The following is a 57671-nucleotide window of genomic DNA, read 5'->3' as shown; positions in this document are numbered from 1 at the left end:
AAAACTTGGGCATAAAGTTTTCTTAGTCATTGAGAAAATGTCTGAGATTAAAATGGTTCTTGAAGAAGCTGAACGTTTAGAAGTTATTCCACGCTTAGGCGTTCGCGCTCGTCTTGCTTCTCAGGGATCAGGCAAATGGCAGGCAAGTGGTGGTGAAAAATCAAAATTTGGTTTAGCCGCGACACAAGTTCTGCAATTAATTGATATGTTACGCCAAGCTGACCGCTTAGATAGCCTGCAATTACTGCATTTCCATTTGGGATCACAAATGGCGAATATCCGTGATATCGCAACTGGTGTTCGTGAATCTGCACGCTTCTATGTTGAACTGCATAAACTGGGCGTGAATATTCAGTATTTCGATGTGGGTGGTGGTTTAGGTGTGGACTATGAAGGTACACGCTCACAATCTGATTGCTCTGTTAACTATGGCCTTAATGAATATGCGAATAACGTTATTTGGGCGATAGGTGACGCGTGTGATGAAAATGATTTACCACATCCAACCGTTATTACTGAATCAGGTCGTGCATTAACCGCACACCATACTGTATTAATTTCTAATGTGATTGGTGTTGAACGTAATGAATTTACGGCAATTACACCACCTGAAGATGATGCTGCAAGACCGATTGCAAGTCTTTGGGAAACATGGGAAGAGATGCAAACAAAGGGGCATAGCCGTTCATTACGTGAATGGTTACACGATAGCCAATTAGACTTACATGATGTGCATACTCAATATGTTCACGGTATGTTAAGCCTGACAGAGCGTGCATGGGCAGAAGAGCTGTATTTGAATATCTGTCGTCGTATTCAGTACGATTTAGATCCAAGCAATCGTGCCCATCGTCCTATTATTGATGAGTTACAAGAACGTATGTCAGATAAGTTCTATGTTAACTTCTCATTGTTCCAATCTTTACCTGATGCATGGGGTATTGACCAGTTATTCCCAGTATTACCGATTGAAGGGTTAGATAAACCACTCGATCGTCGCGCTGTGTTACTCGATATCACTTGTGACTCAGATGGTATTATTGACCATTATGTTGATGGTGATGGTGTTGAAACAACAATGCCAATGCCAGCTTATGATCCTGAATATCCACCAATGATCGGCTTCTTTATGGTAGGGGCTTATCAGGAAATTTTAGGCAATATGCATAACTTATTTGGTGATACGGCAGCTGTTGACGTTTACCTTGATGAGAAAGGCAATTTAACTTACGTGCAAAGTGAAGAGGGCGACACAGTTGCTGATATGCTTCAGTACGTTAAGTTAAATCCTACCGTGCTGTTAGATCGTTTCCGCACCCAAGTAAAAAATGCACAGTTAGATGAAGCGTTACAAGAGCAATTCCTGACTGAATTTGAAAGTGGTTTATACGGTTATACGTATCTGGAAGAAGAAGAGTAATTCTTCACTTTCCAATGCAGGAGTGATGTTATTAAACATCACTCTTTATCTATCATATTGATTTGTATGTTGCTTATTTTAAATAAGTAACAGAGGTAATAGCATGAAAAATAGTACGTTAGGTAATGAGACTGATAATTCATTGATCTCTAATGCATTTGGTTTTTTACGTTTTCCACTGAATTTTCAGCCTTATAGCAGTGATGCAGATTGGGTTATTACGGGTGTGCCTTTTGATATGGCAACATCGGGTCGTGCAGGAACTCGTCATGGACCAGGTGCTATTCGTCAAATTTCAACGAATTTAGCGTGGGAAGGTAATCGCTGGCCGTGGGATTTTGATATGCGTGAACGTTTAAGCGTTGTCGATTGTGGTGACTTAGTGTTTAACTTCGGTGATGCACAAGATATGAGCGATAAATTACAAGCTCATACAGAGAAGTTATTAGCCGCAGGTAAAAAGTGCTTAACGTTTGGTGGTGACCATTTTGTCACATTACCTTTATTACGTGCCCATGCAAAACACTTCGGTAAGATGGCATTAGTTCATTTTGATGCGCATACTGATACTTATGGTAATGGCAGTAAATTTGACCACGGTACAATGTTCTTTCATGCACCAAATGAAGGATTAATCGATCCTAACCACTCTGTTCAAATAGGTATTCGTACTGATCATGACAGTGATAATGGTTTCACTGTATTGGATGCCGCACAAGTTAACGATCGTGGTGTAACTGATCTTGTTGATCAGATCAAAGGTATTGTTGGTGATCTGCCTGTTTATCTGACTTTTGATATCGACTGTCTTGATCCTGCGTTTGCACCAGGAACAGGAACACCTGTTGTAGGCGGTTTAACAACAGATAAAGCACTGAAGATCTTACGTGCATTACAACCGTTAAATATTGTCGGCATGGATTTAGTTGAAGTTTCTCCAGCTTATGATCAATCGGATATTACAGCACTTGCAGGAGCAACTATTGCTCTTGATATGTTATATCTGCAAGCAGCAAAAAAATAATTTCTGTTAACCCCAGATAATAAAGATAAAGCGATATCTATTAGGTATCGCTTTTTTTACATCTTATCTATGTGCAAATTAAGTATTTTTGAGAGCTAAGAATTAAAGCTGAAAATAACGAGCAAGCAGAGGAGCGGTAAAATTCTTTTTTAAATAGAAGCCTCTGGGTAAGGTCATAATACGTTGTCCATCTTCACCAATAGCTTCTGTTAATGCTTTACTGTTTGCGGCTTTGGGACGGATTTGTAAGACTTGTCCGTGACGTGCGGTAATGCTTTCTACTTTACCTAACACAATCATATCCATTAGCTCCTCCCAATCATGACGTAATAGTTCTTCTTCAGTACTATTTGGGCTCCAAAGTAACGGAGAGGCGACGCGACGTTGTGCTAATGGTATTTCCCTTTCTCCTTCAACAGGTACCCATAACACTTTTGAGAGCTTACGTTTTACATGGCTATTTTCCCATGTAATACCACTGTTTCCGGTCAACGCTGCGACACAGACAAAAGTGGTTTCTAAAGGCATACCCAATCTATCAATTGGAATTGTTTTTAGCTCAATGCCCAATTCACTGAAATCTTGTTCAGGTTTGCTGCCTGCACTTGCGCCTAAATAATATTCCAACAACATACCTACCCAACCTTTATCTCTTTTAAGATCGTTTGGGATAGGGAGTTGTGCAAAAGTGGCAAGTTCACCAAAAGTATAACCCGCAAGCGCTTTTGCTCGTTCGAATAAAACCTGCTCATTTTCGGGGGCGACTGGTGGTGTAAACATAGTTATTATCTTCTTGTATAAATAATAGACAGAAAAAACGGATTATTGATAACGTATTTAGCTTTATTTTATTTAAATCATAATAGCATGATATATCATCATTTTTTTGAGTTAATTCGCTAATTGAAATTTATAATTCCAAGTTGTGCACGGTTATCCTGAAATCATAAACAGGCTTTTACACTAGGTTATCCACAGCTTTATGGGATAACTCACAGAAAGTGAGATCACTGTTCTGATTTACAGCCTTGACTTTTACAGATATTTGCCAAAATTATCCTATTTTGTCTAACTAATCGGCATAACCTGTGGATAAAACACCCTACGATTATTTTTTGTACGATTTAAGCGAGGGGGGCTTTTAATTGTTTTATCCAATCGCTGAAATAGGCATTAAAATTTGGCTACTAATTTGAATTATAAGTGATATTTTAAAAATTGTATCAACAGCCTTCCTAACAATACAAAAACTATACCCTGATTATCTCACTCTTTTTCACATAGATATCCACAGAAAAAGTGAATAAATCCCCTAAGTGTTTATGTGGGTGTTTATAACTTTCAAGATTTCTGTGAATTAACACAAATAATGGTTAATTTGAACACTGAAAAGAGATGATAACCTATTTTAGTGTATCGATATCAGGCGTAAACCATGCTGATTTAAAATCAAACCAGCCAAAGGTATTCATTTTGACACCTCGTATGGTTCTCTGCCCTTGTAGCTCTAGTAAATGGTGAAATAGAGGATAAAGCCAAATATCTTGTGTTAATTGGCGACACCACTCTTCCAGTGGCAAGGATTTTTGGTGCCATAGTGTGAGCTCTTGTGAAAACGATGCTCCCAGACATTGGTGAAAGAGGGGTAATTCATAAAGTGCGGCAAAAATTGAGAACTCTAAAGGCTTATAAAAATTCACTGTCGCTAACCAAATATCACTGTCAGCTTCACCGTAATACCATTGCTCATAATCAAGCACTTGAATGGTAAGTTCGATATCATACTGAGATAAAATACTTTTTATTAAATCTGCAATAGTGCTGTATTCATGATGCTCTTTATAAAGAGTGACGGTCAGTTTTGTTAATGAAGCCGGTTTAGGATGTTGGCGGATTAATTTACTGTGATGCCAATGAAGTAATAATCCATAAGCAGGAGACCAATGGCGTTGATAGAAAGGATCACAATGTGTCAGCATATTAACAGGGGTTAATACACTGCTTAACCATTCCCTTATTTCAGTCTGTTGACACTGCTTTGAGCGACTATCATAGAGAAGGAAATAACATCCTTCCTCTTTACGGCTTTCTAGCGAATCTTTATTGGTATCATCATCTGTTAAATGAATAGTTGAACAGACCATTTTGTTATTCAGTTCTGGAACTACCCAAATATCAATTTCATCTAATAATGCCCGTAAGCCAAAATAGCGATTAAAGGCTTTGATTTGCAGCTTATGTTTATCATTAGCGATAACTTGATAGGCACCTGTACCAACAGGACGTTGTGCAAAAGAAGGGAGTGATGCCCATTCTTGCGGTAAAATAACGGCTTGTGGACTCCCTAATAACGTTGCAAATTGCTTATCAGCTTCGCTTAAGAAAATATCTAGCACATAAGGTTGAGGCGAGGAAATTTGTTCTATATGCGCATAAAGAGGATTGCAGTGTTTCATTCTCATTAAAGAAGCACTGATATCTTCAAGGGTGAGCTCACGACCATGATGGAAATAGATAGAAGGACGTAAATAAAATCGCCAATGTTGCTCTGTGATCATTTGCCAATGATGAGCTAACTCGGCTTCGACTTCCCCATTTTCCTCTTTTAGATGCACTAATGAATTAAATATCTGACTCATTAAATGCAATTCAGAACGTCTTAATGGTGTTCCCGGTAATAAATTCCTAAAAGGACGATAGTAAATAATGCGCAGTAATTGTTGACCAGGATGAAAGCTTTTTTCAATCTGTGAAAGCACCATTTGGCGCACTGAATCTTTATCACCCATTAATGCGACAAGCTTTTCAATATCATTCTCTGCTATCAGTCTTTCAGCGCGATTTTGTTGGATCTCAAGTGCATTAGAATGAAAAATAAGTGTGGATTTTTTACCTCGACCGACTTCTGCTTGCCAATTTATCCAACCTATTTCTTGCATCTTATTTAATAAAGAGCGGACATGACGACGCGTGCAATGCAGAGTTTGTGCTAATTCTTGTAACGTTGTTTCGGTTGCTTTCCCCTGAAAGGCTTGCCATAAGCGAATAAATTGTAACTCTAAGCGGGGTGATGTCATAAAAGAGGAAATCCCTTGATAAAGTGATCAATTTTAATTTCCTTATATTAGACCGATAATGATTGTGTTTAAAGTTAGCTCTCATGTTAGTTATCACAAATTACGAATACTGACAGACTCCCCCATTTGAGCATTCGGTGATTACCGGCCAGTGATAATTTATCACTGGCTTTTTTATTGGCTATTTATAGGAAGGGGTTTTGGGGCAAAAAAAAGCCGTAAACGAATTTACGGCAAGAATGACAAAGTAAACATCACAGAAAGTAGAAGAAGGTGAAAATTGCTCTAATTAGCGCATAAAGGCAGGTTGTTTTGCCTCGTAAGCACTAATATCATCTTGGTGTTGCAGTGTTAATCCAATGCTGTCTAACCCTTCAATCATGCAGTGGCGGCGAAATGAATCGATTTCAAAAGAGAAATGTAATTCACCCGCTCTGACCTCTTGTGCCACTAAATCTACGGTAATGGGTGTGCCTGCATGTTCTTTTACCCAATCAAATAATTGTGAGACTTCATCATCACTTAATTTGATTGGTAATAATTGATTGTTAAATGAATTCCCGTAAAAAATATCAGCAAAACTAGGGGCGATAACAGCGTGAAAACCATAATCAGTTAATGCCCAAGGCGCGTGTTCACGAGATGATCCACAACCAAAGTTTTCTCGTGCCAATAAAATAGAAGCACCTTGGTAAATTGGCTGATTCAAAATAAACGCAGGATTAGGCTTAGTGCCTTCATCATCCAAAAAACGCCAATCATGAAATAGGTGCTTACCAAAGCCAGTACGTGTTACTTTCTGCAAAAATTGCTTAGGAATAATGGCGTCGGTATCTACATTTGCTGCATCTAAAGGAACCGCAATACCCGTGTGTTGAGTAAATTTATTCATTATGTTCTCCCTTAAGATGCCACAGAAAATGTACGAATATCTGCAAAATGACCATTAATCGCTGCCGCTGCCGCCATTGCAGGACTGACTAAGTGTGTTCGGCCTCCACGACCTTGGCGACCTTCAAAATTACGATTGCTGGTGGATGCGCAACGTTCGCCCGGATTTAATCGGTCGTTATTCATCGCTAAACACATTGAACAGCCCGGTAAACGCCATTCAAAACCTGCTTCAATAAAGATTTTATCTAAGCCTTCTGCTTCAGCTTGCGCTTTAACAGGGCCTGAACCCGGAACTACAATCGCCTGAACATGAGGCGCAACTTTATGGCCTTTTGCGATTTCAGCAGCTGCTCGTAAATCTTCAATACGTGAGTTTGTACAAGAGCCAATAAAGACTTTATCGATAGTGACATCTGTTAAGTTGACGCCTTCATTTAATCCCATATAGGCCAAGGCTTTTTCAGCAGAAGCGCGTTCAACGGGATCATTAAAGCTATTTAATAACGGGACTATTTGGTCAATAGCAATAACTTGCCCTGGATTGGTACCCCATGTGACTTGTGGCGCAATATCAGCCGCATTAATAGTGACTGTGGCATCGAAAGTTGCATCATTGTCAGACTTTAAGGTTCTCCAATAAGCGACGGCTTCATCCCAAGATTGATCTTTAGGTGCAAATTGACGCCCTTTTAAGTAGTCAAAAGTGGTGTCATCTGGCGCTACTAAGCCTGCTTTAGCCCCCATTTCAATCGCCATATTGCATAAAGTCATTCGACCTTCCATGCTTAATGCTTCAATTGCTTCACCTGCAAACTCAACGATATAGCCCGTACCACCGGCACTACCTAATTTGCCGATAATGGCTAATACGATATCCTTCGCCGTGATCCCAATAGCGGTTTTACCCTGAACTTCAATTTTTAATGTTTTAGCGCGAGACTGTTTTAAAGTTTGAGTTGCTAAAACGTGTTCAACTTCTGAAGTTCCAATACCAAAAGCTAATGAACCAAAGGCACCATGAGTTGCAGTATGTGAGTCACCACAAACAATGGTCATTCCCGGTAAGGTTAAGCCTTGCTCTGGCCCCATTACGTGAACAATCCCTTGATAAGGATGGTTTAAGTCATACAGCGTAACGCCAAATTCTTGGCAGTTTTTCATCAACTCTTGCATTTGAATTCTCGCCATATCACCACAAGCATTAATATCTTTAGTTTGAGTTGATACGTTGTGATCCATTGTTGCAAAGGTTTTATTCGGTTGACGGACAGGGCGACCTTTTGTTCTTAACCCATCAAAGGCTTGAGGTGATGTCACTTCATGCACTAAATGTCTATCGATATACAAAATGGGTGTTTCATCACTCACTTCTCTGACAACATGTGCATCATAAATTTTTTGATATAATGTTTTACCCATGTTATGCCCCTTCACGAATATACTGAGCGATACGATCACCCATTTCGGCGGTTGTGATTGCGCTGCCATTGCCGGCTAAATCTGCGGTGCGATAGCCTTCTGCTAATACTTGAGTGATAGCATCTTCAATGGCTTGAGCTGCATTATCTTCATTAAAGCTATAGCGTAATAACAGTGCGGCAGACAGAATTTGTGCAATTGGGTTTGCAATGTTTTTACCTGCTATATCAGGCGCAGAGCCTCCTGCGGGTTCATATAAACCAAAGCGCTCTTCGTTAACACTGGCAGATGGTAACATCCCCATAGAGCCTGTGATCATTGCGCATTCATCCGATAAAATATCGCCAAAAATATTGGAGCACAGCAACACATCGAATTGAGAAGGATCTTTAATTAACTGCATTGTTGCGTTATCAATATACATATGCTGAATTTCAACATCTGGATATTCTTTTGCGATCCCAGTGACAACTTCACGCCATAAAATAGAGCTTTGTAATACGTTAGCTTTATCAATAGAGGTTACTTTATGACGGCGTTTACGTGCCGATTCAAATGCAAAGCGTGCAATACGTTCAATCTCATAACGATGATAAACTTCAGTATCAAAAGCACGCTCTTGTGCTCCTTCACCTTCACGACCTTTAGGCTGACCGAAGTAGATACCGCCTGTTAATTCACGTACACATAAAATATCAAAACCACGTTGGGCGATATCAGAACGTAATGGGCAGTAGGCTTCTAAGCCTTCATATAAGCGTGCTGGGCGTAAATTGCAGAACAATTTAAAATGCTTGCGTAATGGCAATAAAGCCCCACGTTCTGGCTGTTCATTTGCAGGTAAATGTTCCCATTTAGGGCCACCTACTGAACCAAATAAAATTGCATCAGCTTGTTCACAACCAGCTAAGGTATCTGCTGGCAACGGAGTGCCATGATTATCAATGGCAATGCCACCGATATCGTATTCTTTTGTTGTGATATTAAGTGAGAAACGCTCACTGATCGCCTTCATCACTTTTTGTGCTTGAGCCATGACTTCAGGGCCAATACCATCTCCGGGTAATACTGCAATATGATAATTTTTTGACATAATTAAACCGCTTCTTGTGTTGTATGTTGTTTGCGTTTTTCTATTTCGACTTGCTCTGAGCGCCAAATGCTATTGATAACGTGGATCATGGCATTCGCGGATGAACCTACGATGTCAGTTTCTAAACCCATTCCATGAAATTTACGTCCTTGATATTCAACGACGATGTCAACTTGTCCTAAAGCGTCCCTACCTTCACCTTTAGCGGTTAATTGGTAAGTGACTAATTTTAATGGATAACCTGTTGCACGAGAGATAGCTTGATAAACTGCATCAACGGGACCATTACCGGTAGCTGCTTCAGTAATTTCTTTGTCACCATGGGTAATACTGACACTTGCTGTAGCAACGGTTGATGAACCCGATTGAGTATTAAAATAGTTCATTACAAACTCATCAGGCTCTTGTTGCTGTTGTCCCATAAATGCTAAAGCTTCTAAATCGTAATCAAAGACTTGGCCTTTTTTATCGGCTAAACGTAAGAAGGCAGAATATAAAGTATCCAAGTTATAATCTGTTTCGCGATAACCCATCTCTTCCATTCGGTGTTTAACTGCAGCACGGCCTGAGCGAGAAGTTAAATTCAATTGCACTTCTTTTAATCCGATAGATTCTGGTGTCATGATTTCGTAGGTTTCGCGATTTTTCAAAACGCCATCTTGGTGAATACCCGATGAATGCGCGAATGCATTGGAGCCAACAACAGATTTATTAGCATGAATTGGCGTATTACATAATTGGCTAACTAATTGACTGGTACGATAAATTTCTTTGTGATTAATCCGTGTTTGAACATTCATCATTTGTTCACGGACTTTTATCGCCATAATGACTTCTTCTAATGCACAGTTGCCCGCGCGCTCGCCTAAGCCATTAATTGTCCCTTCTACTTGTCTTGCACCTGCTTGTACTGCGGTAATTGAGTTAGCAACTGCCATGCCTAAATCATCATGACAATGAACAGAAATAATAGCTTTATCAATATTGGGAACACGCTCAAACAAGTTGGTGATAATGCCACCAAATTGATAAGGAGTTGTATAACCTACGGTATCTGGAATATTAATGGTGGTTGCGCCAGCATTAATTGCACTTTCAACAATTCGACATAAATTATCGATATGAGTACGACCTGCATCTTCGCAAGAGAATTCCACGTCATCGGTGTAGCGACGTGCGCGCTTTATCGAATTCACGCCCATCTCAATAATATCTTCGAATGATTTTTTTAATTTGTGTTCAGCATGCAATGCCGAGGTTGCCAAGAATACGTGGATACGAAAAGCTTCAGCGACTTTTAAAGACTCTGCTGCAACATCAATATCGTTATCAACACAGCGTGCTAATGCACAAATACGGCTATTTTTGATTTCGCGTGCAATGGTTTGGACGGATTCAAAATCACCAGGAGAAGAAACAGGAAAGCCCGCTTCAATGATATCCACACCTAAACGCTCTAAAGCGTAAGCAATTTGTAACTTCTCTTTTACGCTTAAGCTCGCCTGCAATGCTTGTTCGCCATCTCTTAATGTGGTATCAAAAATAATCACGTTGTTGCTCATAATCTGTTCCTTTCTCTTTTTATTTGCTGTTTGCGCTCTCCCAGGTATAAAAAAACCCGCGACTAGCGCGGGTTTTCTCTCTAAGGGCAGGTGTGTTTCACTTTTTACCCATAAGCCGACCGCGCATAAAAGTTGCGAGTAGTAGTAGGCTTGATAGTAAAATTGCGTTTAACATGAAACATCCTTAGATAAGTTCTCAATAATCTGTATTTATTGATACCTAATACCAATAAAGATGTCAAGCGTTGGAATTTATTAATTCATTTATCACTGTTATTTATAAAATTTATATAGTGATTCTGACTAATATCTAAATTTTTACTAATGATTATAACTATTAAGTATTTATTGATTGGGTTAATGTTCCATACGTTGTTTGAAAAAGAGTGAAATGAAAAATTAAACGATTGTTTGCTTTTTTTTTAACCAGCTAGTTGAGAGAGAGAAAAGAGCCAGTTAGAGAAGGGAAGATTGAGGAATGTGAGCAACGTTTTGAATGTAAGAATAAAAATCATTGTATTATTAATGATGATGGCTATCAGATACCTATTTTAGGAATGAAAGTACATTATTTTATTATGATTTTTATCATACTTTGTTTTATTATTTGCAAGGCAGAAGGTAAAACAGGTTGTAATATATATTGATATAATCATTTTCTATACATGTAATTTTAATGTCAAATTTCATCACTTATATGAAATACGTTTTTTTATTGATATGAAACTTATGTGTTTAGTTATATTCATGGATGATGAATAATAAATTTTAATAAATAGTTTAAGTAATAGTTGAAGCCTATCTATTATTAATAATATCTCAGTTAATAATATTTATTTTGCTATTATGATAACATAGTGGAGTAAGAAATGACGGATTACACATCAGCAACAGTTACCAGCAGAGAATCAACAGATATGCATTTACGTAATGTTGATCTTAATTTATTAACGGTATTTGATGCTGTTATGCAAATGCAAAATGTCACCCGTGCTGCGCAAGTATTGGGCATGTCACAACCCGCAGTAAGTAATGCAGTATCTCGCCTTAAAATTATGTTTAATGACGAATTATTTGTTCGTTATGGACGAGGAATTCAGCCTACGTTAAGAGCTAAACAACTTTTTGGTCCTGTGAGACAAGCCTTACAGTTGGTTCATAATGAGCTTCCAGGGGCTGGATTTGAACCAGAACAAAGTGAGCGTATATTTAATTTATCTATTTGTAGCCCTCTAGATATAAAATTAGCACCAAAAATAGTTGAACAAATTAAAAATGAAACACCTAATATTAACGTTAATATCAAATCTTATTTAAATAGCAATATAGAACACCAATTAAAATATCAAGAAGTTGAATTTTTTATTAGCTATAAGGAATTTGAAAAGTCTGAATTTCATTCACAACCACTATTTAATGATGAAGTTGTTTTGGTCGTTTCTAATAAACATCCTCGTATTAAAGAGAGTGTAACTAAAGAGATGTTATTAAATGAGCAACATTCCATTGTTTCTTTAGATGATATTGGTTCATTTAGTACATCTTATTATAAAAATACTCAATTAGAAGATTTAATCACTTATCAAGGAACCGATTTAAATAGTGTATTAAATATTGTTTCTAGAACTTATTTGGTTGCCATTGCACCAAAATGGTTAGTTGAGAGTTATTCTGAACAATTAGATATTAAAGCCGTGTCGTTACCTTGGGATAAAACAGAGCGTCCATGTTACTTGATTTGGCATGAGTCAACAGCGCGTGATAAAGGCCACTTGTGGATGAAAAATTTATTAAGTGAAGTTTGTCAAAACTAGAGTGTTTTCGCTCATAATTAGTATTTATTACTAATTATGCAGAAATAGTGGCAGATAACGTTAGTTAATCAGCTAATGGCCAAGATGGTGTTTATGCAGTAGATAAACTAAATTGGATTGCTGTCACTATTTTTGCCCTTTCTTTGTAATAATGACTCTTATTCGTATTATTACTATGTTAAACCTATCTTTTTACAATAATATCCCTCTCTTTCTATTGTCATTGATTAAGTTATGACAATTACCCATTGTTATTTATCAGCTTTTCTTTTTAGCTTTCCATAAAAAATAAGATCATAAAATTTAATTACCTCACTGTGATGAGATAGCCTTTTCTGACAAAACTTTTCATAACTCACAATTTTACAAATTTATGTAAAATTGCATTCCTTTATTTTGGTGGATCACTTAGACTTTTATCCGACTCAGCGAACAAGTGTAAGCTGAAATTGTAAGAGAGAGATTTTCTCCGTTTCAGTTTCATAACACGGCCGCTTTTCCATAAATAGCAGGAAAATTATGATAACTAATAATAATCTTCATGATTATCATATAATTAGAAGATTGCAGATGCAGTTTTTGCACAGCGGGAATAAAATTGCTTATCGTCAGTGGGATGCTAAGCGCAATATCGAAATGTCATGGGAGTTGGTTGAAAAGAAAACACATGCGCTCTCAAATGCATTGTTAGAAATGGGTGTAAATGTCCAAGAAAACATTGGGATCTTTTCTCAAAATACCATTGATTGGTCTTTGGCTGATATTGCTTCTTTACAACTACGTGCAGTAACCGTTCCTCTTTATGCAACAAGTAGTGTTGAACAAGCCGCTTATATTTTAAATGATGCGAATATCCGCATTCTTTTTGTTGGCGACCAAAAGCAATACGATATTGTTTCTGAATTATTAGCGTTATGTCCTCAGCTTGAACATATTATTGTGTTTAACTCCGATGTTGTGTTAAACGAAAACACACCTTCATGCTATCTGGAAGATTTAATTAACCAGACACAATTTCAGCATGACGAAGTGTTAAAACAACGTATTAATGAATGCAGTCTAGATGACCTGTTTACTTTGATTTATACGTCAGGAACAACAGGTGAACCTAAAGGCGTTATGCTTGATTATACGAGTTTGGCATCACAGCTTTATCTTCATGATGAGCGTCTCTTATTATCTGATAAAGATGTTTCGCTCTGTTTTTTACCTCTTTCTCACGTTTTTGAACGCGCGTGGAGCTTCTATGTGATGCACACTGGCGCGGTTAATGTGTATTTAACAGACACTCACGCTGTGAGAGAGGCTATGAGTGCGGTTAAACCTACGGTGATGTGTGCTGTTCCTCGCTTTTATGAAAAAGTGTATAGCGCTATTCAAGAGAAAGTGTCTCAAGCATCTGTGTTTCGTCAATTTATCTTTAAATGGGCGATAAAGCAGGGCGAAAAACAGCGTGAAGCACAACTGAATCAGCGTCAGCAAGGGTTTATTTCTCGCTTATGTTATCGCTTTGCAGATAAAAAAGTATTAAATCCATTGCGTCAAATTCTAGGTGGGCGTGTTCGCTTTTTACCAGCGGCAGGGGCTCGTTTAGATGATGCAGTGATCCGCTTCTTCTTGGCTGCCGGTATTAATATTAAATACGGCTATGGTATGACAGAAACCTGTGCCACTGTTTCATGCTGGGAAGAGAATAAATATAAGTTAGGCTCTATTGGTACACCATTGCCGGGCGTTGAAGTGCGTATTGGTGCAGAAAATGAAATTCAAGTACGTGGCAGCATTGTCATGAAAGGGTATTTCAATAAGCCTGAAGATACGGCGGCAGCCTTTACAGAAGATGGTTGGTTACGTACAGGAGACGCTGGCGCACTTGATAGTGATGGCATGTTATTTATCACGGAACGTTTGAAAGATTTAATGAAAACGTCAAATGGTAAATATATTGCACCACAAATGATCGAAGGAACATTAGGGCAAGACCGTTTTATTGAGCATATTGCGGTGATTGCTGATACGCGTAAATTTGTTTCTGCACTTATTGTACCTTGTTTTGATGCATTAGAAGAACATGCGCGCGCATTAAATTTAAAATATAAAGATCGTATAGAATTATTACGCCATACCAAAATTAAAGAGTTATTTGATGAACGTTTACGTGAAATGCAAAAAAACTTTGCAAGTTTTCATCAAGTTAAGCGCTTTACTCTTCTTGCTGAAGGCTTTTCAATGGAATCGGGTGAGTTAACACCAACATTGAAACTTCGCCGTAAAATTATTTCTGAACGTTATCGAAACGAAATCGAATTAATGTATCAAGATTAATTTTTTTGATGAAAAAGCACCTAAATGGTGCTTTTTTCTTTTGAAATTACTTATTGATAGATAACGATGATTGAAATAATTGATAAAAGACATAAACGGAAACGTTGACGCATACGGTTTTATCAGTAAATTGTGTTAAAATGCAAAATCAGATCAGCATGATGACTGAAATTCATAGCAATATGTAATAAATAATACATTTAATAATTAAAAGAGGCTAATGTGAAACTGGATGAAATCGCCCGCTTGGCTGGTGTTTCACGAACAACAGCAAGTTATGTCATTAATGGTAAAGCGAAACAGTACCGTGTAAGTGACAAGACTGTTGAAAAAGTGATGGCGGTGGTCAGAGAGCATAATTACCACCCGAACGCTGTTGCCGCGGGATTACGTGCTGGTCGTACGCGTTCTATTGGTTTGGTTATTCCTGATTTGGAAAATACCAGTTATACCAGGATCGCAAATTACCTTGAACGACAAGCGCGTCAACGTGGTTATCAATTACTGATTGCCTGTTCAGAAGACCAACCAGACAACGAAATTCGTTGTGTTGAGCACTTATTGCAACGCCAAGTTGATGCCATTATTGTTTCAACAGCATTGCCACCAGAGCATCCTTTCTATCAACGTTGGGCAAATCGCTCATTACCGATTATTGCATTAGACCGAGCATTAGAAAGTGAGCATTTTATCAGTGTTGTTGGTGATGACTTAGAAGATGCCAAAATGTTGGCAACAGAACTAAAAGCATTTCCTTCGCAATCCGTACTCTATTTAGGCGCACTACCTGAACTCTCAGTGAGTTTTTTACGTGAACAAGGCTTCCGTAATGTATGGAAAGATGATCCTAGAGAAGTTACCTACCTATATGCAAATAGCTATGAACGAGAAGCTGCTGCGGCTGCTTTTTCTGAATGGTTAAATAATAATCCAATGCCTGATGCATTATTCACGACTTCTTTTGCTTTATTACAAGGGGTTATGGATGTGACATTACAACGTAGTGGCCGTTTACCTACACAATTGGTTATTGCGACTTTCGGTGATCATGAGTTATTGGATTTTCTTGAGTGTCCTGTTTTATCTGTCGCTCAACGACATCGTGATATTGCAGAGCGTGTGTTAGAACTTGTTCTTGCAAGTCTTGAAGAAGAACAAAAACCGCAAGCGGGTATTACACGTATTCGTCGTGATTTATGCCGTCGAGGCAGTTTGGGACGTGCACGTTAATTGATGTGACTCTGTTGGTAATTATCTGCATTTATACTCATCCCTGTTTTATTAAATTAAAACGGGGATGCTTTATTTTGATTTAAGAATGTCGAATAGCTTAGAGAATATTAAATTTGAGATTAATCTTAAGCCTTTTTTTACTATTTCTCTCATTTTACTAAGTTAATAGATTAAATTTTGATATACCCATAAGTGATATTGCTTAAATTTAATAAGTAATTAATTTTATTTTGGGAAACTTAAGAAAAAAATAAATAACTATCTTCATGATATTGAATTATTTTTTATCGTCTTACTATTTTTATTTATATAAAAGCAACCCCAAATTATTATGTTGGCTAAAGGTAAATGAGCTGCAATAAATTAGTTTTTTATAATAAAAATCATGATTTACTGATTATGATTTCTTTATCTATTTTTCCTCCTTGTAATCGTTATAAATAATTACCTTTCGTGATTAAAAATAGAATTGGAAAAATAATCTCTATTAATCATAGTGTTAATTGTCTCCCTCCCCTTTTTGTCGATAATTTAAACATTTCGGTGTGCCTATCAAATTACTGTAAATATAAATAAAGCTTCCTATATCTGGCTTGACAACGTTTTCATACCATCCGTAAACTCTATTTGTGGGGATTTGTGGGATAATGTGGTGTAAATTACAAAGCTGAGGGTAATGAGGATGTTTCGTGGAGCAACACTCGTTAATCTTGACAGCAAAGGGCGAATAACAGTTCCTTCCCGTTATCGAACAACGCTGAGTGAGATTTCAGAAGGTCAAATGGTTTGTACCATTGATCTCAATCAGCCATGTTTATTGCTTTACACCCTTCCTGAATGGGAAAAGATTGAGTTAAAATTAGCGGCTTTGTCCTCCATGAATCCTGCGGAACGTCGAGTTCAACGTTTGTTATTAGGCCACGCCAGCGAATGCCAAATGGATAGCGCAGGACGTCTTTTGTTAGCTAGCACGCTAAGACAGCATGCGGGGCTAACAAAAGAGGTCATGTTAGTCGGTCAATTCAATAAATTTGAATTGTGGGATGAACAGGTCTGGTACAAACAGATCGAAAAAGACATTGTAGCCGAGCAAACCTCACAGGAACCGTTATCGACACGACTATTGGATTTATCACTTTAAATAATGACAACAAATAATTTTAGTCATACCAGTGTATTACTGGATGAAGCAGTGAATGGCCTGAATATTAAACCTTCAGGTATCTATATCGACGGAACATTTGGTCGTGGAGGTCACTCTCGTCTAATTTTGTCGCAATTGGGTGAGCAAGGTCGCTTAATCGCGATAGACAGAGATCCGCAAGCTATAGCAGTTGCTAATGAGATTGATGATGCTCGGTTTTCTATTGTTCATGGGCCTTTTTCAAATATTGAACAGTATGTTAATGAGCTCGATTTAGCTGGAAAAATTGACGGCGTATTACTGGATTTAGGTGTTTCTTCTCCTCAACTTGATGATCCTGAGCGTGGTTTCTCATTTATGCGTGATGGGCCTCTTGATATGCGTATGGACCCAACATCAGGGCAATCAGCTGCACAATGGCTGATGACAGCAGAAGAAGACGATATTACATGGGTATTGAAAACATTTGGTGAAGAACGCTTTGCTAAACGTATTGCTCGCGCCATTGTTGCTCGCAACAAAACAGAAGAGCCTTTGACTCGCACCAAGCAATTGGCAGATTTAATTAGCGATGCAAGCCCAGTAAAAGAGCGACATAAGCACCCTGCAACACGCAGTTTTCAGGCAATTCGCATCTATATCAATAGCGAGTTAGATGAAATTGAAAAAGCACTAAAAGGTGCTGTTTCTGTTTTAGCGCCAGAAGGGCGTTTGTCGGTAATTAGTTTCCATTCTTTGGAAGACCGATTAGTGAAGCGTTTTATTCGAGATGAGAGTAAAGGGCCTGTTGTTCCTGCTGGTATTCCTCTCACTGAAGCGCAGATAAAAGAGTTAGGAAGTGCTCGCTTATCGAGTATTCACAAGATGAAACCGACTGGCGTGGAAGTTGAAGAAAATCCACGCGCACGAAGCTCTGTATTGCGTGTAGCACAACGTATTGGAGAATAAATGTCTACTGAACGACACTCACTACCGGGAGTTATAGGGCAGGATTTACTGCGTCATGGCAAACTACCTGTATTTTTACTGATTGCTGTGATTATTTCTGCGGTGTATGTCGTGACGACAGCACATAAGACACGTTTATTGACAGCAGAGAAGGAGCGTTTAGTGCTGGAAAAAAACGTATTGGAGATCGAATGGCGCAATCTTATTCTTGAAGAAAACGCTCTGGCAGACCATAGCCGAGTAGAACGTTTTTCAAGTGATAGTTTGGGCATGATCCATGTCGACCCAACAAAAGAGAACATCGTGGTTACTAAATAATTAAGGCAAGTATGAAATTTTCACGTTCGGCAAAAGCGAAAGCAAAGACAAAGTCAAATGCCAAACTACGCAAGCCTGAAGAAAAAACAGGATTTGTGAGTTGGCGTTTTGCGTTGCTTTGCGGTGGTATTGGTATCGCTTTAGCTGCGTTATTAATCCGTGTTGCCTATTTACAGATTATTAATCCCGACCCCCTTATTCGTGAAGGGGATATGCGTTCTCTACGTGTGCAAAAAGTACCAACGGCCAGAGGCATGATCAGCGATAGAATGGGGCGACCTCTTGCTGTCAGTGTGCCTGTTTATGCTATTTGGGCTGATCCTAAAGTTGTATTAGATGCAAATCCTGATATGACGGACTCTCGTTGGTTAGCACTTGCTGATGCACTTAAAATGCCAGTGAATCAAATTGAGCAAAAAATTGTCACAACGCCTTCTGCTCGCTTTATCTATTTGGCTCGCCAAGTGAATCCTGAAATTAGTGATTACATCAGCAAACTAAAAATCACTGGGATTAATATGCGTCAAGAATCAAAACGCTATTATCCGTCAGGTGAAGTCACAGCTCACATCATCGGCGTAACAAATATTGATGGTGATGGCATTGAAGGTGTTGAAAAAAGCTTTAATCAGTGGCTGACAGGTGCTCCCGGTGAGCGTGTTGTTCGGAAAGATGGTTTTAATCGTGTTATTGAGAACATCGCTCAAACAGATAGCCAAGCTGCTCATAACCTGATGTTAAGTATTGATGAGCGTTTACAATCTGTGGTTTATCGCGAATTAACCAATGCGGTTATTAAAAATAAAGCTGAGTCAGGAACGGCGGTTTTAGTTGATGTAAATACCGGTGAAGTGTTGGCGATGGCAAACAGCCCATCTTACAACCCAAATAATTTAACGGGTACGCCAAAAGACGCGATGCGCAACCGTGCTATCACCGATATTTTTGAACCAGGTTCTACCGTAAAACCAATGGTTGTGATGAGTGCTCTTCACAATCATATTATTAAAGAAAATAGTGTTATTAATACTGTTCCTTATCGTATTAACGGACATCAAATCAAAGATGTAGGGCGATATAGTGAACTATCGATAACAGGAATATTACAGAAATCGAGTAACGTTGGTGTTTCACGACTGGCGTTAGCGATGCCTGCATCTGAACTTGTGGATGTATATTCACGATTTGGATTCGGGAAGCCAACTAACTTGGGGCTAGTTGGCGAAAGTAGTGGCATATTTCCAATAAAAAAACAACGGTGGTCCGATCTTGAAAGGGCCACCTTCTCATTCGGATATGGGCTAATGGTAACACCGTTACAGTTAGCGCGTGTCTACGCAACGATTGGTAGTTTTGGTATTTATCGCCCTCTCTCTATTACGAAAGTTGACCCCCCTGTACCGGGAACACGAGTCTTCCCAGAACCAGTGATGAGAACTGTCGTGCACATGATGGAAAGCGTTGCATTACCTGGTGGCGGTGGTGTGAGTGCGGCAATTAAAGGTTATCGTGTTGCGATTAAAACAGGGACAGCGAAAAAAGTAGGGCCTGACGGAAAATATATCAATCAATATATCTCTTATGCGGCGGGTGTTGCACCGGCAAGTCGTCCTCGCTTTGCGTTGGTTGTGATAATCAATGAACCTAAAGCAGGTAAGTACTATGGGGGCGCAGTATCCGCACCGGTGTTTGGCACAATCATGGGCGCAGTTTTACGTACGATGAACGTAGAACCTGATGCATTGACGCCAGACGATAAAAATGAATTTGTAATTAAAAAAGAAGAGGATACAAGTGGCCGATCCTAACTTAAGTGACCTATTAGGGGCACTCGGGATACAAGCACCGTCATTGATGCTCAAAGACATGACACTCGACAGCCGAAAAGCGGCGAGCGGTGATCTTTTTATCGCCATTAAAGGTCATGAAACTGATGGTAGACGCTATATTCCTCAAGCAATTGCTCAGGGTGTTTCTGCGGTATTAGCGGAAGCCCAAGATGTTGCAACGCATGGCGAAATCCGTGAAAGTCACGGTATTCCAGTTATTTATATTGATAATCTTAATGCTGAGTTATCAAAATTAGCTGGGCACTTTTATCATCAACCCGCGGAAAAACTGAAACTAGTTGGTGTTACTGGGACTAACGGAAAAACGACAACAACACAATTGTTAGCACAGTGGGCACAAGGTTTGGGTGAAACAAGTGCTGTGATGGGAACAGTAGGTAACGGGCTTTTAGGTCATGTTGTTCCTGCGATGAACACCACCGGATCTGCGGTTGATATTCAATTAGAGTTACAGCAATTATTAAATCAAGGCGCGACATTAACGGCTATGGAAGTTTCTTCTCATGGTTTAGTTCAAGGCCGTGTCAGTGCATTGCCTTTTGTGGCGAGTGTATTTACGAATTTAAGCCGAGATCATCTTGATTATCATGGTGATATGGCAAATTACGAAGAAGCAAAATGGTTACTGTTTTCCACACATCAAAGTGGTGAGAAAATTATCAATGCGGATGATGCTGTTGGTCAAAAATGGTTGTCTCGTTTATCAGATGCCGTTGCAGTGACAATGGAAAATAAATTGCCACCAAATTGGCAAGGCCGTTTTGTTAAAACAACCCATATTCATTATCACGACGCAGGCGCAACCATTCATTTTAGTTCTAGTTGGGGTGATGGTGAAATTGAAAGCCCACTTATGGGGGCTTTTAATGTCAGTAACCTCTTGTGTGCTTTGGCGACATTATTGGCATTAGGATACCCATTAAATGCTGTGATTAATGCTTCATCTGCACTTACTCCTGTTTGTGGTCGCATGGAAGTGTTTAGCGCGGATAATCGTCCTACAGTTATTGTCGATTATGCTCATACTCCAGATGCTTTAGAAAAGGCACTTCAAGCTGCTCGTTTACACTGCACAGGTAAACTGTGGTGTGTATTTGGTTGTGGCGGAGATAGAGATAAAGGTAAGCGCCCACTAATGGGGTCGGTCGCAGAAGAGCTGGCTGATAAAGTTGTCATCACTGATGACAACCCGCGTAGCGAAGAGCCTCAAGCAATTATCCAAGATATTCTTTCAGGTTTAATGGACCCGGGTCGTGCGATTGCTATTGAAGGTCGAGCTGAAGCAGTCACTAACGTGATTATGCAAGCAGATGCCAATGATATGATTTTAGTCGCTGGTAAAGGGCATGAAGATTATCAGTTGGTTGGCTCACGTCGCCTTGATTATTCAGATAGATTAACCGTTGCTCGATTATTGGGGGTGATGGCATGATCCCTCTATCTTTAGAAAATATTGCACAAGTTACCAAAGGCACATTGAGCCATATCGCTCAAGACTCAGCGGATCAACTTATCATCAAATCGATTTCAACGGATAGCCGTAAAATTGATGAAGATTGCCTGTTTATTGCATTAGCGGGTGAGCGTTTTGATGCTCATGATTTTATTGCTGATGTGAAAGAAAAGGGCGCTGTAGCAGTCCTAGTTAATTGTGAGATTGATGTTGATTGCCCACAAATCATTGTGAAAGATACTCATCTCGCAATGGGGAAAATAGCAGCACATATTCGCTCGCTAAGTCATGCTAAGATTGTTGCGCTGACAGGCTCTTCCGGAAAAACTTCCGTTAAAGAGATGACCGCTTCTATTTTGCGTCACTGTGGCGAAACCTTATATACGCATGGCAATTTAAATAACGATATTGGCGTACCTTTAACGCTTTTTCGTTTAACGCCTGAACACCGTTTTGCAGTTATCGAATTAGGTGCAAACCATATCGGTGAAATCGCCTACACAGTAAATATGGTAAAACCGGATGCTGCATTGGTAAACAACCTCTTTTCTGCACATATTGAAGGTTTCGGCTCACTGGAAGGTATTGCTCAAGCTAAAGGCGAAATCTTTTCTCACTTAAAAGAGCAAGGTACAGCCATTATTAATCTTGATAGTAATGACTTACCTCTGTGGCAACATCATTTAAATGCGCGCCAAACACAATGGTCGTTCTCTTTATCCGCACAAAGCAACGCAGATTTTTATCCGACGGATATCGTTGTTAAGCAATTCATCACCAATTTCACCTTACACACACCAGAAGGTTGTGTTGATGTCACTCTTCCATTGCCGGGGCGCCATAATATTGCGAATGCGTTAGCTGCAAGTGCACTTGCGTTATCTGCTGGGGCAACCCTTGAAGATATTCGCCTTGGCTTATCAACATTAAAAGCGGTACCGGGAAGATTGTATCCTGTAGAGTTAACTTCAGGAAAAATGGTGTTAGATGACACTTACAATGCGAACGATGGCTCGATGATTGCGGGCTTACAAGTGCTCTCTCAATTACCGGGATATAAAATTTTTGTCGCTGGGGATATGGCTGAATTAGGTAAAGATTCAGAAAAATGCCACCGCGATGTTGGTCGTTTTGCTCACAGTGCTGGTATTGATAGTGTCTTTACTGTTGGGCATCACAGTCATTTTATTAGTGATGAAAATCAAGGTGGTCAGCATTTTGCATTTAAAGCCGACTTACTTGCTCAATTAATTCCATTATTACAGCAACATGATGTTGTTTCAGTTTTAGTAAAAGGTTCACGAAGCTCCGCGATGGAAGATATTGTGAACGCATTAAAGGAGTGCTTTGAATGTTAGTTTGGCTAGCCGAATATTTGGTTAAATACCATACATTTTTTAATGTATTTTCTTATCTGACATTCAGGGCGATTGTTGGTTTATTGACGGCATTAATTATTGCTTTGTGGATGGGGCCTCATCTCATCGCATGGTTACAAAAAATGCAAATTGGACAAGTGGTTCGTAGTGAAGGACCTGAGTCGCACTTTAGTAAACGTGGTACACCAACAATGGGCGGGATTATGATCCTGTTCTCTATCTCCATCTCTACACTGTTATGGGCAAGATTAGATAACCCTTACGTTTGGTGTGTATTGCTGGTTTTAATTGGCTACGGCGTAATTGGGTTTGTTGATGATTATCGCAAAGTTGTTCGTAAAGATACCAAAGGCTTAATCGCACGTTGGAAATATTTCTGGCAATCCGTATTAGCGCTTGTTGTGGCATTTAGTATGTATGCCATTGGCAAAGATACGCCAGCAACACAGTTAGTCGTTCCATTCTTTAAAGATGTCATGCCTCAATTAGGCATGCTTTATATTTTACTGGCTTATTTCGTCATTGTGGGAACAAGTAACGCCGTTAACTTAACGGATGGTTTAGATGGTTTAGCCATTATGCCAACTGTTTTTGTTGCCGCTGGTTTTGCATTAGTCGCATGGGCGACAGGTAACGTTAATTTTGCAAGCTACTTAAAAATTCCTTACTTGATGCATGCGGGTGAATTAGTGATTGTCTGTACCGCTATCGTTGGTGCGGGCCTAGGGTTCCTTTGGTTTAATACTTACCCAGCTCAAGTATTTATGGGTGATGTAGGTTCTCTTGCATTAGGTGGTGCATTAGGAACGATTGCGGTGTTATTACGCCAAGAATTTTTATTAGTCATTATGGGGGGTGTGTTTGTAGTTGAAACACTCTCCGTTATTTTACAAGTCGGCTCATTTAAGTTGCGTGGTCAACGTATTTTCCGTATGGCTCCAATTCATCACCATTATGAATTAAAAGGCTGGCCTGAACCTCGTGTTATTGTCCGTTTCTGGATCATCTCACTGATGTTAGTGCTTATTGGTCTGGCGACATTAAAGGTACGTTAATATGGCAAATTATCAGGGAAAAAAAGTGGTTGTTGTTGGGCTTGGAATAACAGGCCTTTCCTGCGTTGACTTTTTTATCCGCCAAGGTGTTACACCTAAGGTTATTGATACACGCCAAAAACCAGGAGGCTTAGATAAGCTTCCTGCTGACGTCGAATATCATACAGGTAGTTTTCATCAAGCATGGCTTAATGATGCTGATTTAATTATCTCTAGTCCGGGTATTGCACTTTCAACACCTGAGCTTGTTGAAGCAGCAAATCATGGTGTTGAAATTGTCGGTGATATCGAACTATTTTGCCGTGAAGCCAAAGCACCTATTGTTGCGATTACTGGCTCTAACGGTAAAAGCACTGTGACAACGCTAGTGGGTGAAATGGCAAGTGCGGATGGTATTCGCGTTGGGGTTGGTGGCAACATTGGTGTTCCAGCTCTGACTTTATTAACCGAGCCTTATGATTTATATGTATTAGAGCTATCAAGCTTCCAATTGGAAACGACTTATAGCTTACAAGCCGCGGCTGCAACGGTATTAAATATTAGCGAAGATCATATGAATCGCTATCCGTTGGGATTAGAGCAATACCGTGAAGCAAAACTGCGTATCTACGATAACGCTAAAACCTGCGTTTATAACGAAGATGATACATTAACGTTACCTTTAGCAGGTAAGGATAATCGTTGTGTTAGTTTTGGTGTTGGACAAGGTGATTATCAGCTTGATAACACAAATCGTATTTTAAAAGTGAAAGGTGAGAAAGTCCTTTCAATGGCTGAAATGTATCTGTCAGGACAACATAACTATACGAATGCATTAGCGGCATTAGCACTTGCTGACGCAGTGGGTATTTCTCGTAAAGCAGCAACTGAGGTACTGAAAACGTATCACGGTCTTGCTCATCGTTTTCAATTAGTTTATTCACATCAAAATGTACGTTGGATAAATGACTCGAAAGCGACCAATGTGGGAAGCACAGAAGCGGCATTACGAGGGCTTGAAGTTGAAGGTACATTACACCTTTTATTAGGTGGTGATGGGAAATCGGCTGACTTCTCTTCTTTATTGCCTTATATCAGCGGTGACAATATTCGTCTGTACTGTTTTGGACAAGATGGACAAGCATTGGCAAATCTACGACCCGATGTCTCTTTATTAACAGTGACAATGGAAGAAGCCATACGAGCCTTAGCACCGACTGTAAAATCAGGAGATATGGTGTTGCTCTCTCCAGCATGTGCAAGCTTAGATCAGTTTAAATGTTTTGAGCAGCGCGGTGATGAATTTGCACGTTTAGCAAGGGAGCTTGGCTGATGAGCATATTCGCAATGCGAAGATTAAAACAGTGGCTAGTGGGCAGTTATCAAACTGAGAATACGGCATTTGTGCCGTATGATCGCACTTTGCTCTGGTTTACTTTCGGATTAGCGGTTGTCGGCTTTGTTATGGTGACATCGGCTTCAATGCCGGTAGGTCAACGTCTTGCAGAAGATCCTTTCTTATTTGCGAAACGTGATGGTATCTATATCGTTGTCGCATTTTGTATTGCGTTAGTCACCATGCGCATCCCAATGGCAATTTGGCAACGTTATAGCAGCTTAATGTTGTTTGGCTCGATACTCCTTTTATTGGTGGTATTAGGTGTCGGAAGTTCGGTTAATGGTGCTTCACGCTGGATTGCTGTGGGGCCATTAAATTTCCAGCCTGCTGAATTATCAAAACTTGCACTCTTTTGTTATCTATCGAGTTATTTAGTTCGAAAAGTTGAAGAAGTAAGAAACAACTTTTGGGGTTTCTGTAAGCCGATGGGTGTGATGTTAATACTGGCTATTTTATTGTTATTACAGCCAGACTTAGGAACGGTTGTAGTTTTATTCGTAACAACATTAGCGTTGTTATTTTTAGCGGGTGCTAAAATTTGGCAATTCTTAGCTATTATCGGCTCAGGAATTGCGGCTGTTGTTATGTTGATTATCGTTGAACCTTACCGTGTTCGACGTATTACTTCTTTCTTAGAGCCTTGGGAAGATCCATTTGGTAGTGGTTATCAACTTACACAATCTCTAATGGCTTTTGGCCGTGGAGATTTACTGGGACAAGGTTTAGGAAACTCAGTACAAAAATTAGAATATTTACCTGAAGCGCATACCGACTTTATTTTCTCTATTCTTGCTGAAGAACTTGGTTATATCGGTGTGGTTTTGGTGCTTTTAATGGTATTCTTCATCGCTTTTCGTGCGATGCAAATTGGGCGACGTGCGCTGATCCTCGATCAACGTTTCTCAGGTTTTTTAGCTTGCTCTATCGGGATATGGTTTACATTCCAATCATTGGTCAATGTAGGCGCAGCAGCAGGCATGTTGCCAACAAAGGGATTAACCCTTCCTCTTATTAGTTACGGTGGTTCGAGCTTGATTATTATGTCAACTGCCATCGTGATGTTATTACGAATTGATTATGAAACACGTCTAGCACAAGCTCAGGCGTTTGTAAGGAGCCCGAAATGAGCGAGCGTAGACGCCGTTTAATGGTTATGGCTGGTGGTACTGGGGGGCATGTATTCCCAGGACTGGCTGTTGCTCATTATCTACAATCCCAAGGTTGGGAAATTCGATGGTTAGGAACGGCGGACAGAATGGAAGCCGATTTAGTACCTAAACACGGTATCGAAATTGAATTTATTCGTATCTCAGGCTTACGTGGTAAAGGGATTAAAGCGTTAATCGCAGCTCCTATTCGTATTATTAAAGCGATTTTCCAAGCTCGCGCCATTATGAAGCGTTATCAGCCAGATGCTGTACTTGGTATGGGGGGCTATGTTTCAGGTCCAGGCGGTGTTGCTGCTTGGATGTGTGGGATACCTGTTATTTTGCATGAGCAAAATGGTATCGCTGGATTAACCAATCGTTGGTTATCTAAAATTGCGAAGCGTGTATTGCAGGCTTTTCCGGGGGCATTTCCTAAAGCACCTGTTGTTGGAAATCCTGTTCGTGAAGATGTATTGGCACTTGAAGCACCTTCAGTACGATTAAAAGAGAGAACAGGGCCTGTTCGTGTACTGATTATTGGTGGTAGCCAAGGCGCTAGAATTTTAAATCACACCTTACCTGTAGTTGCAGGTTTGCTAGGTGAACATGTTACAATCTGGCATCAAGCAGGAAAAGGTGGCGAAAGTGATACAAAAACACGCTATCAGAACGAATTAGCAAAAAATTCAGTTAAATCTGAATATAAAGTTACTGAATTTATTGATGATATAGCGCAAGCTTACCAATGGGCTGATGTTGTGGTGTGTCGTTCAGGTGCATTAACGGTCAGCGAAATTGCCGCAGCGGGATTACCCGCTATTTTTGTTCCTTTCCAGCACAAAGATAGACAGCAATATTGGAATGCACTACCGCTAGAAAAAGCGGGTGCCGCGCGAATTATCGAGCAAAATGATTTAACTCCAGAAGTCATTGCACAAACCCTGAAAAATTGGGATAGAGATACTTTGTTAGCGATGGCAGAGAAAGCAAAAAGTGTTGCGATTACGGATGCCACAGAGCGCGTAGCAAATGTGATAATCGAAGTGGCAAAAAAATAAATGTAATTTGTAACCATTAACTTAGAGTGAAGAAGTAAATAGTGAATACACAACAACTGGCAAAACTAAGATCGTTTGTGCCCGAAATGAGAAAAGTTAAGCATATTCACTTTATCGGCATCGGTGGTGCGGGTATGGGTGGAATTGCTGAAGTGCTGGCTAACGAAGGTTATGAAATCAGTGGTTCTGATTTAGCACCAAATGTAGTCACACAACAGCTCGTTGCCTTAGGCGCAACAATCTATTTTAATCATCGCCCTGAAAATATTCGTGGCGCAAGTGTTGTTGTGGTATCGACAGCTATCAGTGCTGAAAACCCTGAGATTATTGCAGCAAGAGAAGCGCGTATTCCTGTTATTCGTCGTGCTGAAATGCTAGCTGAATTGATGCGTTATCGTCATGGTGTTGCGATTGCCGGAACACATGGTAAAACCACGACAACAGCGATGATTTCAAATATTTATGCGCAAGCGGGTTTGGATCCTACGTTTGTTAATGGTGGGCTTGTTAAATCAGCTGGTACACATGCTCGTTTAGGTTGCAGTCGTTATTTAATTGCTGAAGCTGATGAAAGTGATGCATCGTTTTTACATTTACAACCAATGGTTGCTGTCGTTACGAATATAGAAGCAGACCATATGGACACATATCACGGTAATTTTGACAATCTAAAAGAGACATTTATTACCTTTTTGCACAATTTACCATTCTATGGTCGCGCTGTGATGTGTCTGGATGACGATGTGATCCGTTCGATTATTCCTAAAGTGGGTCGTTACATTACAACTTATGGCTTTAGTGAAGATGCGGATGTTCGTATTACGCATTATGAACAAAAAGGTGCTCAGGGCTTTTTCACAATTTCTCGTGAAGGTATGCCAGATTTACAAGTTGTTTTAAACGCACCTGGTCGCCATAACGCATTGAATGCGACGGCAGCAGTTGCTGTAGCCACAGAAGAAGGCATTGCTGACGAACATATTTTAGCTGCATTACTTAACTTCCAAGGTACTGGACGTCGTTTCGACTTTTTAGGTAACTATGGTCTTGAGCATGTTAATGGCCAAGAAGGTGAAGTCATGCTAGTGGATGATTATGGTCATCATCCAACAGAAGTTGATGCAACGATTAAAGCAGCGAGAGCAGGATGGCCAGACAAACGTCTAGTGATGATTTTCCAACCTCATCGCTATACACGTACTCGTGATTTATATGAAGACTTTGCCACTGTTCTCAATCAAGTTGATATTTTATTATTAACAGATGTTTATTCTGCTGGGGAAGCGCCTATTGCTGGTGCCGACAGTCGCTCACTTTGTCGAACAATTCGCCAACGTGGGAAGCTAGATCCTATCTGGGTTTCTGATGTGGATAAAATTTCATCAATATTAGCGGGTGTATTAACAGATAATGATCTTGTTTTAGTTCAAGGTGCTGGAAATATTGGTAAAATAGCGCGTCGCTTAGCAGATACGAAATTACAGCCATCATTCAGCGAGGATTAAGACGGATGTTTGAGCAAGTGAACATCATTTATGGTGAAATAGTTAATAAACTAACTGTAATGATGAGGTGTTATGAAGAAAATAACACTGAATTGGCGAAAAAAATGATCGAGAATTCGCTTGCTCAAATTTGTGTTGAGAAAAAATTTCAGTTAAAAAGTAAGAAAAACGCAGAAAAATTCGCTATTTCTTCTTTTAAAGTAAATAATTCTCAACAGATTGAACAATTTAGTGATTTAATTATCAAATCTAATAGTGTTCATAAAGTATATATATGTAGGAAAAGTATTAATCGCTGGAATATCGGACAAAAGGATGGGCGATTCTCTTGTTTAAACGTTGCTCAGGAGTTAGTGGGTTAATATGTCACAAGCAGCGCTAAATATAAAAGAGCATAAAGAGAAGCAACATTCTGACAGACCGAGTAATGGTACTTATTTATCAGGATTAATCTTTTTCTTATGTGTGATTGCCACCATCGTTTGGGGTGGAATACAAGTGGTTAACTGGATGAAAGACGCAAATCGTCTGCCAATCTCAAAACTTGTATTAACAGGCGAGCGACATTACACAACGAATGATGATGTGCGTCAGGCCATTTTGTCTTTAGGAAAGCCGGGCACATTTATGACACAGGATGTGAATATTATTCAGCAACAAATTGAACGCATGCCATGGATTAGGCAAGTCACTGTTCGTAAACAGTGGCCTGATGAACTTAAAATTCATCTGGTAGAGTATGTTCCCTTTACCCGTTGGAATGATACTTACTTTCTTGATAAAGAAGGGCGTGTTTTCAGTCTGCCAACGCAGTTGGAAACCAAAGGAAGTTATCCTTTGCTATATGGCCCACAAGGAAGCGAAAAAATGGTGTTGTCAGGTTATGTCGCAATGAGAGATCAGCTTCTTGCAAGTAACCTGAATTTAAAAGCAGCGTCAATGTCTGCCCGTCAAGGATGGCAATTAGTTTTAGACAATGATGTCCGATTGGAGTTAGGTCGTAAGGATAACGAAAAACGGATCGCTCGCTTTATTGAGTTGTATCCGATACTGCAACAACAAACGGATAAACGAGTTGATTACGTGGATCTGCGTTATGACAGTGGTGGTGCAGTCGGATGGGCTCCTTTATTACTTGAGAATGAATAAACAAGACGTGGCAGATGACACGATGAAGGCGAAGGCAGAACAATAATGATCAAAGCGACGGACAGAAAATTAGTAGTTGGTCTTGAGATTGGTACGGCCAAAGTAGCTACCCTTGTCGGTGAGATCTTGCCTGATGGTGTAGTGAATATTATCGGGGTGGGAAGTTGTCCATCTCGGGGCATGGATAAAGGTGGCGTCAACGATCTCGAATCTGTCGTAAAATGCGTGCAACGGGCGGTAGATCAGGCTGAATTAATGGCTGACTGTCAAATATCTTCAGTATATTTGGCGTTATCAGGCAAGCATATCAGTTGCCAAAATGAGATTGGTATGGTGCCAATTTCAGAAGAAGAAGTAACTCAAGATGATGTTGATAGCGTGGTACATACCGCGAAATCCGTCAAAGTAAAAGATGAACACCGTGTTCTACACGTTATACCGCAAGAGTATGCCATTGATTATCAAGAAGGGATCAAAAACCCAGTTGGATTATCGGGCGTGCGTATGCAGGCTAAAGTTCATTTAATTACCTGCCATAACGATATGGCAAAGAATATTGTAAAAGCAGTTGAACGCTGTGGGTTAAAAGTGGATCAACTGATTTTTGCGGGACTCGCTTCAAGTTTCGCTGTATTAACAGAAGATGAACGTGAATTAGGTGTGTGTGTTGTTGATATTGGTGGCGGTACAATGGATATCGCTATTTATACCGGTGGAGCATTAAGACATACTCGCGTTATTCCTTATGCAGGCAATGTTGTAACCAGCGATATCGCTTACGCTTTTGGCACACCGCCAAATGATGCAGAAGCTATCAAAGTTCGCCATGGTTGTGCATTAGGTTCTTTAGTTGGTAAAGATGAAAATGTTGAGGTTCCAAGTGTCGGAGGCAGACCACCAAGAAGTCTGCAACGACAAACTCTTGCTGAGGTGATTGAGCCTCGTTATACCGAATTGCTCAATCTTGTTAATGAAGAGATTTTAAAAGTTCAAGAACAGTTACGTCAGCAAGGGATTAAGCATCATTTAGCCGCAGGTATCGTGCTAACAGGTGGTGCTGCACAGATTGATGGACTTGTTGAATGTGCTCAACGTGTTTTCCACACGCAAGTACGGATCGGTAAACCGTTAAATATTACCGGGCTAACAGATTATGCGCAGGATCCCTACTACTCAACAGCGGTTGGGCTCTTGCATTACGGTAAAGAATCTCACTTTGGTGAGGAAACTGAAACCGAGAAACGCTCTGCTGTCAGTGGTTTATTTAAGAAACTCACTGGTTGGCTAAAAAGAGAGTTTTAATAATCAGACAAATTTAAAAAGAGGTCGTTTGAGCAAGCGGCCCTGAGAAGGCACAAAACGGAGAGAAATTATGTTTGAACCTATGGAATTAACCAACGATGCGGTGATCAAAGTCATCGGCGTTGGTGGCGGCGGCGGTAATGCGGTTGAGCACATGGTTCGTGAACGTATTGAAGGCGTAGATTTCTTTGCAGTCAATACGGATGCTCAAGCGCTACGTAAAACAGCGGTCGGACAGACTATCCAAATTGGTAATGCCATTACGAAAGGCTTAGGTGCAGGTGCAAATCCTGAAGTGGGCCGTAATGCTGCTGAGGAAGATCGCGAAGGGTTACGTGCAGCACTTGAAGGTGCCGATATGGTCTTTATCGCAGCTGGTATGGGCGGTGGTACTGGTACTGGTGCTGCGCCTGTTGTTGCAGAAGTGGCTAAAGAATTAGGCATTTTGACCGTTGCTGTAGTAACTAAGCCTTTTAATTTTGAAGGCAAAAAACGTATGGCATTTGCGGAACAAGGTATTACTGAGTTGTCAAAACATGTTGACTCATTAATCACTATTCCAAATGACAAATTATTAAAAGTACTTGGTCGTGGTATTTCATTATTAGATGCGTTTGGTGCGGCTAATGATGTATTAAAAGGTGCAGTTCAAGGTATCGCTGAGCTAATTACCCGTCCAGGTTTAATGAACGTTGACTTTGCTGACGTAAGAACTGTGATGTCTGAAATGGGTTATGCCATGATGGGATCTGGTGCTGCGAAAGGCGAAGATCGTGCTGAAGAAGCAGCAGAAATGGCGATTTCAAGTCCATTATTGGAAGACATCGACTTATCTGGCGCTCGTGGTGTGTTAGTCAACATCACAGCTGGTTTTGACTTACGTCTTGATGAATTTGAAACAGTGGGTAATACCATTCGTGCATTTGCATCAGATAATGCGACTGTGGTTATCGGTACATCCCTTGACCCAGAAATGAATGATGAATTGCGTGTGACTGTGGTTGCAACAGGTATTGGTATGGACAAACGTCCAGAGATTACGTTGGTAACTAATAAACAGAATCAGCAAAGCGCAATGGAGAATCGTTACCAGCAAATGCAAAATAGCATGTCTTCTTTCTCTGCCGTAGAAGAAAGCAAGCCAGCAGCAAAAGCCGTTAACGAACAATCTACTCAGGCAAACAAAGAACCGGATTATTTAGATATCCCTGCGTTCCTGAGAAAACAGGCTGATTAATCGCCAAAAAGATTGGCATCTCCGCTTTTTGTGCTAAACTGTCCTGCCAATTATAAGTATAATGATTGGTAGGACGGATAACATTGCGAGATAAAATGATGATCAAACAACGGACATTAAAACGAATTGTACAAGCAACTGGTGTGGGACTTCACACGGGTAAAAAAGTTACGCTTACAATGCGTCCGGCGCCAGCAAACACTGGGGTCATCTACCGTCGTACTGACTTAAATCCACCGGTGGATTTTCCAGCAGACGCAAAATCAGTTCGTGACACTATGTTATGTACTTGTTTAGTTAACGAAGACGATGTGCGTATATCAACCGTTGAGCATTTAAACGCAGCACTGGCTGGTTTAGGCATTGATAATATCGTAATTGAAGTGAATGCACCTGAAATTCCAATTATGGATGGAAGTGCGGCACCTTTTGTTTTCTTGTTACTTGATGCAGGCATTGAAGAACTTCGTACTGCGAAGAAATTCATTCGCATTAAAGAAACAGTACGTGTAGAAGATGGCGATAAATGGGCAGAAATGCGTCCATACAACGGGTTTAAATTAGATTTTACTATCGATTTTAATCACCCTGCCATCGATGCAAGTACACAGCGTTATAAATTAGATTTCTCCGCTGAGTCTTTTATGAGCCAAATCAGTCGTGCTCGTACTTTTGGATTTATGCGTGATATCGAATACCTACAATCTAAAGGATTGTGTTTAGGCGGAAGCTTCGATTGTGCAATCGTAGTTGATGACTATCGTGTTCTCAACGACGATGGCCTACGTTTTGAAGATGAATTCGTTCGTCACAAAATGTTGGATGCAATCGGTGATTTATTTATGTGTGGCTATAACATTATCGGTGAATTCACCGCGTTTAAATCAGGTCACGCACTGAACAATAAATTGCTCCAAGCTGTATTAGCAAAAGAATCTGCGTGGGAATTCGTCACATTTGAAGACGAAGCGCAAATGCCAGTGGCATTCAAAGCTCCCTCAATGGTCTTTGCTTAATTCCTGCGAAGGAAAGCGCGTTAATTATCTCTAATTAACGTTCATCTTTGGCTGTACTTGTACTCTCTCCGGCAAGTGCAGCCAACCGTTCTAATCTTTCTCTTAATTTCTTCGGGCTTTTCTCTGCCAAATACTTCAATGATTGTGCGCTTTCTAAACTTAAGTGACGTCTCTTTATAGGCTCTTGCTCTTTTAATGATGATATTAAAGATCTTTTTTCCTGTTTTATTCCTAAAGACGGATTTATTTTGATGTCTATTGAGGATAAGGATGGTAAAATTTCTTGTCTCAATGCAGAAAGTAATGATGGGGTTTCATAACGTAAACGAGTTAACCAACTTGCGTTTGCAACTTCAATAATTAAAATAGCACTGCGATAATTTGCGACACGGCACTTATCTCGTAAAGGAACAGGTAAAAGAGCCATGACGGCGCGATTTAATTTTAGTAAAATCGTTGCACGCTGTTGTATAAGTTGTAATGTACTCTTATTGGAGCCTTCAAGTTCAATGAAGATTTTTTCCAATGATTGTGGGTAACTATCCCGCATAGATTTTGACTCCACAAAATAAAGATTAATGAGCAACGAAGGTTAATGAGCATTATAAGTTTTTGGCGACAGTTTGGCAGGCGATATTTTTGGTCGCATTTGCTTTTAGGGATGGTAGCAGCAGGTATTGGAATACCTTCGCTGTTGTCTGCTCATGCCGAAAATCCACAGCAAACTGATACCCCTTTATCTCAAAACCGTCAAAGTCAGGCACTTATTGCGTTTGATAACTTATTCTTACGTCAAAGTGTACAGAATCCTGCTTCATCCTTCACCTTTAATTACTGGCAACAACACGCAGTAAAAAATGTGATTAAGCAGCTCTCTTTTGCATTCACCATTAATTCGCCTGAATTGATGGTTAAAGCCAAAGATGAGCCGTTACCTGTTTCCAATGTTGCAGAGGTTATGCTTGATACTCTGTATGCCTTATTAACAGAAACTCCATCATCAGCAGTAAGCAACCTTCCTCTTTCTGGCTATGTTTTAGTACAGAATACAAATTCCTATCATACCGGATTATGGCTTGCACAAATCCGCGGTATTCGCGCAGGGCCTTATCTAACAGCTTAATGAGTCACTTAATCTAATAAGATTATGATTATCTCTGTTTATTGATAGATACAGAGGCTGTTTTCGGCGTTTCACGCCATAAATGAGAATAAAGATTTATGTTAGGTAAAATTGTAACCAAAATTTTTGGTAGTCGTAATGATCGTACAATCCGTCGTATGCGTAAAGTTGTTGGTGAAATTAATAAATTAGAACCTGAATTTGAAAAGCTGACTGATGATGAATTAAAAGCGAAAACAAATGAATTTCGTGAGCGTTTAAAAAGCGGTGAAAAAGAAGAAGATATTTTACCTGAAGCATTTGCAACCGTACGTGAAGCAAGTAAGCGTCTCTTTGGTATGCGTCACTTCGATGTGCAGTTAATCGGTGGTATGGTGCTAAATGAGCGTTGTATTGCAGAAATGCGTACAGGTGAAGGTAAAACATTAACGGCAACATTACCAGCATATTTAAATGCGTTATCAGGTAAAGGGGTTCACGTTGTTACCGTCAATGACTATCTTGCACAACGTGACGCCGAAAATAACCGTCCTCTGTTTGAATTCTTGGGGTTAAGCGTTGGTATCAACTTGCCAAATATGGCGCCACCAGTAAAACGCGAAGCCTATAATGCTGATATCACTTACGGTACGAACAACGAATTTGGTTTTGACTACCTGCGTGACAACATGGCATTTAGCCCACAAGAACGTGTTCAACGTAAATTACACTATGCATTAGTGGATGAGGTTGACTCTATCTTAATCGATGAAGCACGTACTCCATTGATTATCTCAGGCCCAGCAGAAGATAGTTCTGAGCTTTATATTCAAATGAATAAAGTGATCCCTCACTTGATTTCTCAAGAAAAAGAAGACTCAGATACTTTCCAAGGTGAAGGCGATTACTCTGTTGATGAAAAAACACGTCAAGTGAACATCACAGAACGCGGTTTGGTTAAAATCGAAGGGTTATTAGCAGATGCTGGCATGATGAAAGAAGGAGAGTCTTTATACTCACCGGCTAACATTATGTTAATGCACCATGTGACAGCAGCATTACGTGCTCACGCACTATTTACCAAAGACGTTGACTACATTGTTAAAGATGGCGAAGTTATCATTGTTGACGAACACACGGGTCGTACAATGCAAGGTCGTCGTTGGTCTGATGGTTTACACCAAGCGGTTGAAGCAAAAGAAGGTGTGAAGATCCAAAATGAGAACCAAACCTTAGCGTCAATCACATTCCAAAACTATTTCCGTTTATACGAAAAATTAGCAGGGATGACCGGTACTGCGGATACTGAAGCATTTGAATTTAACTCTATTTATCGCTTAGAAACCATTGTTATCCCAACTAACCGCCCAATGGTACGTAAAGATCTGCCTGACTTAGTTTATATGAATGAGCAAGGTAAATTTGCAGCCATTATTGAAGATATTCGCGAGCGTACTCAAAATGGTCAGCCTGTTCTTGTGGGTACCATTTCAATTGAAAAATCAGAAGAAATTTCTAAAGCGCTGACTAAAGCGAATGTTCACCATAACGTGCTGAATGCGAAATTCCACGCAATGGAAGCGGACATCATTGCTAACGCAGGTTTACCTTCAGCGGTAACTATTGCAACTAACATGGCAGGTCGTGGTACTGATATCGTGTTAGGGGGTAGTTGGCAAACTGAAGTGGCTAAACTTGAAGAGCCAACCGAAGCGCAAATCGAAGAAATCAAAGCTAAATGGAAAGAGCGCCATGATGCAGTATTAGCATCAGGTGGTTTACATATCATTGGTACTGAGCGTCACGAATCTCGTCGTATTGATAACCAGTTACGTGGTCGTGCGGGTCGTCAAGGTGATGAAGGTTCTTCTCGTTTCTATTTATCTATGGAAGACTCCTTAATGCGTATTTTTGCTTCAGACAAAGTGTCTGGCATGATGCGTAAATTAGGTATGAATGAAACCGAAGCGATTGAGCACCCTTGGGTAACCAAAGCGATTGCAAACGCACAGCGTAAAGTAGAAAACCGCAACTTTGATATTCGTAAGCAACTGCTTGAATATGATGACGTAGCAAATGACCAACGTCGTGCAATCTATACTCAGCGTAACGAATTATTGGATGTGGCAGACGTAAGCGAAACTATTGATAGTATTCGCCAAGACGTCTTCACTTCAATGATTGATAACTATATTCCACCTCAATCATTGGAAGAAATGTGGGATATCGAAGGTTTAACAGCATGTCTACAAAAAGACTTTGATTTAAATTTACCAATCAAAGAGTGGTTAGATAAAGAACCTGAATTACACGAAGAAACATTACGTGAGCGTATTTTAGAAAAATCTATCGAAGTTTATAAAGCGAAAGAAGAGATCGTTAGCGCTGAAATGATGCGTAACTTTGAAAAAGGCGTGATGTTACAAACGCTGGATTCACTGTGGAAAGAGCACTTGGCTGCAATGGATTATTTACGTCAAGGTATCCACTTACGTGGTTATGCACAAAAAGATCCAAAACAAGAGTACAAACGTGAATCGTTCGCTATGTTTGCTAATATGTTGGAATCACTGAAATACGAGGTGATCAGCACATTAAGCAAAGTACAGGTTCGTTTACCAGAAGAAGTTGAAGAGTTAGAACGCCGTCGCCGTGAAGAAGCTGAACGTTTAGCTAAACAACAACAATTAAGCCATGAAGTGACAAAAGAGTCTCAAATGTCAGCAGTAGATGGTCAAGTTGCCGCTGGTAAAAAAGTGGGACGTAACGAACCATGCCCTTGTGGATCGGGTAAGAAATTTAAGCATTGTCATGGTCAATTAGGTTAATTTATCCGTTGATAATAATGGTTATTTAACCTTTCGTTGAACAAGAAAATCCCACTTAGCAATAAGCGGGATTTTTTTATGGTTGATAGAAAAACTAAATTGAAGAGCGAAGGTGAGAAAGGTGACTGTTGGTCGTTTTACTTTGAGAGCCTGACTGGGGCTCAACTAATCCCGCAATAATCGGGCAATCAGGATTGTTGTCACCTTGGCAATCTTTCGCTAAATGTTCTAGCGTTTTTGTCATTTGTTGTAGCTCAGCAATTTTATGATTGAGCTCTTCGATATGGGAGAGTGCAATAGATTTCACATCAGCACTGGCGCGTTCTCTGTTATTCCATAAAACCAACAATGTTGATATTTGTTCTGTCGAAAAACCAAGCGCTCGAGAATGGCGAATAAAACGAAAGCAAGCTACGTCTGCATCCGTGTAATCGCGATAACCTGAATCAGTACGAATAGCCTTGGGAATTAAGCCAATCTGCTCATAATAACGGATCATTTTGCTTGAAATACCGGACTTCTTTGCTGCTTGACCAATATTCATTATGTCCTCCTTATCGGATAATAAAGCACTCTCTATAAGTATAAAGTAGTCGCTTTATAATATTGAGCCAGACCCTTGTGGAGTCTGGCTATAAAGAAAATCAATCTATTAATGAGCTTTCATTGGTGCTTGAAAACGTTTTAGTCGTAAGGCGTTACCCAATACAAATACACTTGAAAGCGCCATTGCGGCAGCAGCAATGATGGGTGAAAGTAACATGCCATTAATTGGATAAAGCATGCCAGCCGCGACAGGAATTAATAAAGCGTTATAGGCAAAAGCCCAAAATAAGTTTTGCTTGATATTGCGAATAGTTGCTTGGCTTAAAGCTATTGCATCAACGACACCGCGCAGATCACCCGACATTAATACCACATCAGCAGCTTCAATAGCGACATCGGTTCCTGTACCAATCGCTAACCCAACATCAGCCTGTGCAAGTGCTGGAGCATCATTGATACCATCACCAACAAAAGCGACTTTGGCACCTTTATGGCTAAATTGTTTTAAGGCTTCGACTTTTCCATCAGGAAGTACTTCAGCCGCAATTTCATCAATACCTAACTGTTTAGCAATCGCTTTTGCTGTGGCTTCGTTATCACCAGTGATCATGGCAACTCTCAAACCTAAATCATGTAAAGCTTTGATTGCTTCAGGGGTTGTTTCTTTAATCGGATCTGCAACTGCAATAATGGCAGCAAGACGCCCATCAATGGCTGCATAAAGAGGGCTTTTGCCTTGCTCACCGAGTTTCTGTGCTGAAGAGATAAAGTGACTGACATCTAATTCAAGTTGTTTCATAAAGCGATCAGCACCAACAGATACCATTCTTCCATCTACTGTTGCACTAACGCCAAAACCTGGAACTGCTTCAAAATTCTCAACCGCAGCGAGTGTTAACTCTGCCTCTTTAGCTGCATTGACAATAGCTTCTGCAATAGGGTGTTCCGAATACGTTTCAATAGCTGCAACAAGGCGTAAGACTTCGTTATATTCAAAGCCTTCTGCTGGAATTAAATCCGTTAATTCAGGACGACCTTTTGTTAATGTCCCTGTTTTATCAAGTGCTACAACATTGACATCACGTAAGGCTTGTAAGGCTTCACCTTTACGGAAAAGAATGCCCAATTCTGCCGCGCGACCTGTACCCACCATAATGGATGTTGGTGTTGCTAATCCCATAGCACATGGGCAGGCAATAATTAACACGGCAACGGCATTAATGAGCGCAAAGGTTAATGCTGGCTCAGGGCCAAAAGCTAACCAAATAAAGAAAGTGATAGTTGCGCCTAACATAACCGCGGGTACAAACCACATGGTGACTTTATCAACAAGTGCTTGAATAGGAAGTTTAGATCCTTGAGCTTCCTCCACTAAGCGAATGATTTGTGCTAATACGGTATTGGAGCCAACTTTGGTGACTTTAAAACTAAAAGCACCTGTTTTATTGATGGTTCCGCCCACAACATCAGAGCCAATCTCTTTCGATACAGGTACAGGCTCTCCGGTTATCATGCTTTCATCAACGTAAGAGTGACCATCAATAATCTCTCCATCAACAGGTATTTTTTCACCAGGGCGAACAAAAACGATGTCTTCCATCACTACTTGATCCAGTGGGATTTCTAATGTCTCACCATGACGAGAAACTCGCGCTGTTTTGGCTTGTAAACCAATTAACCGTTTAATTGCTTGAGATGTATTTCCTTTCGCTTTGGCTTCAAGCGTTCTTCCTAACAAGATCAGGGTGACAATCACAACAGCAGCTTCAAAATAGATATTGGCTGTGCCGGCAGGTAAGACTTGAGGAATAAAGGTTGATACCACTGAATAGCCGTAAGCGGCTGCTGTACCAACAGACACTAATGAGTTCATATCAGGAGCACCGCGTAATAACGCTGGTATTCCTTTTTGGAAAAAGCGTAAACCAGGGCCAAACATCACAACAGTGGCGAGGATAAATTGAATATACCAGTTTAGTTGTTGCCCCAGTGTTTGAGTAACCCAACCATGTACGCCGGGAATAAAGTGTGAGCCCATTTCAATAACAAAAACGGGTAATGTGAAAATAGTGGCGATAAGTAATGCGCGGCGTAATGAACGTTCCTCTTTTTCACGGCGCTCTTCACCTACATCACGTGTATTTGCTGGATCATCAGATAAACGACGGGGTTTATAGCCTGCGTGTACAACGGCGACCTCTAAATCCGTGATCGATACTACGCCTGATAAATGGCGTACCCGAGCGCGTTCAGTTGCAAGGTTTACCGTGGCTTCTAATACACCGGGTACTTGAGCTAGTGCTTTTTCTACACGACCAACGCAAGATGCGCAGGTCATTTCTTCAATTGCCAGCTCGGTTATCTCTTCGGGTACTTTATAACCTGAACTTTCAATGGCGCTCACGGCAACTATTGGGTCGGGTGTATTTGTAAATGTAATATCTGCACGTTCAGTGGCTAGATTGACAACGGCATCTTGTATTTGTGGTACGGCTTTTAAGGCTCGTTCGACACGACCAACACATGATGCACATGTCATACCTTCAACAGGTAAACTCAACCGATTGGCAGAGGACAACGTAGTATTAGTGTTCATCAAAAATCCCCTTTTAAATATGGTATGAGATAAAGCTTAGGCTTTACCATTAGGGGAAGGTCAAGAAATCGATAGTGATTTAATTTCTACGATAAAATGTATTTTTCTATTTTTAATTCAATGCATTATCTTCTATTTCTCATTTTCTGCATTTAATTTAAATCTTAAAGAAGTGTAAATTTATTGGATGATCAGCGAAATCTAAGCAGATAAATAAAAAACCCGCTTATTGTGATAACAAGCGGGTTTGGCTTACAAAAGAATAGGCATTACTCTTTTATGAGGTATCTATTATTTTTCAGAAATAGACGATTTTGTGTTTACAGTTTCATTAACTTTAACAGGTGATTTTAATGATAAGTCGCCACCTGTAAGTTGTTTCACTAAATCAACTGCAGATGATTTCAGATCAAGATCTGCACCGGCTTCATATTGATGGCCTTCAATATTGTTTAATTGAACGTTGCTACCACCTAAATCAACCTGACCTTGCTCACTTTTAATTTCAGCGCCTGCCAGCTTAGTTGTACCACTTACATTTAATGAAATATCATTTTTACTAGTTAAGGTTGTGGTTTGGGTCACTGCATCATTATCAATATGAGAAACTTTGATATCCGCATTGGCTGTATGACCTTCAGCACCAGTTACGATATTTTTGATACCGTTACCCACTGTGCCTACACCTTTATCAATTTTGGCTTTTGTTTCGCCACTGATACCCGTTTTATCTGCGATAGTTGAAGAGAGTGAATTATATTTATCAGAGATAACATCTGTTGCAGATTTAATACCTGAATCAATGGTCTCTTTGATAGTGTTTTCTAATAGTGATCCACCTGCTTTAGCTGTTTTATCAACTTGGCTAGATTTAGGATCATTGTTATGGTTATAACCGACATTTACATCAACATTAACGTGACGATCGCTGTCTTTTTGGCTAGTCACTGTAAAATCACCGCCCACATTACCCGTTACATTATCTGCAGAAACATTTGCACCAGAAAGAGCGAGGTTTTTGTCACTATTTAAAGTTAATGTGCCTGTTTCTACAGAGGCATTTTGGTGTGTAGACTTTTGTTGATCTTCAACGTTTACTAAAACTTTACCACCAATATCATGGATAGAGGTTGCTGGGTTTTCATCAGTCACTTCTTTTGGCGTCGTATTGGTTTGCTTGCCATTTAAAGAGATATCAGTACCCCAGTTATTTTTGTAATCCGTTGATTGTGCTGATGTCAGCGTGGTATCACCAGATTGAGAAGTTAATTGCGTATCTTTGCTATTAACTTTAGTACCTTGAAGATTAACAGAGCTACCATTAACGGTTAAATTACCTTGGTTAGCAATAGTTCCACCTTCACGAGAAACACTCTTCTCATCTTGCTTACCAATAGCAAATTCAGCACCGCCTAAGCCATTGACAGAAGATGATTTATCACCTGCCTTTTGACCAAAGCCCGCTTGTAATCCACCCGATAAGTTTTTACCTGTTTCAGTACGTTGAGATTCTGTTGCTTGGAAATCAACTTTGTTAGTTGCAGTCAGAGCAACATCATTTTCGCTGGTTAAATGAGTGCCTTGTAAAGTCAGATTATGGCCTGAGTTTAACTCAATACCTTGAGAGCCATTCACTGAACCCGCTTTTGCTGTTGTCTGATCTTTTTGATGATTTGCACCACCTGCGTTAAAGCCACCACCGTAATCTTTACTGTCTGGTGTTGTACCGACTTTCAGGTTTGCACTGCCATTCACGTTATGTTGGCTTTCAGTGTGGGTATCTGCTGCTTGTGCAAGTGTTAAATCACCGCCAGCATTAATGACAGTTTTTCCATCTTGAGCATCAAATTTAGCGCCTTCATAATATGCGTCTTCACGTATATTAATATTGATATTACTGGCTGAATTAAACTGGCTACCTTCAGCTTTGGTTGTGGTTAGGTTTGTGTCAGTGGTTTTACCTTCACCTTTAATTGCTACGGTAATATCAGTGCCTGTTTTGGTGCTGACACCTACTTGACCGCCACCTGTTGTTTCATGGAAGGACTCTTGGTGTTTGTTTTGGGCCGTTTCACTGGTATGAGTGTTAGCGGTTAGCGCAATGTCACCTTGGGTAGATTGATAATGAGTACCTTGGTCATGTAGCGTTTTATTGCTATCAGTATTAATTTTACCCGCGGTAATTGATGTAGAAACCGCTTGACTATCACTTTGTGATTTCTGGCTACCGCCACCTTTAACACCGACTTCAACACCCACATTTGGCGCTTCTAAATTACTTAAGTTAGCAAGATTACTAATGGCATCTTTAAAGGTAACCTTCTTATCCATATCGGTATTGTTACCCGGTTTTGTGGTATCAATTCCGTCTTCTACTGCTTTTTTAATCGGTTTAGTCACACCGCTATAATCAAGATTAACACCTACATCGACACCGATATTTAAGGTATCTGTTTTAGATGTTGCACTATCATTTGCAGCAAGGTGATTGATATTTTCACCGGATTCTTTATACGCACCATCAACTTTGTGTGATGCACCTTGATGTGTTACATCATTGTTTGCAGTAATGGTTAAATCACCTGCAACTTGAGTTTCGCTACCTTTATTTTTGGTGATATCAGTTGTTGTATGCTGTTTATCATATTGGAAATCAGCTTTACTACCGATCTTATCAACACCACCAGTATAGCTAAAGCCACCTGAAATGGTTCTATCTGTACTGTCAGTCTCTTTTTTATTTTCTGTTGAAACAAAAGCAATATTGTCACCAGAAACAATGGCATTACCTGCAGTTGTTTTTAAATCAGAGCCAGCAAAAGTGACATCTTTATCCGCTTGAACTTTAACACTGCCACCACTGATAGTAGATCCTACTTGTTCAGTTTCAGTGCTATTATTTTTGTTGGATGTATGTGTGATATGAAAACCTGCGCTATATTGCTTGTCTTCAACTTCTTTGGCATGACCTGTGATCTCTAATGATGTTTTTTCATCATTGATTTTCGTGATTTGCTGTGCAGATTTAACGTTGATATCACCTAAAGATCTAATGCCTAATTCATCAGCACTTTTAATTAAGCTACCAATTACATTGACATCTTTCCCACTAACTACTGTTAATTCTGCATCAGAAACTAATTCACTACCCGTTGAATGCTGTTGGTTAGTTTCATTCTTGTGGGAGTTTTTAGTAATGTTAAATGCAGTACCTGTACGTTCATCTGTTTTAGTGATGGTTTCACTAATCGCATTATCAATAACAACGTCACCTTGAGTCGTTTTAACAAAGGCACCTTGATTGCCTTTCACTTGACTACCTGTGATTTTGACACTGTTATCTGCTGCAAGTAACAGTTGCCCGTCAGCCGTTAATTGTGTTGAATGACTGACTTCTTGTTTATTGTTATTGTTCTTATTATTACCACCGCCGATACCACCCCAAACGACATGATTATCAGTTACTGTTTTATCATTGTTGGTATTTTGAACATTAAGATTGATGTTTTCTTTAGCGTTAACAACAACATTCTCATTAGAATGTAATTTTGCACCTTGAGCAGTAACAGAGCCTTCAGCATTTAAACCTAGCGTTTTACCCGCAGTCAATTCACTGCCTTTTAAGGTTTCTGTTTGATGGCTATTGCTCCAGCTACCTGTCTCTAAACGAGAAGTATGGTTACGCTTATAGCCGTTTTCACTGCGATTTTCTTTCTCAACTAATCCGTTGATATTAATATCTTGATTAGCATTAATTGCCAGTGTGTTACCCGCATTAATTTTTGCACCTTCAAGTGTTACATCACCTTTAGTTGCTGTTAATGTCGCACTGTTTTTGGCATCAATATGGCTACCAACTTGCTGTACTAGCTCTTTTTCTTTAGTCACATCATATTGCCAAGAATAGAACCAGCGATTGTCAGTATCAGTATCTTTTTGCTGTAACTGTTTACCATCAACCGTTAAATGAGCACCTTGTAATAAAATATCATCACCCATTAAATCAGAGGCTTTAATTTGGTTTTTATTATCAGCAACTAATGTGATGTTTTTACCTTTTAACTCTGTTTTTGTCAGAGTCTGGCTTGAACCACTGTTATTAACAGCAATACCACCACGGTAATTTTGATAGTTTTCACTACCATCTTTATCGTAGCTGTCATAGCGAACTTGGCTATCCGTTTGAATATTGTCCGCTCTGACACTTAATTCGTTATCAGCAACAAATTTACCTGTTAATTTAACCCCACTTCCTTCTGCGGTATTAATAATACGAATACGACCAGATTGCATACTACCAAAGAAATAACTATCTAAGGCAGAAGCGGGTTTTTGTGATGAAAGAATATCAAAGCGTTGGGAGAATGTATTTTGACCTGTTAATGCAGAAATTTCTGCAGCAGTTATTTTGCCTCTGCTATCAATACGAGGTGCAATTAAATCTAAAAGGCCGGGAGCGTGTAATCCGTTTTTACCAATAGAAAGTAAATTCGTATTGTTAAGTGTGCTATAACCTTTTAACTCACCATTTTCAAATAGTGGGTTACCGACAACCAAAGAAGAACGGCTGGTATTGATAAAACCGCATCCATCACAGGTAATACCATTTGGGTTAGAAAGTACATATTCTGCAGCGATACCAAAAACTTCTTGCTGGCCTAATAAGAACGAAGGATTTCGACTAACAACTTCATTTAAAATCAAAGAAGCAGCTTGTCCATTTAAATTGCTGTTAGCATTTAATTGTCCAGCAAGTTGTGATTGTCCCGCCTCTAAGGAGTTGTTAAAAACAGCGCCTGGTTTACCTACATTAAAATCTTGATATTGGTTATGAGAGATACCTTCATTATTTGGTGTAACGATATTAATGACTTGAGTGCCACCATTGACTGATGAAACATTCGGTCCTTGATTGCCCGCATCAGGAACAATACCTCCAGCATATGCATTTAGTGATACGAAAATAATCGCTAAAGATGCAGCAAGCCTACCCGAAGGAGAGAGCTTGAAGTTTTTTGATTTCATAGAGTTTTCTCCGTTTATTGCTATGAGTGTGAATCAAAATAAATATGAAAATCTAACTAACACTTGAGTAGGGTCTTTGGTTTTATTGGAATTCGTTTGGTTGTAAAGCAAATACCCCTTGGCGACTTCAATATCGAATTGTGCTTTTTGATATTGGAGATTTAAGCCCGAACTTAGCCCATAGCCACTACTCCATCCTTCATAGTTACCATGTTGTTGAACTCGGCCAGCATCGAGGCCAATTCGAGGGGTGATTGAAAATGTGTTTATCCGATAAGGATAAGAAAGCGTATTACGTAAATAGCCGCCGTTATCGCCAGAAAGTGTACTTTGGTCAAAACCACGGATTGCGTTTTTATCCGTTAAACTAAGCCATTCCACACCCGGTAAGGTGTCGGGGCTATATTGACCAAAGAAGGCGCTATTGAATAAAAATGTAGAGTTCGATAAGGCAAAACGATGTTGCCAATTGGCAAAAAGCTTAACTTTTGTAAAGCGATAGTCATTACCATTGCCATTAGCAACACGAGGTGATTCATCTGCACCAAACCAACTAATGGCTTTTTCTGCACTTAAATTAACGCTGATGACACCATTTGGAACAATGTGTAAATGGTTGATACCTAACTCTACCGTTGTAAGTGCAGGGCTACTGAGATCAAGGCGAATTTGGCTGAAATAGTTACGTATTCGCTTATGTGTTATCTGCATGTTTAAGGTATCAATCTGTTTTTGACTACGATAAAAAGCGTAATCTCCCCTTAAACCAACTTGTGTTGTATCACCGGATAAACGTACAGTACGTGTTTGTAATGCTTGATGAAATTCATACTCCGAATAGCTACCAAAAGTGCTGAATGTCAATGCACCATAAGGTAAAGAATAGAGTAGGGTGTAAGCACGATTAAAGCGTGTATTAGGATTATCAGTGGTAATGCTGGCATTTAAGCTGACAAAGTCAGATAGCCCTAATGGGCTGTCTAAGCTTGCATTGGTTCGAACTAACCAGCGTCCTGAGTTTTTTTGCCCATAGTTATCATTTGAAATATTAAGGTGCCATGGCGCTTGTCGCTGATTGGTAAGTTGAATAATAGAGCCACCTAATTGCGTACCAGGCAGTATATCGAGTTTAACTTTATTCGACTGTAAACGGTTTGCTTGATCAAGCCCTTGGTCCAGTTTTGAAAGCTTAAGAGGCTCTCCTTCAACCTGAGGGAAAAGTAGTGCTGTGTTAACGCCTCGATCACCGCCTTCAATTTTTTCAATAAAGCCTTCAATAACATACAGCCCAAGCTGTTGCTCTTGATTTGGGCGTAAAAATTGAACTCTAGCCGTGATATAACCATATTGCAGATAGCGTTGGGTTAACTCTTTGACTAAACGGTTAACGTCAGCACTTTTTATACATTGCTCTGGTAATGGTGTTAAGGAATCAAGATCTTTTTCATTAAGTAAAGTAATTCCTTGAACATACACACCATTAATAGGCAAACAATGTTCTGATTCAGTAATAAGTGTGGGGGTAGGTGAAACCTCTAATGCATTTTCTTGAAGTTGTTGATAGCGATTTTGTTCAATAAGTTGATTTATTTCACGTTGGCTATCTTGTAATGCGCGCCGTGATTCTCCCATCGAGCCTAAATAGCCGGCGTCATTTGCTGTTAATCCACAGGTTGAAAATCCACTTAATAGTGTTAATAAAATAACTTTTTTTCTCATTTTACCTCAATATAAAGGTATTAATTCAAATATAAATAATGTTGCTTAAATATAGAAAGATAATAATTAATGTTTTTATATTATCGTTAATTTTAGAATAATAAATACCGGGTACTCTCAATATGAAAAGAAATTAAAAATCGATGAAATAAAGATAAATTTCTACCCGTTTCGATATTAAATAGCGACATAACTAAAATGATTGATATCTCAAATAGCATTATTTAAACAAATGATTCATTTAAATGGATTATATTGTGTTGATTTTCATGGTTATAATCTTACGCGTTATTTTTTTTCTTGCTTAAATTACCATCGATTCAGCTATGTTAATTAAAACTTTTTCATTTTTTATAAAGAGAAGATAAATAATGAGAAGGAATTCGAAGATATGAAAAAGAAGCAGGTTAGTTAACTTTTCATTTGTTATTTATAAGTTTATTAATGTTGTATTCTGGAATAAATATTTCATGAATTATTATTTCATTTTAATGAATAAAACGACTAGTAGAAAAGTAAAGAGATTAGGGTTTTATTGTTAAATTATTATTCATGATAAAAAGTAGGGTTATTTAAATACAGCTTTCATTTTATGAAAATACAATATAAATACATGTATTACTACTTGATTTTATCAATAAAAATTTAAGTTATAAAAAAATATTTAATTAAAGATTAAAGTAAGTGATAGTGATCACGTTAATATATTATTTATTATAAATAGTGTGATTTTCGTCCAAAATATACTATTGTTATATTACTAATTGTGTTTAACTGTTATATAAATTAGCATGTAAATTGTACTATTTCCTGACTATAAGGGTTAAAGTATGTTCTCATCATTTAATGTTTTGATAGTATTAAGAGGTTTCTTCAGATTGAAGAAATGGTTTAATATTGATTCTGAACTCGCCTTCTACTTTCCTGAAAAATAATCCTTTTTTATATCCATCCAAAATAATTTAATACTCTTTTTCCGTTTAATTTAAATGGGAAGATTATTTTATTTATTCTAATTTTATTATTTAATATATTAAAGGTATTATCATGGCTAAAAGAATCGTAGAACCATTCCGCATTAAAATGGTAGAAAAAATCCGTGTTCCTTCAAGAGAAGAACGTGAAGCTGCATTAAAAGAAGCAGGATATAACCCATTCCTATTACCAAGTCATGCTGTTTATATTGATTTATTAACAGACTCTGGTACTAACGCAATGAGTGATCACCAGTGGGCAGCAATGATAACTGGTGATGAAGCTTATGCAGGTTCAAGAAACTATTATGATTTAAAAGATAAAGCCAAAGAGTTATTTAACTACGATTATATTATTCCTGCTCACCAAGGACGTGGTGCTGAAAATATTCTTTTCCCAGTATTATTAAAATATAAACAAAAAGATGGAAAAGCGAAAAACCCTGTATTTATTTCTAACTTCCATTTCGATACCACAGCAGCACACGTTGAATTAAATGGTTGTAAAGCAATTAATATTGTTACTGAGAAAGCGTTTGATTCCGAAACCTATGATGATTGGAAGGGCAATTTTGATATTGCTAAATTAAAAGAAAATATTGCAAAACATGGTGCTGATAACGTTGTTGCCATTGTTTCAACAGTGACCTGTAATAGTGCTGGTGGTCAGCCTGTCTCAATGGACAATTTAAGAGAAGTTTACGAAATCGCAAAACAGCACGGTATTTTTGTTGTGATGGATTCAGCGCGTTATTGTGAAAATGCGTATTTCATTAAACAGCGTGATCCTAAATATAAAAATGCGACTATCAAAGAAGTTATTCTAGATATGTATAAATACGCTGATGCATTAACAATGTCAGCGAAAAAAGATCCACTGTTAAATATTGGTGGTTTAGTCTCAATTCGTGATAATGAAGAAGTATTCACATTAGCAAGACAACGCTGTGTACCAATGGAAGGCTTTGTTACCTATGGTGGTTTAGCTGGCCGTGATATGGCTGCAATGGTACAAGGTTTAGAAGAAGGTACTGAGGAAGAATATCTGCACTATCGTATTGGTCAGGTTCAATATCTAGGTGACCGTTTACGTGAAGCGGGCATTCCGATTCAATATCCTACTGGTGGACATGCTGTTTTCGTTGACTGTAAAAAACTGGTACCGCATATCCCGGGCGATCAATTCCCAGCTCAAGCTGTCATTAACGCACTTTACTTAGAGTCTGGTGTTCGTGCTGTTGAAATCGGTTCGTTCTTATTAGGTCGTGATCCTGCAACAGGTGAGCAAAAACATGCAGATATGGAATTTATGCGTTTAACCATTGCACGTCGTGTCTACACTAACGACCATATGGATTATATTGCTGACGCACTTATTGGCTTAAAAGAGAAGTTTAAAACGCTTAAAGGTCTTGAGTTCGAATATGAACCACCTGTATTAAGACACTTTACTGCTAGATTAAAACCTATCAAATAAATAATACTCCACAATAATAATGGCTCTCGTGCAATGCGAGAGCCCTATCCTTATTTCAGTAAGGACTAAAAAATGGAAAATAAGTCGGTAAATAAAGAACCCTCAATTATTGTAGGGGGATTTGTGTTGGGCGGCGCGATGATCGGTGCGGGAATGTTTAGCCTGCCAACAATAATGTCTGGTGCTTGGTTTATTAACTCACTCTTTATATTATTTATTGTCTGTTTCTTTATGTTTCATTCTGGAATTTATATTCTTGAATGTATATCTAAATATGGTGCAGGAACAAACTACTTTCATATATCGAAAGAGTTATTACCTAAATGGGCGTGTTATCTTGCGAATGCGTCTTTGATATTTGTATTATATATCTTAATTTATGCTTATATCTCTGCTGCAGGTTCGGTCATTTATGAAGCTTCATCTTTATATGGTCTTAATTTAAACCTTAGAGTGATATTCTTTGTATTTACTATTTTACTAGGGGCTACAATCTGGTGGGGAGGTGCTTGCGCAAGTCGCTTAACCTCAATATTTTTATTTATTAAGATTGTTCTATTTGTGTTGGCGTTCTCGGGATTATTCTTTAAAGCGAGAGGTGATTTATTATTTACTGCAACCTTTGAAGGTAAAAGTCAATTATATCTTTATCCTTTTATTTTTATCATTATTCCTTATGCTATCACCTCTTTTGGTTATCATGGTAATGTTTGTAGCCTTTATAAGCTCTATCATGAAAATGAAAGAAAGGTTGTAAAAAGTTGTGTTATTGGTTGTGTTTTAGCACTGGTAATTTATTTACTTTGGATGATTGGTACGATGGGGAATTTACCTCGTGAGCAATTTATTACAATTATCCAAAAGGGTGGTAACTTAGATGCCTTTATTGATTCTTTATATACTGTATTAAACAGTAAATATATTGAAGGATTTTTATTGTGGTTTTCTATTAGTGCCGTATTCTGTTCATTTTTAGGGGTAGCGATTGGTCTGTTCGACTATATTTTAGCATCACTAAAATTTGAAGATAACAAAACAGGGCGCTTAAAATCTGGCGTTTTATGTTTTACACCACCGTTACTATTATGTTTACTTTTCCCTAATGGGTTTTTAATTGCGATTGCTTATGCAGGAACTGCCGCGTGTGTATGGGCAATTATTTGTCCTGCGGTTATGGCACTGAAAGCACGCGAGAAATTTCCAAACTCAGGTTTCAAAGTGTGGGGTGGCAAAGGATTAATTTATGCTGTTATCGCTTTTGGTGCAGTAGGGATTATTTGCCAAACATTAGCACAGTTCGGTTTCTTACCTATTTATCGTTAATTAATTGAGATAGTCAGGGAAAGAAAACCAGAGTAGCACCGTTGGATATACGTTATAATATCGTTAAGTTGTTATAATAACGTGACTATTCAATAGGTTGTCTATGATGGATAAAAAGAAGCTACATATTGCTGCGGGTATTATTTGTGATCAACACAATAATGTCTTTATCACCCAACGCCCTCTAAAATCGCACATGGGAGGGTTTTGGGAATTTCCGGGGGGGAAATTAGAAGATAAAGAGACTCCAGAGCAGGCGCTAGTACGTGAGTTACAAGAAGAAATTGGTATTGATGTAACGCAATGCTCACTTTTTGAAACAGTAGAGCATGATTTTCCAGATAGACACATTACCTTATCCTTTTTCTTAGTCACGCAATGGGATAATGAGCCCTATGGTAAAGAGGGTCAAGAATTCAAGTGGACATCGATTGGATCGTTAAATGCCGATGATTTTCCGCCTGCTAACCGTACTATTGTGGCGTTATTGCAAAAGTAAGCAAAAGTAGAATAGTGCTAAATAAGCACCTATAAATAAAATAGCCACTCAGTCGAGTGGCTATTTTTTATGTTCAGATTGGCATATTAAAAGTATTTAGGCTCTTGTTGTGGCGCTTCACTCCAATCATCGCTGTCATTAATATCGCTTTGGCTTGGAATGCGTTTTGATTCATCAGCCCATTCGCCTAAATCAATAAGTTGGCAACGCTTACTACAAAAAGGGCGATAAGGGCTACTTTCATTCCAAACAACTTCTGTTTGACAGGTTGGACATTTTACAATTAATTCTTCGCTCATTATCTCTCCTAGATCTCATTGGTGCTATTTATGCTCATATCAATAAACATAATGTTAGCAACAAGCGATCTCAAAAGGTAGCTCTAGAGGTACGGTTCCATTTTCACTATCAAGTGGTAAAAAGCGGATCGCATAGCGATTTTTATGCCCTGAAACTTGAGGATAGATTTGGTGATCAATGGCTATCTTAAGACGTAGCAATTCACCATCTTCAGCGCTGTCTTGGTAAAAACCACGGTGACTAAGAGCGGACTTAAATGTATCTGATTGGCGAATAAGCATGAGCAAACTATTTAATGCATTTTGTAATGGTAATAAACCTGCCAGCCAGCTTTGTAATCTTTCATCACGAGTTGCTTGAGGTAAACTTAACCATAAATGTAATGCTGGTACATCAAAATTACAGCATCCACCAGGAATACTTAGACGCTGTTTGACTAAACTAATGACTTTATCTTGTTTTAAATGCTGACCTATTCGAGGGGCTTTACTTAATACGGCTGCATTTTCAGCTAATTCATCAATAATCTGAGTGACAATCGCTTTATCAACATTAGGAAATGAAAGCCATTGCTGTAATTTTTTTTGTCTTTTTTCTAATTCTTTAAGTAATTCAGCACGGATTTCACCACGATCAAGGACTTCAATAAATTCTGATATCGCACGGAAAAACGAGAGTGCTGTGGGTAATGAATCAATTGCACGAAAACTGTTAATTTGAATCAATGAATTTTCAATTCTAAGCCATGAACGCATTTTTTCATTGAGGGGATGTTCGAAGATGATTGTTGTGATGTCATCACTCATGGCAATTGTCCTGTAACGCTTGTTGAGCTAATTCTAAGTAATGCTGATGGAGTTGCTTAACTTTTCCAATCATATTTTGGCTATTATCGTGATTTTCAATAATATCATCAGCGACGGCTAATCGTTCCTGTCTTTGAGCTTGAGCTTTTAAAATATTAAGAACTTGCTCTCGACTAACGCCATCTCGTTTTATAGTTCTTTCTATTTGCTCTTCTTGTGTAACATCGACAACAAGAACACGAGAGGCGAGATGCATTAATTTATTTTCGACTAATAATGGAACAACCCAAATAAAGTAGGGCGCTTTAATTTGTTGTATTTGTCTTTGAGTCTCTTGCTGTATCAATGGGTGAAGAAGATTGTTAACCCAAGTTTTTTCTTCATTATTTTCAAAAATAATCTGTCGCAGCTGTGCTCGGTTTAATGAACCATCAGGTAGCAAAATGCAGTCACCAAAATGCTGATGTAATGCATTTAACCCTAAAGATCGAGGCTCTACCACTAATCGAGCAATAACATCAGCATCGACAAGCGGTACACCTAATGAGGCAAAAGCATTGGCAACGGTTGTTTTACCACTGCCTATTCCGCCTGTAAGAGCAACTGTATAAGCCATTTTTGTTTATCTGTTTTTAATGAATTAAAATTTACGATTAGTCTAGGTATTCTAAAGGCTAATTTTGTTTTTATCACAAGATAATAACCGCAATATTTGGGTTTTATTCGGTTATTATGATAGATGATTTTCTGCTACCCTGACATCCTACCTCATAATGCGTAATAGAATTACCATTAATCAATAAGTTAGTGCTACACATAGTAACAGCATGTTACTCATAAAATTTGTGATTCATTGTATAGTATCACCTAACTGTAATATAGGAAGATACATAGCAATGATTAATGTGCCAATAATCAATGCAACAACTGTCATCAATATTGGCTCTAGCCAAGCACTAATGGTGTTTAATTGCTCATCGAGTTGATGATAAAACCAATCACTTAATTGCTGACAAAAATAGAGCAATTGTCCCGAGTTTTCTGCACAACTGATAAATTGATAACAAATAGGCGTAAAAAGAGGTTCATTTTTCATAAATAAGCTCAACGATTTACCTTGCATAATGTGATCGCTCATTTGAGAAAGTACTTGCTTATAAATAGGGTGTGTAAGTTGTTCTATTCCTATTTTTAAACCTTGTAATAAAGGTAATCCAGCTTGTTGTGTAATACTTATTATCTGAAAAATAAGGTGTAATTGCTGATACTTTAAAAGCTTACCTAAATAAGGAATATGAAGAAAAAAGGTTTGTTCAACAAAATATAATAGTGAAAAAGAGTGTCGAATTAAGCGATAAGCAACTATTAATCCTATAAAGATAAACACTATCATACTAATATAATCAGTAAGCCATTGCGAAAAAGTAATTAAAGTGAGTGTTAAAATTGGAAGTTCTGTATTAAAGGCACTGTATAAAGACTGATATTCAGGTAAGACATAGAGCAACATAATACTGGTAATCAAAGTTAATACAGTGAGTAAAAAGGTTGGGTATTTAAAGGCTTTTTTGATTTTTTTAACAATCTCTCGATGTTTCTTTAATTGTATTATTTGAAGCGTAATAACTTCATCTAACTTTCCACTTTCTTCACCAATAAAAATAAAGCGACTCAATGTAATTGGGAAATAAAGCGGATAACGAGTTAATTGTTTAGAAAAAGAACCTCCTTGTATTAAGTTGAAAATGATATCTTCTAATACGCATTGCCAATGTGAGTAACGACATTCATCTTTTAATAGTGTTAATGCAGGAAGAAGTGCTAAACCTGAATGAAGTAATAGAGCTAATTGTTCGAAGAATTGAATTCGATATTGCTTATCAGTATCTTGAAATAAAACAATTTTGAATAAACGTATTTTTATGGGGAGTTTTTGTTGTTGTGTTAGTTTAATAAATGCCTCGTTATTAGAGGATGCCAGTATTTTTCCTGTACACCATTCTCCTTGATAAGTTAATGCATCATAGCGATAAATTAGCTGTAATCTCATTCAATATCTCCTAGTGTTTGATAAACCTCCTCAAGTGTCGTTATTCCTTGTTTAATTAATGAAATGCCGGAATAGAGTAAGTGATAAGGGGATGAGAGAGTTTGTTTTAAGGGCTCAAAGCAGTCATAAATAGCCGTTCTTCCGTTATAGCCTGAATAGCATTGCTGGCAACCAACAGCTTGCCAGTTTGGTATTTCGATCATTTCTTTGTTTATATTTATATGCTGTTTATTGGGTAGACATATTTTGCAGAGTGGACATAAACAACGAACTAATCGTTGTGAAATAATTAAGCTAACACAGGAGTGAATAAGATCTTTTTCAATTCCTAAGTTATATAGACGCATTAATGTGGATGAAGCCGAATTAGTATGTAAGGTTGATAATACAAGATGCCCTGTTTGTGCTGCTTTTATTGCCATTTCAGCAGTCGATTGATCACGTATTTCACCTACCATAATAATGTCAGGATCTTGGCGTAGTAATGCCCGTAATATTGTTGTGAATGAGATCCCTGATTTTTCGGAAATTTGGATCTGATTAATACCCTTTAGAGGTAATTCAACCGGATCTTCAACACTATTTATATTTAGGTTTTCTTTATTTAAATAACGTAAACAACTATATAGTGTGAGCGTTTTTCCGCTTCCCGTAGGCCCTGTAACTAAAATCATTCCTTGCGGTAAATTTAAATATTTTTTTAATAGCGTTAAATGTGAGGGTTGAAAGCCCAGGTGATTTAATTCCGGTTGTTGTAAATTATTGATAAGCCGTAAAACTACTTTTTCGCCATATAATGTGGGAAGTGTCGCAATTCGTATTGAATAGTTTTTTTCATGATAAGACCAATTAAACTGCCCATCTTGAGGCAATCGCTTCTCTGCAATATTTAAGTTAGCGAGTACCTTTAAGCGAGTCACTATTTCTTCAGAGAATTCATTTGGAGGTGGCGAAAATAGATATAAATGATTATCTATTCTGGCTCGAATTCTTACACTGATTTGCTGTGGCTCTATATGTAAATCAGAGACACGCTTTAAAATACTTGTACGTAATAGATGCTCAATAAATTCTGTTGCAGAGTGTGTGATATCCATTCTTCACCTCTTTAATACTTTCTGACTTATTTGTGTTGTCTTCAATGTTTAAAGTGCGCAATAGGAACACTCGATATGAGTGCTCCCTTTATTTAAAAGCACTAATATGATTTTAAAATCTCACTACACTGTTTTTGCAACGTAAGATTTGTTGTAGAACATTGTGTTTTCCATACCGGAACGAGGTCGTTAACTCCTTTCTCTGACGACATTGTGATTGTCAGACCATCAAGCTGAGTTTTCCCTGTTGCACTAATCACACCGTGTAACACATTTATATCGGATAAATATCGACTACGAAATTGTTGCGGCATAAAAGAGGAATCAGAATTACAGTGTTGAGGTTCATTTTCATAACGGCATAATTCTACCGCAGAACGATAGGGAGACAGTGTTTGTAAGACATCGGTTAATGCGGCTTTTTGGATATAACCTTGATAGGCAGGAATAGCCACTGAGCTTAAAATTGAGATGATAGCAATCACAATCATAAGTTCCATAAGGGTAAAACCATTTTCATTAGAGTGATAATTAAGTGCATTCATCTAGCGTCCTCCTTGAGTAATAGACACTAGAAGTATGAAAAAAAAAAGACTTTATTAGCGAATAGATAAGATAAAGTTTGAGTAAAATATCGAAAAGAAAAGGGAGATATACATATTTAACTTTTATTATTGAGGGAAAGTTCGCATTTATTGATGAGTATGAGTTAATAGAGTTATTGATAATAGCAAAACAAAATAAAAGAGGGTTGATGTGGAAATTAAACAAGGTTGGCTAATCGATGCTAGACAGGTTCCTTCACCTAATCATGATAAGAGACCTGAAGGAGAGCTCCCTTCTTTATTAATTGTTCATAATATCAGTTTACCTCCTGGTGAATTTGGTGGGCCTTATATTGACCAACTTTTTACCAATACATTATCAGAGCAAGATCATCCTTTTTTTAGTGAGATTGTTAGCTTAAGAGTGTCGGCTCATTGCCTGATTCGGCGTGATGGAGAAATTGTGCAATATGTGCCTTTTACTGAGAGAGCGTGGCATGCTGGCGTTTCTTTATATAAAGGCAGAGAAAAATGTAATGATTTTTCAATCGGTATTGAGCTTGAAGGTACTGATGAGTGCGATTTTACCCAGCAGCAATATCAACAATTAGTGAAGGTAACTCAATCGCTTATTACTCTTTATCCAGCCATTAAAGAGAACATTACTGGACATAGTGATGTTGCTCCAAATAGAAAGACCGATCCAGGGCCTCACTTTGATTGGGCTTATTACCGCAGTTTGTTAACAAAATAACCGCTTGAGCTGGGTTTTAATGCACTTAATTAGAATTTAAATTCAAAATTGTACTGCTGTCACGCTTCAGTTTGACTGTTTATGTGTTTAAAAAACGTTAAAAAATTTATTTTTAACGTTTCTAGATAATGCGATCTAGTTATCACTTTTGATGAATTTTTAAAATAATTTGTTAAAGTTTGCAGGTTTTTATGATTTCGCTCAACAACTGTATGGACAGTTAGTGAAT

45 protein-coding genes (1 of these 45 cut by a window edge) are annotated in these 57671 nt (G+C 38.8%); 28 read left to right on the top strand and 17 right to left on the bottom strand.

Annotation, left to right across the window (positions count from 1 at the left end; genetic code table 11):
• Both speA and speB read left to right on the top strand, forming a co-directional pair.
• A protein-coding gene (speA, locus tag NBG71_RS09185) for a biosynthetic arginine decarboxylase (RefSeq protein WP_075670749.1) crosses the window boundary here: on the top strand, positions 1 to 1420 show its 3' portion. The gene continues 488 nt to the left of window position 1, outside the view; only the last 1420 of its 1908 coding nucleotides appear in the window; its start codon lies off the left edge, out of view; the stop codon is at positions 1418 to 1420.
• A 103-nt stretch (positions 1421 to 1523) separates the two neighbouring features.
• Complete coding sequence (gene speB / locus NBG71_RS09180) at positions 1524 to 2444, top strand: agmatinase (RefSeq protein WP_036912424.1); 921 nt, start codon at positions 1524 to 1526, stop codon at positions 2442 to 2444.
• Positions 2445 to 2546: 102 nt separating this feature from the next.
• Here speB and mutH read toward each other — a convergent pair whose 3' ends face one another.
• The 6 genes from mutH to leuA all read right to left on the bottom strand — a co-directional run bounded on the left by mutH (position 2547) and on the right by leuA (position 10489).
• Positions 2547 to 3224 (bottom strand): DNA mismatch repair endonuclease MutH, encoded by a 678-nt coding sequence (mutH, locus tag NBG71_RS09175; protein WP_099659302.1) that lies wholly within the window; start codon positions 3222 to 3224, stop codon positions 2547 to 2549.
• A 623-nt stretch (positions 3225 to 3847) separates the two neighbouring features.
• Positions 3848 to 5521 (bottom strand): HTH-type transcriptional regulator SgrR, encoded by a 1674-nt coding sequence (gene sgrR, locus NBG71_RS09170; RefSeq protein WP_075670753.1) that lies wholly within the window; start codon positions 5519 to 5521, stop codon positions 3848 to 3850.
• Positions 5522 to 5810: 289 nt separating this feature from the next.
• Complete coding sequence (gene leuD, locus NBG71_RS09165; protein WP_099659304.1) at positions 5811 to 6416, bottom strand: 3-isopropylmalate dehydratase small subunit; 606 nt, start codon at positions 6414 to 6416, stop codon at positions 5811 to 5813.
• Positions 6417 to 6424: 8 nt separating this feature from the next.
• Entirely contained in the window at positions 6425 to 7834 is a 1410-nt protein-coding gene (gene leuC, locus NBG71_RS09160; protein WP_075670757.1) for a 3-isopropylmalate dehydratase large subunit, read from the bottom strand.
• A 1-nt stretch (position 7835) separates the two neighbouring features.
• On the bottom strand, positions 7836 to 8927 hold the full coding sequence (gene leuB / locus NBG71_RS09155; protein WP_156733838.1) for a 3-isopropylmalate dehydrogenase: 1092 nt from the start codon (positions 8925 to 8927) through the stop codon (positions 7836 to 7838).
• Between the two features lie 2 nt (positions 8928 to 8929).
• The gene (leuA, locus tag NBG71_RS09150) at positions 8930 to 10489 is read right to left on the bottom strand and encodes a 2-isopropylmalate synthase (RefSeq protein ID WP_075670761.1); all 1560 of its coding nucleotides are present in this window, start codon (positions 10487 to 10489) and stop codon (positions 8930 to 8932) included.
• Between the two features lie 869 nt (positions 10490 to 11358).
• Here leuA and leuO point away from each other — a divergent pair.
• From leuO to lpxC, 19 genes are all read left to right on the top strand, one after another.
• On the top strand, positions 11359 to 12303 hold the full coding sequence (gene leuO / locus NBG71_RS09145) for a transcriptional regulator LeuO (RefSeq protein ID WP_075670763.1): 945 nt from the start codon (positions 11359 to 11361) through the stop codon (positions 12301 to 12303).
• A 519-nt stretch (positions 12304 to 12822) separates the two neighbouring features.
• Positions 12823 to 14628: an AMP-dependent synthetase/ligase gene (locus NBG71_RS09140; RefSeq protein WP_250916789.1), complete on the top strand. Its 1806-nt coding sequence runs from the start codon at positions 12823 to 12825 to the stop codon at positions 14626 to 14628.
• A 222-nt stretch (positions 14629 to 14850) separates the two neighbouring features.
• Positions 14851 to 15858 (top strand): catabolite repressor/activator, encoded by a 1008-nt coding sequence (gene cra, locus NBG71_RS09135; RefSeq protein ID WP_075670767.1) that lies wholly within the window; start codon positions 14851 to 14853, stop codon positions 15856 to 15858.
• Between the two features lie 685 nt (positions 15859 to 16543).
• Entirely contained in the window at positions 16544 to 17002 is a 459-nt protein-coding gene (gene mraZ / locus NBG71_RS09130) for a division/cell wall cluster transcriptional repressor MraZ (protein ID WP_075670769.1), read from the top strand.
• A gap of 3 nt (positions 17003 to 17005) precedes the next feature.
• The gene (gene rsmH, locus NBG71_RS09125) at positions 17006 to 17953 is read left to right on the top strand and encodes a 16S rRNA (cytosine(1402)-N(4))-methyltransferase RsmH (RefSeq protein WP_075670771.1); all 948 of its coding nucleotides are present in this window, start codon (positions 17006 to 17008) and stop codon (positions 17951 to 17953) included.
• Positions 17954 to 18271 (top strand): cell division protein FtsL, encoded by a 318-nt coding sequence (gene ftsL / locus NBG71_RS09120; RefSeq protein WP_075670773.1) that lies wholly within the window; start codon positions 17954 to 17956, stop codon positions 18269 to 18271.
• Between the two features lie 11 nt (positions 18272 to 18282).
• Positions 18283 to 20079 carry a peptidoglycan DD-transpeptidase PBP3 gene (gene ftsI / locus NBG71_RS09115; protein WP_099659307.1) on the top strand — a complete coding sequence of 599 codons (1797 nt, stop codon included), beginning with the start codon at positions 18283 to 18285 and terminating at the stop codon, positions 20077 to 20079.
• Positions 20066 to 21553: a UDP-N-acetylmuramoyl-L-alanyl-D-glutamate--2,6-diaminopimelate ligase gene (murE, locus tag NBG71_RS09110; RefSeq protein WP_250916788.1), complete on the top strand. Its 1488-nt coding sequence runs from the start codon at positions 20066 to 20068 to the stop codon at positions 21551 to 21553. The genes ftsI and murE overlap by 14 nt, the downstream gene beginning before the upstream one ends.
• Positions 21550 to 22932, top strand: a complete 1383-nt coding sequence (murF, locus tag NBG71_RS09105) for a UDP-N-acetylmuramoyl-tripeptide--D-alanyl-D-alanine ligase (protein WP_250916787.1) — start codon at positions 21550 to 21552, stop codon at positions 22930 to 22932. Before murE ends, murF begins: the two co-directional genes overlap by 4 nt.
• Positions 22926 to 24008: a phospho-N-acetylmuramoyl-pentapeptide-transferase gene (gene mraY, locus NBG71_RS09100; RefSeq protein WP_023581493.1), complete on the top strand. Its 1083-nt coding sequence runs from the start codon at positions 22926 to 22928 to the stop codon at positions 24006 to 24008. Before murF ends, mraY begins: the two co-directional genes overlap by 7 nt.
• Position 24009: 1 nt before the next feature.
• Positions 24010 to 25320, top strand: a complete 1311-nt coding sequence (murD, locus tag NBG71_RS09095) for a UDP-N-acetylmuramoyl-L-alanine--D-glutamate ligase (protein ID WP_075670781.1) — start codon at positions 24010 to 24012, stop codon at positions 25318 to 25320.
• Positions 25320 to 26513, top strand: coding sequence for a cell division protein FtsW (gene ftsW, locus NBG71_RS09090; RefSeq protein ID WP_075670783.1), 1194 nt, complete (start codon positions 25320 to 25322; stop codon positions 26511 to 26513). Before murD ends, ftsW begins: the two co-directional genes overlap by 1 nt.
• Entirely contained in the window at positions 26510 to 27592 is a 1083-nt protein-coding gene (gene murG / locus NBG71_RS09085) for an undecaprenyldiphospho-muramoylpentapeptide beta-N-acetylglucosaminyltransferase (RefSeq protein ID WP_075670785.1), read from the top strand. The genes ftsW and murG overlap by 4 nt, the downstream gene beginning before the upstream one ends.
• 41 nt (positions 27593 to 27633) lie before the next feature.
• Complete coding sequence (gene murC / locus NBG71_RS09080) at positions 27634 to 29097, top strand: UDP-N-acetylmuramate--L-alanine ligase (RefSeq protein ID WP_075670787.1); 1464 nt, start codon at positions 27634 to 27636, stop codon at positions 29095 to 29097.
• A gap of 5 nt (positions 29098 to 29102) precedes the next feature.
• The gene (locus NBG71_RS09075) at positions 29103 to 29459 is read left to right on the top strand and encodes a hypothetical protein (RefSeq protein ID WP_075670789.1); all 357 of its coding nucleotides are present in this window, start codon (positions 29103 to 29105) and stop codon (positions 29457 to 29459) included.
• A gap of 1 nt (position 29460) precedes the next feature.
• Complete coding sequence (gene ftsQ / locus NBG71_RS09070; RefSeq protein WP_075670791.1) at positions 29461 to 30246, top strand: cell division protein FtsQ; 786 nt, start codon at positions 29461 to 29463, stop codon at positions 30244 to 30246.
• A gap of 45 nt (positions 30247 to 30291) precedes the next feature.
• Positions 30292 to 31548, top strand: a complete 1257-nt coding sequence (gene ftsA, locus NBG71_RS09065; RefSeq protein ID WP_006533748.1) for a cell division protein FtsA — start codon at positions 30292 to 30294, stop codon at positions 31546 to 31548.
• Between the two features lie 70 nt (positions 31549 to 31618).
• Positions 31619 to 32785, top strand: a complete 1167-nt coding sequence (gene ftsZ, locus NBG71_RS09060) for a cell division protein FtsZ (RefSeq protein WP_023581499.1) — start codon at positions 31619 to 31621, stop codon at positions 32783 to 32785.
• 98 nt (positions 32786 to 32883) lie between these two features.
• Positions 32884 to 33801 (top strand): UDP-3-O-acyl-N-acetylglucosamine deacetylase, encoded by a 918-nt coding sequence (gene lpxC, locus NBG71_RS09055; RefSeq protein ID WP_036913397.1) that lies wholly within the window; start codon positions 32884 to 32886, stop codon positions 33799 to 33801.
• A 34-nt stretch (positions 33802 to 33835) separates the two neighbouring features.
• Here lpxC and NBG71_RS09050 read toward each other — a convergent pair whose 3' ends face one another.
• Entirely contained in the window at positions 33836 to 34351 is a 516-nt protein-coding gene (locus NBG71_RS09050; protein ID WP_075670793.1) for a DUF721 domain-containing protein, read from the bottom strand.
• A gap of 45 nt (positions 34352 to 34396) precedes the next feature.
• On the opposite strand from NBG71_RS09050, the gene secM reads away from it, so the two are divergent.
• Positions 34397 to 34924: a secA translation cis-regulator SecM gene (gene secM / locus NBG71_RS09045; RefSeq protein ID WP_156733825.1), complete on the top strand. Its 528-nt coding sequence runs from the start codon at positions 34397 to 34399 to the stop codon at positions 34922 to 34924.
• A 98-nt stretch (positions 34925 to 35022) separates the two neighbouring features.
• Positions 35023 to 37731 (top strand): preprotein translocase subunit SecA, encoded by a 2709-nt coding sequence (secA, locus tag NBG71_RS09040; protein WP_250916786.1) that lies wholly within the window; start codon positions 35023 to 35025, stop codon positions 37729 to 37731.
• Positions 37732 to 37825: 94 nt separating this feature from the next.
• Here secA and cueR read toward each other — a convergent pair whose 3' ends face one another.
• From cueR to NBG71_RS09020, 4 genes are all read right to left on the bottom strand, one after another.
• Positions 37826 to 38275, bottom strand: coding sequence for a Cu(I)-responsive transcriptional regulator (gene cueR / locus NBG71_RS09035; protein WP_075670799.1), 450 nt, complete (start codon positions 38273 to 38275; stop codon positions 37826 to 37828).
• A 108-nt stretch (positions 38276 to 38383) separates the two neighbouring features.
• On the bottom strand, positions 38384 to 40873 hold the full coding sequence (locus NBG71_RS09030) for a heavy metal translocating P-type ATPase (RefSeq protein WP_164530620.1): 2490 nt from the start codon (positions 40871 to 40873) through the stop codon (positions 38384 to 38386).
• A 291-nt stretch (positions 40874 to 41164) separates the two neighbouring features.
• The gene (gene hpmA / locus NBG71_RS09025; RefSeq protein WP_250916785.1) at positions 41165 to 45898 is read right to left on the bottom strand and encodes a calcium-independent hemolysin HpmA; all 4734 of its coding nucleotides are present in this window, start codon (positions 45896 to 45898) and stop codon (positions 41165 to 41167) included.
• A 33-nt stretch (positions 45899 to 45931) separates the two neighbouring features.
• Positions 45932 to 47617, bottom strand: coding sequence for a ShlB/FhaC/HecB family hemolysin secretion/activation protein (locus NBG71_RS09020; protein WP_250916784.1), 1686 nt, complete (start codon positions 47615 to 47617; stop codon positions 45932 to 45934).
• A gap of 830 nt (positions 47618 to 48447) precedes the next feature.
• On the opposite strand from NBG71_RS09020, the gene tnaC reads away from it, so the two are divergent.
• From tnaC to mutT, 4 genes are all read left to right on the top strand, one after another.
• Positions 48448 to 48552, top strand: coding sequence for a tryptophanase leader peptide (gene tnaC / locus NBG71_RS18860; RefSeq protein ID WP_075670806.1), 105 nt, complete (start codon positions 48448 to 48450; stop codon positions 48550 to 48552).
• Between the two features lie 112 nt (positions 48553 to 48664).
• Positions 48665 to 50068 carry a tryptophanase gene (locus tag NBG71_RS09015; protein WP_075670808.1) on the top strand — a complete coding sequence of 468 codons (1404 nt, stop codon included), beginning with the start codon at positions 48665 to 48667 and terminating at the stop codon, positions 50066 to 50068.
• 72 nt (positions 50069 to 50140) lie between these two features.
• Positions 50141 to 51391 (top strand): aromatic amino acid transporter, encoded by a 1251-nt coding sequence (locus NBG71_RS09010; protein ID WP_099659318.1) that lies wholly within the window; start codon positions 50141 to 50143, stop codon positions 51389 to 51391.
• 106 nt (positions 51392 to 51497) lie between these two features.
• Positions 51498 to 51890, top strand: a complete 393-nt coding sequence (gene mutT / locus NBG71_RS09005; protein ID WP_075670812.1) for an 8-oxo-dGTP diphosphatase MutT — start codon at positions 51498 to 51500, stop codon at positions 51888 to 51890.
• A gap of 86 nt (positions 51891 to 51976) precedes the next feature.
• Here mutT and yacG read toward each other — a convergent pair whose 3' ends face one another.
• From yacG to ppdD, 6 genes are all read right to left on the bottom strand, one after another.
• Positions 51977 to 52189, bottom strand: a complete 213-nt coding sequence (gene yacG, locus NBG71_RS09000; protein ID WP_075670814.1) for a DNA gyrase inhibitor YacG — start codon at positions 52187 to 52189, stop codon at positions 51977 to 51979.
• Positions 52190 to 52243: 54 nt separating this feature from the next.
• Positions 52244 to 52996, bottom strand: a complete 753-nt coding sequence (gene zapD, locus NBG71_RS08995) for a cell division protein ZapD (RefSeq protein WP_075670816.1) — start codon at positions 52994 to 52996, stop codon at positions 52244 to 52246.
• Positions 52989 to 53612: a dephospho-CoA kinase gene (gene coaE / locus NBG71_RS08990; RefSeq protein ID WP_075670818.1), complete on the bottom strand. Its 624-nt coding sequence runs from the start codon at positions 53610 to 53612 to the stop codon at positions 52989 to 52991. Before coaE ends, zapD begins: the two co-directional genes overlap by 8 nt.
• Before the next feature lie 234 nt (positions 53613 to 53846).
• The gene (locus tag NBG71_RS08985; RefSeq protein ID WP_223672387.1) at positions 53847 to 55046 is read right to left on the bottom strand and encodes a type II secretion system F family protein; all 1200 of its coding nucleotides are present in this window, start codon (positions 55044 to 55046) and stop codon (positions 53847 to 53849) included.
• Complete coding sequence (locus NBG71_RS08980; protein WP_075670822.1) at positions 55043 to 56143, bottom strand: ATPase, T2SS/T4P/T4SS family; 1101 nt, start codon at positions 56141 to 56143, stop codon at positions 55043 to 55045. Before NBG71_RS08980 ends, NBG71_RS08985 begins: the two co-directional genes overlap by 4 nt.
• 101 nt (positions 56144 to 56244) lie before the next feature.
• Positions 56245 to 56688, bottom strand: a complete 444-nt coding sequence (gene ppdD / locus NBG71_RS08975) for a prepilin peptidase-dependent pilin (RefSeq protein WP_109419758.1) — start codon at positions 56686 to 56688, stop codon at positions 56245 to 56247.
• Between the two features lie 211 nt (positions 56689 to 56899).
• On the opposite strand from ppdD, the gene ampD reads away from it, so the two are divergent.
• Positions 56900 to 57442 carry a 1,6-anhydro-N-acetylmuramyl-L-alanine amidase AmpD gene (gene ampD / locus NBG71_RS08970; RefSeq protein ID WP_075670826.1) on the top strand — a complete coding sequence of 181 codons (543 nt, stop codon included), beginning with the start codon at positions 56900 to 56902 and terminating at the stop codon, positions 57440 to 57442.
• Positions 57443 to 57671 lie beyond the last annotated feature (229 nt).

The organism is Proteus sp. FZP2095 (assembly GCF_023701425.1).
Taxonomy (GTDB): Bacteria; Pseudomonadota; Gammaproteobacteria; order Enterobacterales; family Enterobacteriaceae; genus Proteus; species Proteus cibarius.
The sequence above is the reverse complement of the archived record's forward strand: the minus strand, read 5'-3'. Positions and strand labels throughout refer to the sequence as shown.

Bases quoted from the DNA above. Each gene is read 5' to 3' on its own strand.
- mraZ (WP_075670769.1), top strand. From the start codon at position 16,544: ATGTTTCGTGGAGCAACACTCGTTAATCTTGACAGCAAAGGGCGAATA.
- ftsL (WP_075670773.1), top strand. From the start codon at position 17,954: ATGTCTACTGAACGACACTCACTACCGGGAGTTATAGGGCAGGATTTA.
- hpmA (WP_250916785.1), bottom strand. From the start codon at position 45,898: ATGAAATCAAAAAACTTCAAGCTCTCTCCTTCGGGTAGGCTTGCTGCA.
- ftsQ (WP_075670791.1), top strand. From the start codon at position 29,461: ATGTCACAAGCAGCGCTAAATATAAAAGAGCATAAAGAGAAGCAACAT.
- mutH (WP_099659302.1), bottom strand. From the start codon at position 3,224: ATGTTTACACCACCAGTCGCCCCCGAAAATGAGCAGGTTTTATTCGAA.
- NBG71_RS09015 (WP_075670808.1), top strand. From the start codon at position 48,665: ATGGCTAAAAGAATCGTAGAACCATTCCGCATTAAAATGGTAGAAAAA.
- leuA (WP_075670761.1), bottom strand. From the start codon at position 10,489: ATGAGCAACAACGTGATTATTTTTGATACCACATTAAGAGATGGCGAA.
- lpxC (WP_036913397.1), top strand. From the start codon at position 32,884: ATGATCAAACAACGGACATTAAAACGAATTGTACAAGCAACTGGTGTG.
- leuC (WP_075670757.1), bottom strand. From the start codon at position 7,834: ATGGGTAAAACATTATATCAAAAAATTTATGATGCACATGTTGTCAGA.
- coaE (WP_075670818.1), bottom strand. From the start codon at position 53,612: ATGGCTTATACAGTTGCTCTTACAGGCGGAATAGGCAGTGGTAAAACA.
- tnaC (WP_075670806.1), top strand. From the start codon at position 48,448: ATGTTCTCATCATTTAATGTTTTGATAGTATTAAGAGGTTTCTTCAGA.
- NBG71_RS08980 (WP_075670822.1), bottom strand. From the start codon at position 56,143: ATGGATATCACACACTCTGCAACAGAATTTATTGAGCATCTATTACGT.
- ftsZ (WP_023581499.1), top strand. From the start codon at position 31,619: ATGTTTGAACCTATGGAATTAACCAACGATGCGGTGATCAAAGTCATC.
- yacG (WP_075670814.1), bottom strand. From the start codon at position 52,189: ATGAGCGAAGAATTAATTGTAAAATGTCCAACCTGTCAAACAGAAGTT.
- NBG71_RS09050 (WP_075670793.1), bottom strand. From the start codon at position 34,351: ATGCGGGATAGTTACCCACAATCATTGGAAAAAATCTTCATTGAACTT.
- ftsA (WP_006533748.1), top strand. From the start codon at position 30,292: ATGATCAAAGCGACGGACAGAAAATTAGTAGTTGGTCTTGAGATTGGT.
- ftsI (WP_099659307.1), top strand. From the start codon at position 18,283: ATGAAATTTTCACGTTCGGCAAAAGCGAAAGCAAAGACAAAGTCAAAT.
- NBG71_RS09010 (WP_099659318.1), top strand. From the start codon at position 50,141: ATGGAAAATAAGTCGGTAAATAAAGAACCCTCAATTATTGTAGGGGGA.
- zapD (WP_075670816.1), bottom strand. From the start codon at position 52,996: ATGAGTGATGACATCACAACAATCATCTTCGAACATCCCCTCAATGAA.
- murD (WP_075670781.1), top strand. From the start codon at position 24,010: ATGGCAAATTATCAGGGAAAAAAAGTGGTTGTTGTTGGGCTTGGAATA.
- cueR (WP_075670799.1), bottom strand. From the start codon at position 38,275: ATGAATATTGGTCAAGCAGCAAAGAAGTCCGGTATTTCAAGCAAAATG.
- rsmH (WP_075670771.1), top strand. From the start codon at position 17,006: ATGACAACAAATAATTTTAGTCATACCAGTGTATTACTGGATGAAGCA.
- NBG71_RS09140 (WP_250916789.1), top strand. From the start codon at position 12,823: ATGATAACTAATAATAATCTTCATGATTATCATATAATTAGAAGATTG.
- leuO (WP_075670763.1), top strand. From the start codon at position 11,359: ATGACGGATTACACATCAGCAACAGTTACCAGCAGAGAATCAACAGAT.
- NBG71_RS09030 (WP_164530620.1), bottom strand. From the start codon at position 40,873: ATGAACACTAATACTACGTTGTCCTCTGCCAATCGGTTGAGTTTACCT.
- murG (WP_075670785.1), top strand. From the start codon at position 26,510: ATGAGCGAGCGTAGACGCCGTTTAATGGTTATGGCTGGTGGTACTGGG.
- sgrR (WP_075670753.1), bottom strand. From the start codon at position 5,521: ATGACATCACCCCGCTTAGAGTTACAATTTATTCGCTTATGGCAAGCC.
- murF (WP_250916787.1), top strand. From the start codon at position 21,550: ATGATCCCTCTATCTTTAGAAAATATTGCACAAGTTACCAAAGGCACA.
- NBG71_RS08985 (WP_223672387.1), bottom strand. From the start codon at position 55,046: ATGAGATTACAGCTAATTTATCGCTATGATGCATTAACTTATCAAGGA.
- secM (WP_156733825.1), top strand. From the start codon at position 34,397: ATGAGCATTATAAGTTTTTGGCGACAGTTTGGCAGGCGATATTTTTGG.
- leuB (WP_156733838.1), bottom strand. From the start codon at position 8,927: ATGTCAAAAAATTATCATATTGCAGTATTACCCGGAGATGGTATTGGC.
- NBG71_RS09075 (WP_075670789.1), top strand. From the start codon at position 29,103: ATGTTTGAGCAAGTGAACATCATTTATGGTGAAATAGTTAATAAACTA.
- NBG71_RS09020 (WP_250916784.1), bottom strand. From the start codon at position 47,617: ATGAGAAAAAAAGTTATTTTATTAACACTATTAAGTGGATTTTCAACC.
- speB (WP_036912424.1), top strand. From the start codon at position 1,524: ATGAAAAATAGTACGTTAGGTAATGAGACTGATAATTCATTGATCTCT.
- secA (WP_250916786.1), top strand. From the start codon at position 35,023: ATGTTAGGTAAAATTGTAACCAAAATTTTTGGTAGTCGTAATGATCGT.
- mutT (WP_075670812.1), top strand. From the start codon at position 51,498: ATGGATAAAAAGAAGCTACATATTGCTGCGGGTATTATTTGTGATCAA.
- ftsW (WP_075670783.1), top strand. From the start codon at position 25,320: ATGAGCATATTCGCAATGCGAAGATTAAAACAGTGGCTAGTGGGCAGT.
- ppdD (WP_109419758.1), bottom strand. From the start codon at position 56,688: ATGAATGCACTTAATTATCACTCTAATGAAAATGGTTTTACCCTTATG.
- mraY (WP_023581493.1), top strand. From the start codon at position 22,926: ATGTTAGTTTGGCTAGCCGAATATTTGGTTAAATACCATACATTTTTT.